At 62.3% G+C, this 57,207-nt stretch carries 53 protein-coding genes (2 of these 53 only partly in view); 21 read left to right on the top strand and 32 right to left on the bottom strand.

Annotated features, from left to right (window positions below; translation table 11 throughout):
• The 15 genes from AC57B1_RS11515 to AC57B1_RS11445 all read right to left on the bottom strand — a co-directional run.
• Positions 1-323, bottom strand: the 5' end (the start) of a protein-coding gene (locus AC57B1_RS11515) for a ParA family protein (protein ID WP_091797847.1). 469 nt of this gene lie to the left of the window's left edge; only the first 323 of its 792 coding nucleotides appear in the window; it begins with the start codon at positions 321-323; its stop codon lies beyond the left edge, outside the window.
• A gap of 86 nt (positions 324-409) precedes the next feature.
• The gene (gene rsmG / locus AC57B1_RS11510; protein ID WP_496417563.1) at positions 410-1,093 is read right to left on the bottom strand and encodes a 16S rRNA (guanine(527)-N(7))-methyltransferase RsmG; all 684 of its coding nucleotides are present in this window, start codon (positions 1,091-1,093) and stop codon (positions 410-412) included.
• Positions 1,090-3,048, bottom strand: coding sequence for a tRNA uridine-5-carboxymethylaminomethyl(34) synthesis enzyme MnmG (gene mnmG / locus AC57B1_RS11505; RefSeq protein ID WP_496417562.1), 1,959 nt, complete (start codon positions 3,046-3,048; stop codon positions 1,090-1,092). The genes rsmG and mnmG overlap by 4 nt, the downstream gene beginning before the upstream one ends.
• A gap of 175 nt (positions 3,049-3,223) precedes the next feature.
• Positions 3,224-3,976 (bottom strand): ABC transporter ATP-binding protein, encoded by a 753-nt coding sequence (locus tag AC57B1_RS11500; RefSeq protein WP_177205050.1) that lies wholly within the window; start codon positions 3,974-3,976, stop codon positions 3,224-3,226.
• Positions 3,977-3,987: 11 nt separating this feature from the next.
• A complete protein-coding gene (locus tag AC57B1_RS11495) occupies positions 3,988-5,772 on the bottom strand; it encodes a branched-chain amino acid ABC transporter ATP-binding protein/permease (RefSeq protein WP_408479488.1) in 1,785 nt (594 codons plus the stop codon).
• 4 nt (positions 5,773-5,776) lie between these two features.
• A complete protein-coding gene (locus AC57B1_RS11490) occupies positions 5,777-6,832 on the bottom strand; it encodes a branched-chain amino acid ABC transporter permease (protein WP_496417561.1) in 1,056 nt (351 codons plus the stop codon).
• Positions 6,833-7,037: 205 nt separating this feature from the next.
• On the bottom strand, positions 7,038-8,198 hold the full coding sequence (locus tag AC57B1_RS11485; RefSeq protein WP_091797828.1) for an ABC transporter substrate-binding protein: 1,161 nt from the start codon (positions 8,196-8,198) through the stop codon (positions 7,038-7,040).
• Positions 8,199-8,566: 368 nt separating this feature from the next.
• Complete coding sequence (locus tag AC57B1_RS11480) at positions 8,567-9,733, bottom strand: ABC transporter substrate-binding protein (protein WP_091797826.1); 1,167 nt, start codon at positions 9,731-9,733, stop codon at positions 8,567-8,569.
• Positions 9,734-10,248: 515 nt separating this feature from the next.
• Positions 10,249-11,220, bottom strand: coding sequence for a branched-chain amino acid ABC transporter permease (locus AC57B1_RS11475; protein ID WP_177205092.1), 972 nt, complete (start codon positions 11,218-11,220; stop codon positions 10,249-10,251).
• On the bottom strand, positions 11,220-12,104 hold the full coding sequence (locus AC57B1_RS11470; RefSeq protein WP_091797820.1) for a branched-chain amino acid ABC transporter permease: 885 nt from the start codon (positions 12,102-12,104) through the stop codon (positions 11,220-11,222). The genes AC57B1_RS11475 and AC57B1_RS11470 overlap by 1 nt, the downstream gene beginning before the upstream one ends.
• Before the next feature lie 195 nt (positions 12,105-12,299).
• A complete protein-coding gene (locus AC57B1_RS11465; protein ID WP_496417560.1) occupies positions 12,300-13,514 on the bottom strand; it encodes an ABC transporter substrate-binding protein in 1,215 nt (404 codons plus the stop codon).
• A 54-nt stretch (positions 13,515-13,568) separates the two neighbouring features.
• Complete coding sequence (locus AC57B1_RS11460) at positions 13,569-14,327, bottom strand: ABC transporter ATP-binding protein (RefSeq protein ID WP_408479486.1); 759 nt, start codon at positions 14,325-14,327, stop codon at positions 13,569-13,571.
• A complete protein-coding gene (locus AC57B1_RS11455; RefSeq protein ID WP_038457148.1) occupies positions 14,324-15,103 on the bottom strand; it encodes an ABC transporter ATP-binding protein in 780 nt (259 codons plus the stop codon). Before AC57B1_RS11455 ends, AC57B1_RS11460 begins: the two co-directional genes overlap by 4 nt.
• Positions 15,104-15,389: 286 nt before the next feature.
• Positions 15,390-17,105 carry a GMC family oxidoreductase gene (locus AC57B1_RS11450; RefSeq protein WP_496417559.1) on the bottom strand — a complete coding sequence of 572 codons (1,716 nt, stop codon included), beginning with the start codon at positions 17,103-17,105 and terminating at the stop codon, positions 15,390-15,392.
• Between the two features lie 164 nt (positions 17,106-17,269).
• Positions 17,270-18,808, bottom strand: a complete 1,539-nt coding sequence (locus AC57B1_RS11445) for a CoA-acylating methylmalonate-semialdehyde dehydrogenase (RefSeq protein WP_496417558.1) — start codon at positions 18,806-18,808, stop codon at positions 17,270-17,272.
• A 143-nt stretch (positions 18,809-18,951) separates the two neighbouring features.
• Between AC57B1_RS11445 and AC57B1_RS11440 the strand changes: the two genes are divergently transcribed.
• Positions 18,952-19,851 carry a LysR family transcriptional regulator gene (locus tag AC57B1_RS11440; protein WP_408299748.1) on the top strand — a complete coding sequence of 300 codons (900 nt, stop codon included), beginning with the start codon at positions 18,952-18,954 and terminating at the stop codon, positions 19,849-19,851.
• Positions 19,852-20,221: 370 nt separating this feature from the next.
• Positions 20,222-20,758, top strand: a complete 537-nt coding sequence (locus AC57B1_RS11435) for a class IV adenylate cyclase (RefSeq protein ID WP_091797800.1) — start codon at positions 20,222-20,224, stop codon at positions 20,756-20,758.
• Positions 20,759-20,824: 66 nt separating this feature from the next.
• Here the strand turns inward: AC57B1_RS11435 and AC57B1_RS11430 are convergent, their stop codons facing one another.
• On the bottom strand, positions 20,825-21,316 hold the full coding sequence (locus tag AC57B1_RS11430; protein WP_408181741.1) for an Lrp/AsnC family transcriptional regulator: 492 nt from the start codon (positions 21,314-21,316) through the stop codon (positions 20,825-20,827).
• A 145-nt stretch (positions 21,317-21,461) separates the two neighbouring features.
• Between AC57B1_RS11430 and phhA the strand changes: the two genes are divergently transcribed.
• Positions 21,462-22,352 (top strand): phenylalanine 4-monooxygenase, encoded by an 891-nt coding sequence (phhA, locus tag AC57B1_RS11425; protein ID WP_496417557.1) that lies wholly within the window; start codon positions 21,462-21,464, stop codon positions 22,350-22,352.
• Between the two features lie 104 nt (positions 22,353-22,456).
• Complete coding sequence (locus AC57B1_RS11420; RefSeq protein WP_091797791.1) at positions 22,457-22,747, top strand: 4a-hydroxytetrahydrobiopterin dehydratase; 291 nt, start codon at positions 22,457-22,459, stop codon at positions 22,745-22,747.
• Positions 22,748-22,852: 105 nt separating this feature from the next.
• On the opposite strand, the gene AC57B1_RS11415 is transcribed toward AC57B1_RS11420, so the two are convergent.
• Entirely contained in the window at positions 22,853-23,077 is a 225-nt protein-coding gene (locus AC57B1_RS11415) for a DUF3717 domain-containing protein (RefSeq protein ID WP_496417556.1), read from the bottom strand.
• A gap of 240 nt (positions 23,078-23,317) precedes the next feature.
• Between AC57B1_RS11415 and AC57B1_RS11410 the strand changes: the two genes are divergently transcribed.
• Complete coding sequence (locus AC57B1_RS11410) at positions 23,318-24,004, top strand: response regulator transcription factor (RefSeq protein ID WP_091797785.1); 687 nt, start codon at positions 23,318-23,320, stop codon at positions 24,002-24,004.
• Between the two features lie 134 nt (positions 24,005-24,138).
• A complete protein-coding gene (locus AC57B1_RS11405) occupies positions 24,139-25,641 on the top strand; it encodes a sensor histidine kinase (RefSeq protein WP_091800936.1) in 1,503 nt (500 codons plus the stop codon).
• Between the two features lie 66 nt (positions 25,642-25,707).
• Here AC57B1_RS11405 and AC57B1_RS11400 read toward each other — a convergent pair whose 3' ends face one another.
• From AC57B1_RS11400 to mnmC, 7 genes are all read right to left on the bottom strand, one after another.
• Positions 25,708-26,232 (bottom strand): SET domain-containing protein, encoded by a 525-nt coding sequence (locus AC57B1_RS11400; protein WP_408181754.1) that lies wholly within the window; start codon positions 26,230-26,232, stop codon positions 25,708-25,710.
• Positions 26,233-26,451: 219 nt separating this feature from the next.
• Positions 26,452-27,564: an NADH:flavin oxidoreductase/NADH oxidase gene (locus AC57B1_RS11395; RefSeq protein WP_091797780.1), complete on the bottom strand. Its 1,113-nt coding sequence runs from the start codon at positions 27,562-27,564 to the stop codon at positions 26,452-26,454.
• Positions 27,565-27,637: 73 nt separating this feature from the next.
• The gene (locus AC57B1_RS11390) at positions 27,638-28,351 is read right to left on the bottom strand and encodes a glutamine amidotransferase (RefSeq protein ID WP_408299739.1); all 714 of its coding nucleotides are present in this window, start codon (positions 28,349-28,351) and stop codon (positions 27,638-27,640) included.
• A gap of 126 nt (positions 28,352-28,477) precedes the next feature.
• On the bottom strand, positions 28,478-29,116 hold the full coding sequence (locus AC57B1_RS11385; protein ID WP_408181759.1) for a MarR family winged helix-turn-helix transcriptional regulator: 639 nt from the start codon (positions 29,114-29,116) through the stop codon (positions 28,478-28,480).
• A 537-nt stretch (positions 29,117-29,653) separates the two neighbouring features.
• Complete coding sequence (locus tag AC57B1_RS11380; RefSeq protein WP_496417555.1) at positions 29,654-30,769, bottom strand: YbdK family carboxylate-amine ligase; 1,116 nt, start codon at positions 30,767-30,769, stop codon at positions 29,654-29,656.
• Between the two features lie 125 nt (positions 30,770-30,894).
• Positions 30,895-32,100, bottom strand: a complete 1,206-nt coding sequence (locus AC57B1_RS11375) for a cation:proton antiporter (RefSeq protein ID WP_091797768.1) — start codon at positions 32,098-32,100, stop codon at positions 30,895-30,897.
• An 851-nt stretch (positions 32,101-32,951) separates the two neighbouring features.
• Positions 32,952-34,922: a bifunctional tRNA (5-methylaminomethyl-2-thiouridine)(34)-methyltransferase MnmC2/FAD-dependent 5-carboxymethylaminomethyl-2-thiouridine(34) oxidoreductase MnmC1 gene (gene mnmC / locus AC57B1_RS11370; RefSeq protein ID WP_496417554.1), complete on the bottom strand. Its 1,971-nt coding sequence runs from the start codon at positions 34,920-34,922 to the stop codon at positions 32,952-32,954.
• Between the two features lie 274 nt (positions 34,923-35,196).
• Here mnmC and AC57B1_RS11365 point away from each other — a divergent pair, with 274 nt between their 5' ends.
• Together AC57B1_RS11365 and AC57B1_RS11360 are read left to right on the top strand one after the other, a co-directional pair.
• Positions 35,197-35,397 (top strand): hypothetical protein, encoded by a 201-nt coding sequence (locus AC57B1_RS11365; protein ID WP_091797763.1) that lies wholly within the window; start codon positions 35,197-35,199, stop codon positions 35,395-35,397.
• Between the two features lie 18 nt (positions 35,398-35,415).
• On the top strand, positions 35,416-35,694 hold the full coding sequence (locus tag AC57B1_RS11360) for an HU family DNA-binding protein (RefSeq protein ID WP_006050811.1): 279 nt from the start codon (positions 35,416-35,418) through the stop codon (positions 35,692-35,694).
• 131 nt (positions 35,695-35,825) lie between these two features.
• On the opposite strand, the gene AC57B1_RS11355 is transcribed toward AC57B1_RS11360, so the two are convergent.
• The 3 genes from AC57B1_RS11355 to AC57B1_RS11345 all read right to left on the bottom strand — a co-directional run bounded on the left by AC57B1_RS11355 (position 35,826) and on the right by AC57B1_RS11345 (position 38,257).
• Positions 35,826-37,145, bottom strand: a complete 1,320-nt coding sequence (locus AC57B1_RS11355; protein ID WP_496417553.1) for a GTP-binding protein — start codon at positions 37,143-37,145, stop codon at positions 35,826-35,828.
• A gap of 179 nt (positions 37,146-37,324) precedes the next feature.
• Positions 37,325-37,771: a lytic transglycosylase domain-containing protein gene (locus tag AC57B1_RS11350; RefSeq protein ID WP_091797757.1), complete on the bottom strand. Its 447-nt coding sequence runs from the start codon at positions 37,769-37,771 to the stop codon at positions 37,325-37,327.
• Between the two features lie 255 nt (positions 37,772-38,026).
• On the bottom strand, positions 38,027-38,257 hold the full coding sequence (locus AC57B1_RS11345) for a hypothetical protein (RefSeq protein ID WP_496417552.1): 231 nt from the start codon (positions 38,255-38,257) through the stop codon (positions 38,027-38,029).
• A gap of 29 nt (positions 38,258-38,286) precedes the next feature.
• On the opposite strand from AC57B1_RS11345, the gene gspD reads away from it, so the two are divergent.
• From gspD to gspF, 3 genes are read left to right on the top strand one after another with little or no spacing between them, the layout of a single operon-like run.
• The gene (gspD, locus tag AC57B1_RS11340; protein ID WP_496417551.1) at positions 38,287-40,668 is read left to right on the top strand and encodes a type II secretion system secretin GspD; all 2,382 of its coding nucleotides are present in this window, start codon (positions 38,287-38,289) and stop codon (positions 40,666-40,668) included.
• On the top strand, positions 40,665-42,221 hold the full coding sequence (gspE, locus tag AC57B1_RS11335; RefSeq protein ID WP_091797750.1) for a type II secretion system ATPase GspE: 1,557 nt from the start codon (positions 40,665-40,667) through the stop codon (positions 42,219-42,221). The genes gspD and gspE overlap by 4 nt, the downstream gene beginning before the upstream one ends.
• 4 nt (positions 42,222-42,225) lie before the next feature.
• Positions 42,226-43,443 (top strand): type II secretion system inner membrane protein GspF, encoded by a 1,218-nt coding sequence (gspF, locus tag AC57B1_RS11330; protein WP_091797747.1) that lies wholly within the window; start codon positions 42,226-42,228, stop codon positions 43,441-43,443.
• A 97-nt stretch (positions 43,444-43,540) separates the two neighbouring features.
• On the opposite strand, the gene AC57B1_RS11325 is transcribed toward gspF, so the two are convergent.
• Positions 43,541-43,954: a type II secretion system protein N gene (locus tag AC57B1_RS11325; protein WP_035518470.1), complete on the bottom strand. Its 414-nt coding sequence runs from the start codon at positions 43,952-43,954 to the stop codon at positions 43,541-43,543.
• 238 nt (positions 43,955-44,192) lie between these two features.
• Between AC57B1_RS11325 and gspG the strand changes: the two genes are divergently transcribed.
• The 8 genes from gspG (at position 44,193) to AC57B1_RS11285 (ending at position 50,925) form a co-directional block, all read left to right on the top strand.
• A complete protein-coding gene (gene gspG, locus AC57B1_RS11320; protein ID WP_091797744.1) occupies positions 44,193-44,657 on the top strand; it encodes a type II secretion system major pseudopilin GspG in 465 nt (154 codons plus the stop codon).
• A 78-nt stretch (positions 44,658-44,735) separates the two neighbouring features.
• Positions 44,736-45,317 (top strand): GspH/FimT family pseudopilin, encoded by a 582-nt coding sequence (locus AC57B1_RS11315; RefSeq protein WP_496417550.1) that lies wholly within the window; start codon positions 44,736-44,738, stop codon positions 45,315-45,317.
• A gap of 1 nt (position 45,318) precedes the next feature.
• On the top strand, positions 45,319-45,735 hold the full coding sequence (gene gspI / locus AC57B1_RS11310) for a type II secretion system minor pseudopilin GspI (protein ID WP_091797741.1): 417 nt from the start codon (positions 45,319-45,321) through the stop codon (positions 45,733-45,735).
• The gene (locus AC57B1_RS11305) at positions 45,713-46,399 is read left to right on the top strand and encodes a PulJ/GspJ family protein (protein ID WP_496417549.1); all 687 of its coding nucleotides are present in this window, start codon (positions 45,713-45,715) and stop codon (positions 46,397-46,399) included. The genes gspI and AC57B1_RS11305 overlap by 23 nt, the downstream gene beginning before the upstream one ends.
• Before the next feature lie 472 nt (positions 46,400-46,871).
• A complete protein-coding gene (gene gspK, locus AC57B1_RS11300) occupies positions 46,872-48,155 on the top strand; it encodes a type II secretion system minor pseudopilin GspK (RefSeq protein ID WP_496417548.1) in 1,284 nt (427 codons plus the stop codon).
• A 28-nt stretch (positions 48,156-48,183) separates the two neighbouring features.
• Positions 48,184-49,611: a type II secretion system protein GspL gene (gspL, locus tag AC57B1_RS11295; RefSeq protein ID WP_496417547.1), complete on the top strand. Its 1,428-nt coding sequence runs from the start codon at positions 48,184-48,186 to the stop codon at positions 49,609-49,611.
• Positions 49,608-50,111 carry a type II secretion system protein M gene (locus AC57B1_RS11290; protein ID WP_408299717.1) on the top strand — a complete coding sequence of 168 codons (504 nt, stop codon included), beginning with the start codon at positions 49,608-49,610 and terminating at the stop codon, positions 50,109-50,111. The genes gspL and AC57B1_RS11290 overlap by 4 nt, the downstream gene beginning before the upstream one ends.
• A gap of 34 nt (positions 50,112-50,145) precedes the next feature.
• Positions 50,146-50,925 carry a type II secretion system protein N gene (locus AC57B1_RS11285; RefSeq protein WP_496417546.1) on the top strand — a complete coding sequence of 260 codons (780 nt, stop codon included), beginning with the start codon at positions 50,146-50,148 and terminating at the stop codon, positions 50,923-50,925.
• A gap of 19 nt (positions 50,926-50,944) precedes the next feature.
• Here the strand turns inward: AC57B1_RS11285 and AC57B1_RS11280 are convergent, their stop codons facing one another.
• Positions 50,945-52,510, bottom strand: coding sequence for an efflux transporter outer membrane subunit (locus AC57B1_RS11280; protein ID WP_496417545.1), 1,566 nt, complete (start codon positions 52,508-52,510; stop codon positions 50,945-50,947).
• Between the two features lie 190 nt (positions 52,511-52,700).
• Entirely contained in the window at positions 52,701-53,072 is a 372-nt protein-coding gene (locus AC57B1_RS11275; RefSeq protein WP_408343980.1) for a hypothetical protein, read from the bottom strand.
• Between the two features lie 250 nt (positions 53,073-53,322).
• Here AC57B1_RS11275 and AC57B1_RS11270 point away from each other — a divergent pair, with 250 nt between their 5' ends.
• Positions 53,323-53,865 (top strand): MarR family winged helix-turn-helix transcriptional regulator, encoded by a 543-nt coding sequence (locus AC57B1_RS11270; protein WP_496417628.1) that lies wholly within the window; start codon positions 53,323-53,325, stop codon positions 53,863-53,865.
• A 136-nt stretch (positions 53,866-54,001) separates the two neighbouring features.
• Positions 54,002-55,564 (top strand): DHA2 family efflux MFS transporter permease subunit, encoded by a 1,563-nt coding sequence (locus AC57B1_RS11265; RefSeq protein ID WP_496417544.1) that lies wholly within the window; start codon positions 54,002-54,004, stop codon positions 55,562-55,564.
• Between the two features lie 96 nt (positions 55,565-55,660).
• Here AC57B1_RS11265 and AC57B1_RS11260 read toward each other — a convergent pair whose 3' ends face one another.
• Positions 55,661-56,140: a hypothetical protein gene (locus AC57B1_RS11260; RefSeq protein ID WP_496417543.1), complete on the bottom strand. Its 480-nt coding sequence runs from the start codon at positions 56,138-56,140 to the stop codon at positions 55,661-55,663.
• Between the two features lie 212 nt (positions 56,141-56,352).
• A protein-coding gene (gene gshA / locus AC57B1_RS11255; RefSeq protein ID WP_496417542.1) for a glutamate--cysteine ligase crosses the window boundary here: on the bottom strand, positions 56,353-57,207 show its 3' portion. The gene runs 762 nt beyond the window's last position; only the last 855 of its 1,617 coding nucleotides appear in the window; its start codon lies off the right edge, out of view — the gene reads right to left on this strand; its stop codon occupies positions 56,353-56,355.

The following is a 57,207-nucleotide window of genomic DNA, read 5'->3' as shown; positions in this document are numbered from 1 at the left end:
AATTGACGTTCGCGGTTCTGCACGCTGACCAACTCGACCTCGGCACCGGCGAGTTCACGGTTCGCCGGGAGCACGTCGTAACCAACGGCTTCCGGCCGCACTCGCGCATCGGCCACCGCGACGCCATCCACCAGCACTTCGTAGACCGTGTTCGCGCAAGCGGCTTTGTCGATGCCGCTGCCCATCGTGGCGTTGCCTTGCGGGTCCAGGTCGATGAGAAGGACTCGCTGTCCCTGCGCTGCCAAGCTCGCGGCCAGATTGACTGTGGTCGTCGTTTTACCGACGCCGCCCTTCTGGTTCGCAACGCAGAAGATTTTTGCCATCGTTGGTGTGTCCCTTTTGCTGCTTGGATAAAGTGAAAATCGTCGGTGATACAGGGTGCGGCTGCATGACAAGCCTGAGCGCGCCGCTAGCTGCCGGCATCCACCAAAACCTTGATCAGGTGTCGCTCGGCGTCGAGCGACGGCACATTCAGCCGAATAACCTGTTCCACGTGGGCGCCCGCCGGCAAACGTTCGATCTCGCCGTCCGGGCGTACGCCCTTCATAGCCCAGATCGCACCCTGCTCCGCAACGAGATGACGGGCCAGTGTAACGAAATCCGCGAGTTCTGCGAATGCGCGCGAGACAATTACGTCGAACTTTGCCGGTACTTCGGCGCCCGGCTGCAAAGTCTCGACTCGGCCGGTCACCACCGAGAGATTCGCAAGACCGAGCTCCGCCTTGGCCTGAGCCTGGAACGCCGTTTTCTTATGAACGATGTCGTTCACCGTCACCGTCCACTCCGGCAAAACAATCGCCAGCACAATGCCCGGCAAACCGCCACCGGAGCCGACGTCGAGTACTGAGGACGGCCCGAGCGGAGCAAGATGCGGCACGATTGAAAGCGAATCTAGAATGTGCTGAATCAGCATCTGCCGCGGATCGCGGATCGCCGTGAGGTTATAGACGGCGTTCCACTTCGACAGCAACGCGACGTAGTCGAGCAGCTTGCCGAGTTGGCTGTCGCTCAGATCGAGGCCGAGCTCGCGCACGCCCTCTGCCAGCAGCGACGCCAACGCCTCCCTACCACTTCCCTTCTGGCCTACCGTCATTGCGTCACCGGCGTGCTGTCGGTGCCCAGCTCAGTGGGTTTCGCCGGACGACGACCCAAACCACGCTTCAAATGGACCATGAGCAGCGAGATGGCCGCCGGCGTAATGCCGGAGATGCGTGAGGCCTGACCAATGGTTTCAGGGCGGAACTGCGTCAGCTTCTGTCGCGCTTCGAAGGAAAGGCCCCGGACTTCCGCGTAATCCAATCCTTCAGGTAGACGCGTGCTTTCGTGCGCCTCGTTCCGCTCAATCTCTCCCGCCTGACGGTCAATGTAGCCCTGATATTTGATCCCGATCTCGATCTGTTCCTTGATCTGTGCAAGCAGAACGTCGTCTTCCGCCAACGTTTCAGGCGCAGCGCAAGCACCGGCACGCAACCCGCAAACACCGTCGTAAGACACACCCGGGCGGCGCAGCAGATCCGCCAGGCTGTATTCGTGATCGATTGGCTTGCCGAGCAAAGCCGTCGCCTCGTCAGCCGATAACGTCTTAGGATTGACCCACGTGGTGCGAAGGCGCTCTGTTTCACGTGAAACAGCGTCGCGTTTGCGGCTGAAGGCATCCCACCGAACATCGTCCACCACACCCAGCTCGCGACCGATCTCAGTCAGACGCATATCCGCATTATCTTCGCGAAGGCTCAGGCGATATTCGGCACGGCTCGTAAACATGCGATACGGCTCCGACACGCCACGCGTAACCAGATCGTCGACCAGCACGCCAAGGTAAGCCTGATCGCGCCGAGGGCACCATGCTTCCTTACCTTGCACGTACAGACCCGCGTTGATCCCGGCCAGCAAACCCTGCGCGGCGGCTTCTTCATAGCCAGTCGTGCCGTTGATCTGACCGGCGAAGAACAACCCGTTAATGACTTTCGTTTCCAGCGAAGCCTTCAGTCCACGCGGATCGAAGTAGTCGTACTCGATCGCATAGCCCGGCCGGAGGATATGCGCATGCTCCAAGCCGCGCATCGAACGCACCAACTCCAGCTGGACATCGAACGGCAGGCTTGTGGATATCCCATTCGGGTAAAACTCGTTGGTGGTCAGCCCTTCAGGCTCAAGGAAGATCTGATGCGATTCCTTCGATGCGAATCGGTGGATCTTGTCCTCGATCGACGGGCAATACCGCGGCCCCACCCCTTCGATCACGCCCGTGTACATCGGCGACCGATCGAGGCCGCCGCGAATGATGTCGTGCGTCCGTTCGTTGGTATGCGTAACCCAGCACGGCACCTGCCGCGGATGCTGCTCAACACGCCCGAGAAACGAGAAGACCGGCACCGGATCCAGATCGCCCGGCTGCTCTTCGAGTTGGGAAAAGTCGATGGTGCGGCCGTCGATACGCGGAGGCGTCCCGGTCTTCAACCGACCTTGCGGCAACTTCAATTCCTTTAGACGCGCCGACAACGACACGGACGCCGGATCACCAGCACGGCCCCCCGTATAGTTGTTCAAACCCACGTGAATCTTGCCGTCGAGGAAGGTCCCAGCCGTCAGCACCACCGCGCGCGAACGGAAACGGATCCCCACCTGCGTGACAGCGCCAACCACTCGGTCACCTTCCACCATCAGGTCATCAACCGCTTGCTGGAACAACCAGAGATTCGGCTGATTCTCCAGCCGATGCCGGATAGCCTGCTTGTACAGCAAACGGTCGGCCTGAGCGCGCGTCGCACGGACGGCCGGGCCCTTCGACGAATTCAGGATGCGGAATTGAATACCGCCCTCGTCCGTCGCGGCCGCCATTGCCCCGCCGAGCGCGTCGACTTCCTTGACCAGATGGCCCTTGCCAATACCGCCAATCGACGGATTGCAGCTCATCTGGCCGAGCGTTTCGATGTTGTGGGTCAGCAGGAGCGTCGTATTGCCCATGCGTGCTGAAGCTAACGCGGCTTCCGTGCCGGCATGACCGCCGCCGACGACAATTACGTCAAATTCTGTGGGAAAGAGCATCGCGGATCTCACGCCAGATCATCGCGTGAGCCTTTCAAAGGAAATGTATGGGCGAATTATAACGGGTTCGGTTTAGGCCCGAATTTCGTCCGAACGGCCAACCCATAAAAAAAACGGTGTGTTTCACGTGAAACACACCGCTTTAATCGTCGGCGATCAGCGTAGTGCGGGAGCGTTACGCCACTTTTTTGGCCAGCCCAAGGTACGTTTCGATCACGCGCGGATTCTGCGCCAGGTCTGCCGCCGGCCCTTCCAGCGCCAGTTCGCCCGTCTCCAACACATAACCGTAGTCGGAGATTTGCAACGCGGCTCGGGCGTTCTGCTCGATCAGCAGCGTGGCTACGCCGGTCTGCCGCAGCGCGCTGATGATGTGGAAGATTTCTTTTACGATCAGCGGCGCAAGGCCAAGACTCGGCTCGTCCAGCATGAGCAGATCGGGCTTGCCCATCAATGCTCGGCCCACCGCAAGCATTTGCCGTTCACCACCCGATAAGGTGCCGGCCGCCTGCTTGCGGCGCTCCTTCAGTCGTGGAAACAGCGTGAAAACTGGCTCAAGTTGGTCGAGAAAGTTGCGCTCCCCTGCCCGCTTGCGACGGTAAGCGCCGAGCACGAGGTTGTCCTCGACCGTCATCGAAGCAAACAGCTCGCGCTTTTCCGGCACAAGGCACATGCCGCGCGCGACACGTTTCTCGACCGGCACGGCGCTGACATCTTCGCCTCGATACACCACGGCGCCCTTCGCATGACCCGTGGTCGGCAGTGCACCCATGATCGCGTTCAGCAGCGTGGACTTGCCCGCGCCATTCGGGCCGATCACCGAGACGATCTGCCCAGCCCGCACCTTGATCGCCGCGCCGTGCAGCGCCTCGACCTTGCCATAGCGGACCGACAATCCGTCTACGTCGAGAATGGGATCAGCAGCATTCATCGTGTTCTCCATCACTCCACCCCACCGAGATATGCTTCCAGCACAGCCGGATCCTGTTGTACGTCTTGCGGCAAACCTTCCGCGATCCGGGTCCCGAACTCCATGACCACCAGCCGGTCGGTGAGATTCATCACGAAATCCATGTCGTGCTCAACCAGCAGCACGCTCATGCCTTCCGCCTTGAGGCGACGCAGCAGATCGGCCAGCTGGAGTTTTTCCTGATAACGAAGACCGGCGGCCGGCTCATCCAGCAACAACAGCGTCGGGTCGCAGCACAATGCGCGTGCGATTTCGAGAATCCGCTGCTGCCCCAAGGCAAGACTGCCCGCCTCGTCATACATGTGCTGTTCCAGGCCGACGCGGCGAATCTGGCGCGCGGCTTCGGCCATCAAGCGCGCTTCTTCCGCGCTGTTCAGGCGCACGACGCTACGCCATACGCCCGCTTGCCCCCGCAGATGTGCGCCGATCGCGACGTTCTCGAGCACCGTCATCCCCGGCAGCAGCTTGACGTGCTGGAAGGTGCGGCCAATCCCGCGCTTGACGATTTCACGTGAACTCAACGAATCGATTCGTTCGCCACGGAACTTGATCTCGCCACTGGTCGCTTGCAGCACGCCGGTCACGAGATTAAAGGTCGTCGACTTGCCGGCGCCGTTCGGCCCGATCAAGCCGATGATCTGCCCTGCTTTCACCTCAAAGCTGACATCGTTCACCGCGACCAGACCGCCAAATTGCTTGCGCGCCTTGTTCACCGTCAGCAGATCTTCACCGGCCTCCGGCTTGCTGCGCTGCGGCAACGGTTCGGCATGGTCGGCCAAATGGGCACGCGGACCCTTCGGGAAAAACCGCGCGACAAACGGCCATACGCCTTGGCGCGCGTACTGCAGCAGCAGCACCATCAAGATGCCGAATACGATCACTTCGAAGTTGCCGTTCTCACCCAGCAGCTTGGGTAGCAGCGTTTGCAGATAATCCTGCAACACCGTCAGGATCGCCGCACCGAGCACCGCGCCCCAGACGTGCGACACCCCGCCCACCACCGCCATGAACAGGAACTCGATACCGTGATTCAGTCCAAACGGCGTCGGGTTCACCGCGCGTTGCAGGTGGGCGTAGAGAAAGCCCGACACCGAAGCCAGCACCGCCGCGTAGACAAAGATCACCACGCGCATCCACCCGGTGTTCACGCCCATTGCTTCGGCCATCATGCCGCCGCCGCGCAGCGCGCGGATTGCCCGTCCCGGCCGGCTATTAAGCAGATTCTGAACGGAAATCACCGCACCCAGCACGACCACCCAGATCAGGTAATAGATATGGCGCCCGGACTCCAGGTTGATGCCGAAAACATTCAGCACAGGAATTCCGTTGATGCCGTCGTACTTGCCCAGCATTTCAAGATTGCCGAACAGGTAGAACAGCGCAAGCCCCCACGCGATCGTGCCGAGCGGCAGAAAGTGCCCGGACAGACGCATCGTCACCAACCCGAGCATCAACGCGATCAGGGCCGTCACCACCACGCCCGCGATCAGCGCGAGCCACGGCGAGACGCCGTATCGCGTCGTCAGATAGGCGGTCGCATAGGCGCCGATGCCGACAAACGCGGCCTGGCCAAAGCTCGTCATCCCGCCGATACCGGTCAGCAGCACCAGGCCGATCGCCACGATCGAATACAGGCCGATGTAGTTGAGCAGCGTCACCCAATATTCCGGCACGTGAATCGGTTGCGGCAATACGGGTAGCGCGAACAGCACAACGAGGAACAACCAGAAGAACTTGTTTTGCATGATCCGTTTCATCGCGTCACTCCTCGTCCTCTTCGGTGTGCGAGCTGGCAAGACTTCGCCAGAGCAGCACCGGAATGATCAGCGTGAACACGATCACTTCTTTATAAGCACTCGCCCAGAACGACGAATACGACTCCAGCAGACCGACCAGGATCGAGCCCGCAGCCGCCAGCGGATAACTGACGAGCCCGCCGATAATCGCCCCCACGAAGCCCTTCAAGCCGATCAGGAAGCCCGAGTCGTAGTAGATGGTGGTGAGCGGTGCGACGAGGATGCCGCACAGCGCACCGAGGCCCGCCGCCAGCGTGAAGGCGAGACGCCCCGCTTGCGTCGTGCCGATGCCGACGAGCCGTGCGCCGAGCCGGTTCACCGACGTTGCGCGCAACGCCTTGCCGGAGATCGAGCGGTCGAAGTACAGATACAGCGCACCGATCAACACGACCGCCGTGCCGACGACCCACAAGCTCTGCCCGGAGATCGACAGGCTGCCCACGTTGAAGGTCGCATCGGAAAACGCCGTGGTGCGCGAACCCTCCGCACCGAACATCACGAGACCCAGGCCGACCATCGCGAAGTGCACCGCCACCGCCACGATCAGCAGCAGCAGCGTGGACGCCTCCGCGATCGGCTCATACGCAAGCCGGTAAACATACGGTCCCATCGGAATCACGATCAGCAGCGTCAACGCGATCTGCGCGAACATCGGCAGCGTATGCATGAAAACGCCTTGCGTGAGCGCGTAGACCGCGATCGGAAACAGCAGGTATTTGCCGACCAGCATGACCAGCGTGCGCGCCGCATGCCGGCGCCGCTCGGGATGGCGAACCAGCCCCGCTACCTCGACGACGAAGCAGGCCGCGCCCATCGCCATCAGCAGCCAGCAGGTGGCCGGAAATTTCTGTGTCTGTAGCGCGGCGAGCGTCAGCGCGCCATACGAAACAAACTCCCCCTGCGGGATGAAGATCACCCGCGTCACGGAGAACACCAACACCAGCGCGAGCGCGAGCAGCGCGTAGATCGCGCCGGTGGTGATGCCGTCCTGCGCGAGGATCGCCGCAATTGATAGATCCATACTTCCTCGTCCTGAAGCGTCGTAATCGAAACTGGGAAACCGTCGTGGCGGCAGAACTCGCGGCCGTCCGCGGACCCGCAATGCCTGAAAAGGCGACCGCCGCGCCGGAACACGGCGCGGCGGTCGATGCCATTGTCATCGAACAGAATGGCAATGCGGCGTCACATGCCGCACGTTGCGCGAGAGGCGCGTACCGCTTTTATGCTTAGTCGTTCTGCAGCTTCCACTTGCCGTCGACGATCTGCACGATCACGCGTGCGCGCTTGTCGAGGCCGTTGTGGTCGGTCGTGGTGGTGTTCATGATGCCGTGCGAAACCGGCAGCTCCTTGATGTTCTCAAGTGCGCCGCGCAGTGCCACGCGGAACGCTTCCGTGCCCGGCTGCGCCGTCTTCAGCGCAACGGGAATCGCTGCTTGCAACATCTGGCCGGCGTCCCATGCGTGACCGCCAAACGTCGCCACCGAGCCCGCGCCATATGCTTTCTCATACGCCGCTTTATAGGCCAGCGACGACTTCTTCACCGGGTTCGAGTCAGGCAGTTGATCCGCCACGAGAATCGGTCCAGCCGGCAGGAATTCGCCTTCGCAATCCTTGCCGCACACGCGCAGGAAGTCGTTATTGGCGACGCCGTGCGTCTGGTAGACCTTGCCCTTGTAGCCGCGCTCCTTGAGCGTCTTGGCCGGCAATGCCGACGGCGTGCCCGCACCCGCGATCAGGACCGCGTCGGGGTTCGCGCCAATCGTCTTCAGCACCTGGCCCGTGACCGACGCGTCGGTGCGGTTGAAGCGTTCGTTGGAGACGATCTTCAGATTGTGCGCGGCGGCCGCAGCGGTAAAGACGTTATTCCAGCCGTCGCCGTACGCATCCGCGAAGCCGATGAAGCCCACCGTTTTCACGCCGTGATGCTCCATATAGTCGGCAATGGCGTCAGCCATCAGGCTGTCGTTTTGCGGCGGTTTGAAGGCCCATGCGCGCTTCGCGTCCATCGGCGAAATGATTGCCGCCGATGCCGCCAGCGAGATCACCGGCGTCTTGCCTTCGGAAGCCGCATCGAGCATGGCCAGCGAATTCGGCGTAACGGTCGAGCCGATGATCGCGTCGACGTGGTCTTCGTCGATCAGCTTGCGCGTGTTCTGCACGGCCTTGCCGGTGTCCGATGCGTCGTCGAGAACGATGTACTGCACAGTCTTGCCGCCGATCTCTTTCGGCAACAGCGCAATCGTGTTCTTTTCAGGAATTCCGAGCGATGCGGCCGGCCCCGTCGTAGAAAGTGTCACGCCGATTTTCACCTGGGCGAACGCCGCGCCCGCGCCACACATCAATGCCATGGCGATGCCGGTGCGTACCCATTGCTTTGTCTTTTTCATTGCAAGTCTCCAAACGCTTTGAAGCGCGTATCTGTAATCCGACTCACGGGCCGGGTGTCTGAATCTAGTTATCGGGTAGAGGCGTGCCAAGCATGGTTTTCCCTGCTCAGCGCGGATGCCTTCGCCGCTTTGGTGCCACTCCTTTGCTACGTACGACGGCTGCAAACTGCTGCGATATCCTGCGAACAAAACACTAACATGTTAGTAGTATTGCGTTCTGCATGAACGACGGTCAATAGACCGCAACCCAAATACGGGTTTGTCCTGAAGCCGCGCAACCACACTTTTTCACGTGAAGCGGACAATAAAAAAGACGCGTCAACTGCACGCGTCTTTTTCAATGAGGTTCCGTATCGCTTCGCCTTCGCTCAGTCGCCGGACAACTTCCACTTGCCGCCGACAATCTCCACCATCACGCGCGCCCGCTGGTCGAGTCCAGAATGGTCATTCGCGCTCATGTTGAAGATGCCGTGCGACGCGGGCATGTCTTTGGTGCTTTCCAGCGCTGCGCGCAACGCCTCGCGGAACGCCGGCGTGCCCGGCTGCCCCTTCTTCAGCGCCAGCGGAATCGCACGTTGCAGCAGCAAGCCGGCGTCCCATGCGTGGCCGCCGAAAGTCGATACCGAGCCGGCGCCGTAAGCGGTTTCGTACGCGCGCTTATAGGCGAGCGCGCTCTTCTTCACCGGATTCGAATCGGGCAGTTGATCCGCGACCAGCAACGGGCCGGCGGGCAGATAGGTACCTTCGCAATCCTTCCCGCACACGCGCAGGAAGTCGTTGTTGGCGACGCCGTGCGTCTGATAGTACTTGCCCTTGTAGCCGCGCTCCTTGAGCGTTTTCTGCGGCAGCGCAGCCGGTGTGCCCGCGCCTGCGATCAGCACTGCATCCGGATTCTGCGACATGACTTTCAGCACCTGGCCGGTCACCGAAGCATCATTGCGCGCGAAGCGTTCGTTCGCGACGATCTTGATCTTCGCGAGGTCCGCTGCCTTGCCGAATTCCTTGAACCAGCTCTCGCCGTAAGCGTCCGAGAAGCCGATAAACGCGACCGTCTTCACGCCGTGATTCGACATGTGCTGCGCGATCGCAGTGGCCATCAGAATGTCGTTTTGCGGCGTTTTGAAGACCCACGCGCGCTTCGCATCCATCGGCTCGACAATGCTTGCCGCGGCGGCCATGGAGATCATGGGCGTAGTGGTTTCGGCAGCGACGTCGATCATGGCCAGCGAGTTCGGCACGACGGTCGAGCCGATCAGCGCATCCACGTGATCTTCGCTGGTGAGCTTGCGGGTGTTCTTGACGGCCTGAGTCGAATCAGTGGCGTCGTCGAGCACGATGTATTCGATCTTCTGGCCCGCCACTTCTTTAGGCAGGAGCGCAATCGTGTTCTTTTCCGGGATACCGAGCGACGCGGCAGGACCTGTTGCCGACACGGTCACGCCGATTTTCACGTCTGCGAACGCATGGCCGCTCCATGCCGCAGTGATTCCAGTGGCGACCAATGCCGCGCTGATCCAACGCAATGCCGACTTCATCCCGCTCCTCTGTCTACCCCGTTATTCATTCGAATCTAAATCCGTGGATTTAAATCCCGACCCAGCGGTCGGTGAATAGCGAGTTTAGCGGCGGAAGCCACGCGCTGCAAGCGTTTTGCAGGGTTGTGCGCTGCGAAATAGAGACAAGTCCGGTGAATAAAAAGGGTCACCGAATTAGCGGGGAATTCGAATAGCGAATAATCGAAAACACAAATAAAAAGCGCTGTTGGATATCAATCCAACAGCGCTTTCGTCTGGGCACTGAGTGCCTCATTGTCTCCTCGTTCTCCACCTGCAAATTTCGTGGTGCATCAGAACTGCATGAAGATTAAAGGAGCACCTGCTCTACTACAACTAGCAATTACCCTAGTGGTGCACTGCGGCACTAAATTGGGGCGCGCTTGCCAGGACCTGTTCAACCCCGCCGGGAGTCTTGGCAACCCGCGCTCCCGCTTCATTACATCAAGAGCGGCAAACTAGATCGGATACCGAAACGATGACGAATTTCGCTGCGTTCAGGCCCGCAGCGGCCGCACCCGCGCGATGATCTCACCGACAATGCCACGCCGGAACGCCAGCACGCACGCAATGAAAATCACGCCCGTCACAATGGTTACCGATTCGCCCAGCGAACGGAACCACTCAACGCCGGTGGATGACGCCAGCGCCCCGCCGAAATCGCCGAGCCGGTCTTCGAGCGCGACAATCAATGCAGCGCCGAGCAGCGGTCCAAACAAGGTGCCCATGCCGCCGACCAGCGTCATCAGGATCACGAGGCCCGACATGGTCCAATACGCGTCGCTCAATGTCTCGAAGCCTTGCACGAGCACTTTGAGCGAACCCGCGAGACCGGCAATTCCCGCCGACAGAATAAACGCCAGCAGTTTGAAGCGATCCGTATCGTAACCGAGCGACACCGCGCGCGGCTCGTTTTCCTTGATCGCCACCAGCACCTGTCCAAACGGCGAATGCACGATCCGCACAATCAGCAGGAAAGCGAGCACCATCACGGCGAGCACGACGAAGTACAACGCCGTATCGGACGAGAGATCCAGCACGCCGAACAGCTTGCCGCGCGGCACGCCTTGCAGACCGTCCTCACCATGCGTGAACGGCGCCTGCAGGAACACGAAGTAGACCATCTGCGCGAGCGCCAGCGTGACCATCGCGAAGTAGATGCCCTGGCGGCGAATCGCGAAGATACCCACGATCAACCCGAGCAAGGTCGCCGCCGCGGTGCCGGCGAGCACGCCCAGCTCCGGCGAGAAGCCGAGCGTCTGCATCGCATAGCCGGTAATGTAGCCGGCCGACGCGAGAAACATGGCGTGGCCGAACGACAGCAATCCGGTGTAGCCGATCAGCAGATTGAACGCCGCCGCGAACAGTGCGAAGCACAACACCTTCATCACGAAGAGCGGATAGATGCCAAGCACGGGCACCGCGAGAAGCACGATCAGCAGCAGACCGTAGAGTACTTTTCTCTGCATCATTTTTCCTTGCCGAAGAGACCCGCCGGGCGCACCAGCAACACGAGCGCCATGATCACGAAGACGACGGTCGCCGACGCTTCCGGGTAGAACACGCGTGTGAGCCCTTCGATCACGCCCAGCAGCAAGCCGGTGAGAATCGAGCCCATGATCGAACCCATGCCGCCGATCACCACCACCGCGAACACGGTGATGATCATCGGCTGGCCCATCAGCGGCGAGACCTGGATCACCGGTGCGGCGAGCACACCGGCAAATGCGGCCAGTGCGACGCCGAAGCCATAGGTCAGCGTGATCATCAGCGGCACGTTGATGCCGAACGCTTCGACCAGTTTCGGATTTTCAGTGCCCGCGCGCAGATAGGCGCCAAGGCGCGTCTTCTCGATCACGAACCACGTCGCGAAGCAAACCACCAGCGAGGCCACCACGACCCACGCGCGATAGTTCGGCAGGAACATGAAGCCTAGATTGGTCGCACCGGAAAGCGCCGACGGCACGTCGTACGGCTGGCCGGACGAACCGTAGATGGAACGGAACACGCCTTCCACGACCAGCGTGAGTCCGAAGGTCAGCAAGAGACCGTACAGATGGTCGAGCTTGTAGAGCCAGCGCAGCATCGAGCGTTCGATCGCCATGCCAAACAGCCCGACGAGCAGCGGCGCCAGTACGAGCATCACCCAGTAAGGCAAGCCGAAATACGACAGACCCATCCACGCGAGCATTGCGCCGAGCATGAATAACGCGCCGTGCGCAAAGTTGATCACATTGAGCAAGCCGAAGATCACCGCCAGCCCAAGACTCAGAATTGCGTAGAACGAGCCGTTCACGAGCCCCAGCAGCAGCTGGCTCAGCATCGCCGGTAGCGGAACGCCAAAGATTTCCATTGAAGCCTTAACCCCTTAAGCCATCGCCAAGGTGAGATCGGTCACGCACGATCCGGCCGGCGCACGGTGAGCGTCAGCGACGCCGATCGTGCGCGGCATGTGAAACGGTTCGCCGTCAGCCTGTGTACCAACGCAGCACTGTGTATTGCCCGCCAACACGAGCAGACAGACGGCTATCTGGTTACCAATCCACGGTTATTTCCACAACGCGCAGCGCGTTTCCGTCTTGGTCGTGAACGCCTGCTCGCCGGGGATCGTTGCCGTGATCTTGTAGTAGTCCCACGGCTCCTTGGACTCGGCCGGCGTCTTCACCTGCATCAGGTACATGTCGTGGATCATGCTGCCGTCCTGACGGATGTAACCCTTCGCGTAGAAGTCGTTGATCTTGGTCTTCTTCAGTTGCGCCATCACCTTGTCGGAGTCGGTCGAGCCCACCGCCTTCACCGCGTTCAGATAGGTCATGGTCGCCGAGTAGTCGGCGGCCTGCAGGCTCGACGGCATCTTCTTCATCTTGTCGAAGTAGCGTTCCGCCCACTTGCGAGTGGTGGCGTCCTTGTTCCAGTACCAGCTGTCCGTCAGAACGAGGCCTTGGGTGGTTTCGAGGCCCAGGCTGTGGATATCGTCGATGAACACCAGCAGCGCGGCGAGTTTCATCGTTTTGGTGATGCCGAACTCCTTGGCTGCCTTGATCGAATTGATCGTGTCGCCGCCCGCGTTGGCGAGGCCCAGAATCTGTGCCTTCGACGCCTGCGCCTGCAACAGGAACGACGAGAAGTCCGATGCCGACAGCGGATGACGCACCGCGCCCAGCACCTGGCCGCCATTCGCCTTCACCACGTCCGCGGTGTTTTTCTCGAGCGCCTTGCCGAACGCGTAGTCAGCCGTGAGGAAGTACCAGGTCTTGCCGCCCTGCTTCGTCACCGCCGAGCCCGTGCCCTTGGCCAGCGCCGTGGTGTCGTACGCATAGTGGATCGTGTACGGCGTGCATTGCTCGTTGGTCAGCGTGTCGGCGCCCGCGCCGATGCTGATGTACACCTTCTTCTTTTCACCGGCCACGGTGTTCATCGACAAACCCGTTGCCGAATTCGTGCCGCCGATCAGCAGGTCGACGCCGTCGCGGTCGAACCATTCGCGTGCGCGTGAGGCCGCAATGTCCGCCTTGTTCTGGTGGTCCGCATACACCACCGTGATCGGCTTGCCGTTGACCTTGCCGCCGAAGTCCGCCACTGCCATGCGGATCGCTTCGAGGCCGCCCTGACCGTCGATATCCGCATACAGACCCGACATGTCGGTGATGAAGCCGATCTTCACCGCGTCGTCAGCCGCTTGCGCGCTGCCCATCGTCAGAGCGGCGCCGGCGGCGACCGCGAAACAAAGGGAGGCTAGCCGCGCGAGTGGGTTCTTTTTCATTCCTGTCTCCTGGTTTCTTCGCTTGTGGTTATCAGAGGCAAATCGGGCGGTTTTTTAAACGCCCAAAAGATCGTGCAGGACCGGCATCTTGGTTTCGAGTTCACTTGCCCCGAAGTGCTCGACAATCGCACCGTGCTCCATCACGTAGAAGCGATCGGCAAGCGGCGCGGCAAAGCGGAAATTCTGCTCGACCATCACCACGGTGTAGCCGCGCGCCTTGAGCGTCATGATCATGCGTGCCAGCGCCTGAACGATGACAGGCGCAAGCCCTTCCGAGATTTCGTCGAGCAGCAGCAAGCTTGCGCCGGTGCGCAGAATGCGCGCTACCGCGAGCATCTGCTGTTCGCCGCCTGAGAGCCGCGTGCCCTGGCTCATGCGGCGTTCGTGCAGATTCGGAAACATCGAATAGATTTCTTCGAGCGACATCATGTGCGCCTTGTCCCCGACAGGCGGCGGCAACAGCAGATTCTCCTCGCAGGAGAGGCTCGAAAAAATACCGCGCTCTTCCGGGCAATAACCAATGCCGCAATGCGCGATGCGATGCGTGGGGAGATTGATCGTTTCACGACCGGCAATGCGGATCGAACCGGTGCGCCGACCGGTCAGGCCCATGATGGCGCGCAGCGTCGTGGTCCGTCCCGCGCCATTGCGGCCCAGAAGCGTGACGACTTCGCCGCGGTTCACCGTCAGATCGACGCCATGCAGAATGTGGGATTCCCCGTACCACGCCTGCAAACCCTTAATGTCCAGCGCGGGCACGGCATTATCCGTCCCGCTAACGTCGAGACTTTCGCGCTCGGCAATCGTATTCATGCGTGGGCTCCGGCAAGCGCCGCGTCGGCGCTGCCCATATAGGCTTGCATCACGAGCGGATTCTTCGACACTTCGGCGTAGCTGCCTTCGGCGAGCACTTCGCCACGTTGCAGCACAGTAATCGTGTCGGAAATGCCGGCGATCACATTCATGTTGTGCTCGACCATCAGGATGGTGCGGCCGCTCGATACCTTCTTGATTAGCGCCGTCACGCGATCGACGTCTTCGTGGCCCATGCCTTGCGTGGGCTCGTCGAGCAGCATGAGCTCCGGCTCCATGGCGAGCGTGGTGGCGATTTCCAGCGCGCGTTTGCGGCCGTAGGAAAGTTCGACCGTCAACACGTCGGCGAAATCGGTCAATCCGACCTGCGTGAGCAAATCCATTGCGCGATCATCGAGTTGGCGAAGCGTGCGTTCGCTCTTCCAGAAATGAAATGCCGTGCCGAGCTGACGCTGCAAGCCAATGCGCACATTCTGCAATGCTGTCAGATGCGGAAATACAGCGGAAATCTGGAATGACCGGATAATGCCGCGCCGTGCGATTTGCGCCGGGCGTTCGCTCGTAATGTCGATACCGTTGAAAACGATTTGACCCGCAGTCGGTTCGAGAAATTTGGTGAGCAGATTGAAGCAGGTGGTCTTGCCTGCCCCATTCGGGCCGATCAGCGCATGGATCGAGCCACGGCGCACGCGCAGGTTCACACCGTTCACGGCGATAAAGCCTTTGAACTCACGGGTGAGGCCGCGCGTTTCGAGAATCGTATCGCCGAGAATCATGTTCCCTTCCATACGGAGTAAGGCGAAGCATTACGATCTTCCGCGCGAACCGCTGCGCGACTTTTTATGACGGCGGCACCCCGTGCCGCTCGTTGGCGTGCTGCACCAATCCGGACGGTAATCCATGGTGCCACACGCAGCATGGCTGCCATTGTCGCGCCAATGATGCAGCGCATTCATTGGGATTTGCACTTAGTGGATGATGCCGGTCTGCAACATGACCCTAAGCACGTGATGCCCGGCGTGCACGTCGGACGGGCATCTCACGCGAGCCATATGACACTTGTCACACGGCGAACACGGGAGGCGTCGAGCTTGTATGTGCCACGGAACTGCCGGCAACGCGCGCACGGCGATCCTCGCGGATCATCTCGCTGGCGCGCTCCGCGATCATCAGCGTGGGTGAATTGGTGTTGCCCGAGGTGATGGTCGGCATGACAGATGCATCGACCACCCGCAATCCGTCAACACCGATAACTCGTAACCGGTTGTCGACCACCGCGCCGGGGTCGTCGGTCGTGCCCATGCGGCAGGTGCCGACCGGATGGAAGATGGTCGTGCCGACGGCGCCGGCAGCCTGCTGCAACTCTTCCTCGGTCTGGTACTGGACGCCCGGCAAAATCTCTTGCGGCCGGTAGCGCGAGAGCGCGGGCGCCGCGGCAATGCGCCGCGTGAGACGCAACGCATTGGCGGCAACGTGCCGGTCGTAATCGGTGGAGAGATAGTTGGGGGCGATCAACGGCGGCGCTGACGCATCGGCTGATTCAATGTGAATGCTGCCGCGCGAAGTGGGCCGCAACTGGCACACGGACGCAGTGAACGCATTGAATCGGTGCAGCGGTTCGCCGAAGCGATCGAGCGAAAGCGGCTGAACGTGATACTCGAGGTCGGGCCGCGTCAGCGAGCGATCATTCGGATCGGATTTGGCAAACGCACCGAGTTGCGACGGCGACATCGACATCGGCCCGCTTTGAAACAGCGCGTACTGCATGCCGATCATCAGCTTGCCCCACCAATGCGCGGACGCTGTGTTGAGCGTGCGCACGCCATCGACTTTATAGGCCATTCGCAATTGCAGATGGTCCTGCAAATTTTCTCCCACGCCGCGCAGATCGTTGACGACTTCAATACCCAGGTTCTGCAGACGCGCACCGTTGCCGATACCGGAGAGTTCCAGCAATTGCGGCGAATTGACAGCGCCAGAGCTGAGGATCACTTCGCAGCGTGCTTTGGCCAGATAGTCTGTGTTGTCGCCGCGATATTCGACGCCTGTGCAACGGCGACCTTCGAATACGACGCGTTGCGTCTGCGCGCCGGTAATGACCATGAGATTCGGCCGCTTGAGTGCGGGACGCAGAAATGCCTTCGACGCATTCCAGCGAATGCCGCGCTTCTGATTGACGTCGAAGTAGCCGACACCGGTGTTATCGCCGCGATTGAAGTCGTCAGTGGCGGGGATGCCGGTTTCCTGCGCGGCGCGTGAAAACTCTTCGAGTATTTTCCATTTCAACCGCTGTTTCTCCACGCGCCAAGGACCGCCCGCGCCATGCGAATCGGTCGCGCCGGCATAGTGATCTTCGCTGCGCCTGAAGACGGGCAGCACCGAGTTCCACGACCAGGACGAGTCGTTAGTGACGCGAGCCCATTCGTCGTAGTCTTCGCGCTGCCCACGCATGTAGATCATGCCGTTGATTGAGGAGCTTCCGCCCAGAACGCGTCCGCGCGGGTACGAAAGCGCGCGGCCATTCAGCCGCGGCTCAGACTGTGTTTTGTAGAGCCAGTCCGTGCGCGGGTTGCCGATGCAATAGAGGTAGCCGACCGGCACATGAATCCAGTGGTAGTCGTCTTTGCCGCCGGCTTCGAGCAGCAATACCCGCACGTCCGGATCTTCGCTCAGGCGATTGGCCAGCACACAGCCCGCCGTCCCCGCGCCCACGATGATGTAATCGAACTCGCCTTCGAGCCGCCGCGCGGTCTCGAGCGTGGTGTCGGAATCGCTCATTGTTCAGTCTCCTAAGCTTTTTTGCCGACCGGTCGCATGATTGGCATGCGACCGCGGCGTTGGGCTCTAATTGTGTTTCCAGCCTTTCTTCTGCATCTGCGGCGGCCGTTGCGCTACTGCCTTCGGCCGCCACGAGCGGCGCTGCCGAAGGCCAATGCCTCACACTACTTAGCCACCGGCATCGTAAACTCAGCACCTTTGGCGATGCTGTCCGGCCAGCGCTGCATGATGCTCTTGTAGCGAGTGTAAAACCGCACGCCTTCTTCACCATACGCGTGATGGTCGCCGAAGAGCGACTTCTTCCAGCCACCAAACGAGTGCCACGCCATCGGCACTGGAATCGGTACGTTGATGCCAACCATGCCGATCTGGATCTGGCGCGAGAACGCGCGAGCGACACCGCCATCGGACGTAAACAGCGACACGCCGTTGGCAAACTCATTCGCGTTGATGAGTTCCACCGCGGACGCAAAATCCGGCACGCGCACCACACAAAGCACGGGTCCGAAAATCTCTTCCCGGTAAATCTTCATGTCGGTCGAAACATCGTCGAACAAGGTGCCGCCAAGAAAGAATCCCTTCTCGTGTCCACTGACCTGATGGCCTCGCCCATCGACAACCAGTTTCGCGCCCGCCGCGACGCCAGAGTCGATATAGCCCACCACTTTCTCGCGATGCACCGCCGTGACCAACGGTCCCATCTCGGCATCCGACTCCATGCCGTTGAGAATCTTCAGGCTCTTCACGCGCGGCGTGAGTCGCTCGACCAGTTCATCGGCGATATGCCCGACGGCGACGGCCACCGAAATGGCCATGCATCGCTCGCCCGCCGAGCCATACGCCGCGCCGATCAAGGCGTCGACCGCCTGGTCGAGATCCGCGTCCGGCATCACCACCAGATGATTCTTCGCTCCGCCCAAAGCCTGCACACGCTTGCCGTGCTTCGTGCCTTCCGTATAGATGTATTCGGCGATCGGCGTCGAACCGACGAACGACAACGCGCTGACTTCCGGATGCACGAGCAATGCGTCGACCGCCACCTTGTCGCCGTGCACGACGTTGAAGACGCCATCCGGCAAGCCGGCCTCCTTCAACAATTCGGCAAGCCGGTTCGAACAGGAAGGATCACGCTCGGACGGCTTCAACACGAACGTGTTGCCGCACGCAATCGCGACGGGAAACATCCAGCAAGGCACCATCATCGGGAAATTGAACGGCGTAATGCCGGCGACCACGCCGAGCGGCTGGCGCAGGTTCCAGTTGTCGATGCCGCCGCCGATCTGATCGGTAAAGTCGGACTTCAGCAGATTCGGAATGCCGCAGGCGAACTCGACGATTTCGATGCCGCGCATCACTTCGCCCTTTGCGTCCGAAAACACCTTGCCGTGCTCACGCGTGATCAGTTCCGCCAGTTCGTCGTGGTGACGGTCGAGCAGCTCCTTGAACTTGAACAGAACACGCGCCCGCTTGATCGGCGCGGTTTCGCTCCACGTCGGGAACGCGTCTTTGGCGGCAGCGACCGCCGCGTCCACTTCGGCGACGCTCGCGAGCGGCACGCGTGCGCTGACGCTGCCTTGAGCAGGATTGAAGACGTCGCCGAAGCGCCCGCTCGTGCCTTCGACGGTTTTGCCATTGATGAAATGCGTCAGCGCGTTCGCGCTCTTCGCGCTACGCACGGCTTCGTCCTGATATGTCTCGCTCATGGTGTCCTCTTTCCTGTGAAGTCTTCCGCCCCGGCGCCTGCGGCTCGATCAAGGCGTGCTGAAGCTGAAGCGTACGGCGCTTCGGGCCGGCAAATCCAATGAGTAATGCTCAACTGCGTTATAAGGCGGGTTAATATCAGGATATGGATCTGACTCTGCTTCGGGCCTTCGTCACCGTGGCACGCGAGGGCAACCTTACGCGCGCCGCAGTACAGCTTCACCTGACCCAACCCGCCGTCAGCCTGCAAATCAAGCATTTGCAGGAGACGCTCGGCGTGACGCTGTTCACGCGGACTTCGCACGGGCTTTCGCTGACGCGCGACGGCCAGGCGCTGCTGCCGCACGCGGAACGCGCGCTTGGCGCGGCGAACGACGTGCAGCGGGCGGCGCAATCGCTGCGCCACGAAGTACGCGGGCGCTTGCGGATCGGCACGATCCTTGACCCGGCGTTTCTGCGCCTCGGCGGCTTCCTGAAGCAACTCGTGGAAACCTGGCCGCGCATCGAGACAGCCTTGCGCCACGGCATGTCGGGATGGGTGCTGGAGCAGGTTCGCGCGGGTGAGCTCGATGTCGGCTACTACATCGGCCTGCCGTCCGAAGACGAACCGCGCGACGGACCCGCTTTTCACGCCGTCACGCTGACTCACTTCCAGTACCGTGTGCTGGCGCCCGCCGGCTGGAAAGACCGCGTCAAAGGCGCGCGCGACTGGCGCTCGCTGGCGGCGTTGCCGTGGATCTGGACGCCGCCCGCGTCGGCGCATAACCGCTTGTTGTCGCGCTGCTTCGACGAGGCCGGCGTGAAGCCCATCAAGGTGGCGGAAGTGGATCAGGAGCCATCCATGCTCGACCTGGTCAAATCAGGCGTGGGCCTCACGCTCGCACGCGACGCCACCGCGATCGCCGAAGCGCATGCGCACGCGCTGACCATTGTCGAAGGAGTGACCGTGCCGACTCAGCTCAGCTTCATCACGCTCGCGCAGCGCAAGGAGGAGCCGGCCATTGCGGCAGCGCTGAAGTTGATCGAGCAACAATGGGCGACTTGATGAGCACGCGAACGACGATTGCGTGAAGCATGATCGGCCGTCAGCCAGAGTGCGAGAGGCAAGCGATATGAGCCGCTCTCATGATGTCCGTGTACCGCGCAGTCCTCGCGGCGATCCTCACGGCGGTCCTCTCGCGCGGCGCTTTCCGCGGACCACCGCGATGATCGGCCGGTGAGTTTCATCACCCGCCGCGTCCATCCGCCCCACATCTGAAACCACACCGTCACGCAGTTTTTGTTAGATTGAGGCTTCGCGCTCACGCGCCGTCCCCGCATTGTTTCCCGTTCCGCCTGACTTTGTCCTTCCCGGCAGCTTCGCCCCGGCAACACCGGAAGTCGCCGACCACTCCATCCTTCGACAGGAGCCTGACATGGCACGCAACATTGAAATCAAAGCCCGCGCCCAGCATTTCGAGCAACTCCGCGAACGCGCGGCGCAGCTCGCGCCGGACGCGCCGCTGATCTTCCGCCAGCAGGACTTTTTCTACGACGTGCCGCGCGGCCGCCTGAAGTTGCGCCAGTTCGACGACGGCACGCCGGCCGAGTTGATCTTCTACCAGCGCGACGACCGTGACGGCCCGAAAGCGTCTTATTACACGCGCAGCCCGGTCACCAACCCGGAAGCCATGCACGCGCTGCTCGCCACCGCGCTGACCACACGCGGCATCGTCACCAAGGAACGGCATGTGTATCTGACCGGGCGCACACGTATCCATCTGGACCGGGTGGACGGTCTGGGCGACTTCGTCGAACTCGAAGTCCTGCTTGCCCAGGACGACGACGAAGAAGGCGGCCATGCCGAAGCGCACGCGATGTTCGCCACGCTCGGCGTGCCGGAATCGGATCTGGTGGCGGTGGCCTACGTCGATTTGCTGAGCCCGGACAGCGCCCCAAAGCAAGCCGCGTAAGACCAGGGCGCTACAGGCCGCGGCCTGAATCCGCGCGACCGGCGCCGCATGCGTAACGCCGCCGCTTCAAGCGGCGGCTGCGCCTGGTGACAGATGGCCGAGCGGCAACGGCCCGTTGCGTTTGAAGGTGGTGAGCACGATATTCGAACGTACGCTATCGACGCCCGGCACACGCATCAGCTTTTTCATCACGAACGTCGACAGGTAGTTCAGATCGGGCGCGACAATGCGCAACAGATAGTCGGCGTCGCCCACCACGGCATGGCACTCCAGCACTTCAGGCAGCACGTCGATCTGTTGCTGGAATTGCTCGATGATCGAATCGCCGTGGTGCTTCAACTTCAAGCTCGTAAAAGCGGTGACGCCGAGCCCGAGTTTTTCCGGCCGCAGCACGACGCGATAGCCGTCCACCACACCCGCCTGCTCCAGACGCTGCAAGCGCCGGCCAATCTGTGACGGTGACAGCGGCACCTGCTCAGCCAGTTGCTGATGCGTTGCCCGGCCGAAGCGCTGAAGCACCTCCAGCAGCGCGAGATCGAAGTGATCCAGTTCTAACATGACGAACACCTGCATTGAATGGTGATTTTATGCACGATTATTGCATAAATGAGTTACAAAACGCCAACTTTGCGCCCTTTACGCATGGCTGCCGCTCTACACTTGCATCACCGATTTTCACTGCCTTATCGAACAGCGTTGCACCATGTCCACCGCCAATACCGCCAAACTGAAAGAGCAATTCGACGCCGGGCTCGAAACCCGTGCCGATTTCACCATCGATCAACCGGTCGAACGCTATGGCGCGGTCGACCACGCGGTATGGCAACAGCTTTACGCCCGCCAGACGGCGTTGCTCAAAGGGCGCGTATGTGACGAGTTTCTGGCGGGCGTCGAACGCATCGGCATGCCGGCCGACCGCGTGCCCTCCTTCGACGAGATCAACGCGAAGCTCGTGCCCGCCACCGGTTGGCAGATTGTCGCCGTGCCGGGCCTCGTGCCGGACCAGGTGTTCTTCGAGCATCTGGCGAACCGCCGTTTTCCCGTGACCTGGTGGATGCGCCGGCCCGACCAGCTCGATTACCTGCAGGAACCGGATTGTTTTCATGATCTTTTCGGCCACGTGCCGCTGTTGATCAACCCGGTATTCGCCGACTACATGCACGCATACGGCCGCGCCGCGCTTGCCGCCCATGACGCCGGCGCCCTGCCGCTGCTCGCGCGCCTCTACTGGTACACCGTGGAGTTCGGCCTGATCCGCGACGCGGCAAGTCCGAACGGCGTGAAGATTTATGGCGCGGGAATTGTGTCGAGCAAGGGCGAGACGCTCTACAGCCAGCAAAGTGCCGCGCCGAACCGGCTCAGCTTCGACCTCGAACGCGTGATGCGCACCCGCTACCGCATCGACACGTTCCAGAAGACCTACTTCGTAATCGATGATTTCGCGCAGTTGTTCAACGTGACGCAAACCGACTTCGCGCCGCTGCTGGCAAAGCTTGCCGCCCAACCGGCCTTCGCGGCCGGCGACGTGCTCGAACACGATCGCGTCATCACGCGCGGCTCACGGGAGGGCTGGCTGGCAGACGGCGATATCTGACAGGTAACGCCGGGCAGGCCGGCAGCGGGCAGGCTTTATCCATGAAAAAATAGCGGATGCGCACGCCCACCGGCGTGTCTGTCCAGACTCAATGGGGTAGCACCATGGTTCACAAACTCACTTCAGAAGAACGCGCCACCCAGATCGCCGCGCTGAATGGCTGGCAAGCCGCGACGGGCCGCGACGCGATCCAGCGCCAGTTCACATTCGCCGACTTCAACGAAGCATTCGGTTTCATGACCCGCGTCGCAATCAAGGCGCAGGAAATGGATCACCATCCGGAATGGTTCAACGTGTACAACAAGGTGGAAATCACGCTTTCGACGCACGAGGCCAACGGCTTGACCGAACGTGACATCGAATTGGCCGCGTTTATCGACAGTATTACGGCGTAATACAAACAAACAGGTCAGCTTCAGGCGTGATTACGCGCCGCATACGGAACAATTCGGCGGCAATGAAAGGGCATTGCAGGTAATCCCTTGTCCAAACCTTCAGTTCTACAGGCTATTCTTAAGGTGCACGTAAGAATCCCACGCAAGCCTCGCAGTCGCGTCCAAACGATCCGGCGATAGCGCGTTCTGACGCTGTACAATCATCAACGCATACGGCTTGGAGAGCGCGCTTGCCTCCTTGCACAGAACGAGTTCGTCGCCGCTCGAAGGTGAGCGGGCGCGCCAGAAGTTGATTGCGGCTTCCAGTTCGTGAATGCTTATCTCGGACATGACTTCGTGATCGCTCTCAAGAAAACGCCGGCCCGTCCCAAGTTTTCTTGCCCCTCGGGGGACTCGCGCGAAGCGACAGGTCCGGGGCGCGGAACAAGTGCTTCGAGGCTGCTCGATGCCTGCTTCGTGGCCGCTTCTTCGTGTCAGTCCGGTATAGCCACGCCGCACGCTGCCTGTGCAGCAGGCGCCCCGGCGAACCGCTTGCCCAAACGCCTAACCCATTGTACTTGAGCGAAATCCATGCGACTCCTTCTGATCGAAGATGACCGCCCCATCGCACGCGGCATCCAAAGCAGTCTCGAACAAGCCGGCTTCACCGTCGACATGGTTCACGACGGCATTTTCGCCGAACAGGCTCTAACGCAAAATCGCCACGAACTGGTGATCCTCGATCTGGGCTTGCCCGGCATTGACGGCATGTCGCTGCTCTCGCGCTTCCGTCAGAGCAATCGTCACACGCCCGTGATCATCCTCACCGCGCGCGACGAGTTGAACGACCGCGTGCAAGGTCTGAATTCCGGCGCCGACGACTACATGCTGAAGCCGTTCGAACCCACCGAACTCGAAGCACGCATTCGCGCGGTGATGCGCCGCAGCGGTCCGCACGGCGACATGCCGCGTCCGGAAGTGTCGCTGGGTGGCGTACGCCTGTCGGGCGTCGACCGTCGCATTTTCAACGACGACAAGCCGCTCGAACTCTCGCCGCGTGAATTCGCCGTGCTCGAAATGCTGCTGTTGCGTCATGGCCGCGTGGTCAGCAAGGCGCAACTGCAAGACCATCTGACGCATTTCGGCGGCGATCTCGGCGACACCGCGATCGAAGTCTACGTGCACCGGGTCCGTAAAAAGCTCGAAAGCTGCCGTGTCGAGATCGTCACGGTGCGTGGCTTCGGTTACCTGTTGCAGGAAATCCGCCAGGCCGCATAATCGTCATGAAGGCCGCAATGCCCATTGCGGCCTGACGGCGCCGGGCCGGCACCGCGCACTGGTTGCGCAACACGCCGGCCGTCGGCGAAATTTCGCGGTGCTTGCGCCGTTGCCTCTTTCCCGCGCGTTCGATCATGCCCCAGCCGGCCGCCAATAGTCTGCGCCGCACGCTGCTGCGGCGCCTCGCTGCTCCCCTTTCGCTGCTCGCGCTCATGAGCGGCCTGATCGCATACTGGCTGGCGTGGCAGTATACGCAGCACGTGGTCGACCGTTCGCTCGCCGATCTCGCCACCGCGATCTCCAAACAGATCCAGATTGCCGGCCCGGACGCCAAAGTCACCGTGCCGCCTCTTGCCCAAGCCATGTTCTCGGACCCGGTGGAACACCTCGTCTATCGGATCAGCACTGGCGAAACCGAAATCGCCGGCGACCATAATCTTCCGCTGCAGGGCACGAGCGTGCGGCGCATGCATTACGCGTACGTATTCGAAACGCAGCATCAGGGCGTGACGGTGCGCGTGGCGCAGGTGCGGGTCGATCAACCAACGGGCAATCCGATCGTCGTCGAGGTGGGTCAGCCGGTGCACCACCGCTTTCGAATCGCCGCCGAGTTTCTCGTCGCGATCATGATGCCGCTGCTATTGCTGCTGCTGGCGGGCTGGGTGATCGTGTGGCGCGTGGTCAATCAGCAGCTCAATCCGCTGACCGATCTTGCGGATTCACTAAACCGGCAAACCCACACGTCGCTCGAACCGGTCGACGAGACTTATGTGCCGGTCGAAATCCGGCCGCTGACCGGTGCGCTGAACGCGTTACTCGGTCGCCTGAAAACCGCGCTCGACGGCCAGCGCAAGTTTATCGCCGACGCCGCGCATCAACTGCGCACGCCGCTCACCGCGGTCAAGCTGCATGCGGAGCAGGCGGCCGTTGCGCGCGACCCGCAGCAAACGCTGGCCGCGGTGCGTGAGCTGCGCGCCGCAGCCGACCGAGCGGTGCGGCTGTCGAATCAGCTGCTTTCGCTCGCGCGCGCCGAGCCGGGCGAACAGGCGGCTCGCTTCGTCAACGTCGACATGGCCGCGCTCGCGTTCGATACCGGCGCGGAATGGGTGCCGCGTGCGTTGACGTTCCACGTCGACCTCGGTTTCCAGCGTCTGGACGACCCGAGCAACGGCCATCCGTTGATGGCGCGCGGCAATCCCGTACTGCTGCACGAAGTGATCGCCAATCTGCTGGATAACGCGCTGAAGTACATGCCACCGTCGCGCTTCGATGGCGGTCGCATTACGGTAACGGTGTCGCAAACGGTGATCGACGACCTGCGCATGGCGGAGATTGCCGTTGAAGACAACGGGCCTGGCGTGCCGCGCAATCAGCAAGCCGATCTCTTCAAGCGGTTTTTCCGCGGCGACGGTCAGAGCGATGCCGGCGTGGACAGCGGCGCCGGTCTCGGCCTCGCCATCGTTCACGACATCATGGTGTTGCATCACGGCAGCGTGCATTACGAAGACGCGCCGGAAGGCGGCGCACGTTTCATTGTGCGCATACCGCTCGTGCCGATCAGCGTACACATTGAAGCCGCGCCCGATACAAGGCGGCCGGCAAAAAAATCGGCGCACTCAGCGCCGGTGGATAGCTAACGGATCAGCTGTGCGACGGACTGCCTGGCGCGTTCACCAATGTGAACGACTCAGGCAGCGCGCATGTCATTTCTTCTTCGCTTTCTTTGCAGTCGTCTTAGCCTTTTTGGCCGACTTCTCGGACTTGCCCGCGCCCTTCTCCTTCTCCGGCGGGGCCAGCATCGTGCCGCGGCACTTGCGCGCGCCGCAACGGCATTCGTATTCCTTCTTGAGCTTCTTGGTCTGCCGCGCGTCGATCACTAGGCCATAGTCGTAAAAGACTTCCTCGCCTTCGGCGATATCGCGCAACGCGTGCACATACACGTGACCGTCGATTTCTTCGGCTTCGCAGTTCGGCGCGCAGGAATGGTTGATCCAGCGCGCGCTATTGCCATTCACTTTGCCGTCGATCACCTTGCCGCTGTCGAGTGCGAAATAGAACGTGTGATTCGGCTCCGCCGGATTGTGCGGATGACGGCGCAGCGCTTCTTTCCAGGAGATCCGTTCGCCCTTGTATTCGATCAGCCGCTCGCCGGCCGCAATCGGTTCGACGGCAAACACGCCTTTGCCGTGCACACCCGAACGGCGCACGGCGATCCTGCGTGAACTCATTGAATGAATCCTTGTGAAGAACTTGGGGGTGAAGATCGGCAGCCGTCAGGAATGCCCGCGTCTAATGCGCTGCTCTTTTCCGACGCGCATAGCAAACGCGGCGCCTTGCGAGCGCCGCGTCGATCTGCGACGCTCATGCGCCACAACCGGCATCGTACACGCTCACGACGGCTTCGTTCAACCGTCAAAAAGACGCGCACGCGAGACGTGCCACCAATTTCACCGTTGTCCGAACGAAATGTCGCCGAACAGCGCCTTTTGCTCGCGCGGTTGCGAGCGCCAGTACTGCGGCGGCGCTTCGACCGTAGCTCCAAGTTGCGCCGCGGCGTGCCATGGCCAACGCGGGTTGTACAGCAATGCGCGAGCCAGCGCGATCAGATCGGCGTCGCCGGCTTCGATCAGTTGCTCGGCGTGCAATGGGTCGGTGATCAAACCCACCCCGATGGTGGTGAGGCCCGTGGCCTCCTTGACGGCCTTGGCAAAGGGGATCTGATAACCCGGTTCAAGCGGAATCTTCTGTAGCGGCGAGACGCCGCCGGACGACACGTCGATCCAGTCGCAGCCGCGCTTTTTCAGCTCCTGCGCGAACGCAATCGTATCCTCGAGCGTCCAGCCGCCTTCGACCCAGTCGGTTGCCGAGACGCGTACGCCAACGGGTTTGTCGGCGGGAAATGCAGCGCGCACGATATCGAAGATTTCAAGCGGAAAGCGCATACGGTTCTCAAGCGAGCCACCGTATTCGTCGTCGCGTTGATTGGCGATCGGCGAGAGGAATTGATGCAGCAGATAGCCGTGTGCCGCATGCACTTCCAGTCCGTCGATGCCGAGCCGCGCGGCGCGCCGCGCCGAGGCCGCGAATGCCTCGCGGATCCGGTTCAACGCAGGTATGTCGAGCGCCAGTGGCGGCTCTTCACCTGCCTTGTGTGGCAACGCGGACGGCGCGTGCGGCAACCATCCGCCTTGCGACACCGGAATCAGCTGGCCACCTTCCCAAGGCGCGTGGCTCGACGCCTTGCGCCCGGCGTGCGACAACTGCATCGTGACCTTGATGTGCGAATGCTTGCGGATCGCGGCGAGCACGGGAACGAGCGCGGCTTCGGTGACGTCGTCCCACAAGCCGAGATCGCCCGGTGTGATGCGTCCGTCCGGCTCGACTGAAGTCGCCTCGATGCACAGCATGCCGGCACCCGACAATGCCATGCTGCCGAGATGGATCATGTGCCACGCCGTTGCCTCGCCACGCTCGGCGGAATACTGGCACATCGGGGACACGACGATACGATTGGGAAGCGTCACGCTGCGCAGCGTGAGCGGAGAAAAAAGCGCGCTCATGGATTACGCCCAGTAAAAACCCAAGAGCGAACGAGCATAGCACCGCAATGGATTTACTGCTGGCACGGGCCTATCAGGGTTTCGCCTCGACCTGATCGAGCCATTCGCTGAACATCCGGCGCGCGGCGACTTCGAGCGCGGGACCGAACTGCGCGGTCTCGGCCCGCAACTGGCGGGCGTCGATACCGTGGCCCGCAAGCTCACCGGCGTTACCAATCAGCCAGGGCTCGAAGCGATCGGTCCGAATCTCCGGATGACACTGCAGACCCAGCACATGGCTGCCCCAGGAGAACGCCTGGTTCTCGCACGCAGGAGTCGACGCGAGACGTGTCGCGTTGTCAGGCAAATCGAAGGTGTCGCCGTGCCAATGCAGCATGGAAGTCTGCGCGCCATCCAGATGACGCACCGGCGAAGCGCGGCCGGCATCGGTCAACGTAAGCGGTGTCCAACCGAGTTCGGTGCGGCCCGCGGGATAGACGCGAGCACCGAGCGCGCGGGCAATCAGTTGCGCGCCAAGGCAGATGCCGAGTGTCGGCAAACCCGCCGCTATGCGTTTCTCGATCTTGGACAGCAGCGGCACGAGCGTCGGGTAATGCGCGTCGTCGGTTGCGCTGATCGGGCCGCCGAGCACCACCATCAATGACGCGGAGACGGGATTCGGCGCCTCGATGCGAGCCACCCCGACATCGAGATAGCGAACCGGACGCCCGCGCTCGCCGAGCACCAGCTCAAGACTGCCCAGATCCTCGAAGTGCACGTGGCGAATGGCCAGAACTTCGTGATTCATCGGCCTGCCCCACCTTCAGGTTGACTAAAGACTTGCCGCCACGCGGCACCGGACGGCTGACAGGCGGCATGCGCCGCCCGCCAAAGCCGGCTGGCAGTGTAGCGGATTGTCCCGGAAGAAGCCGCCTTATTGGGCGAAGATCTTCCAGGTCTTCTTCTGGGTGGCGACGTCGGCAATCTCATACACCGAGCAATCGAGGCGCAGATCCGTATCCGACATGTTCATATCGAGTAACGCGCAATGATGCGGCGTCTTCTTCGGATTCTTGCTCGGCTCGAAGTGCGTGCAGGTCAGGCACATGCGGTGCGGCGGAATCGTGCCTTGCGCTTCCAGCTGATGCACGGTCTTGAGCAGCGTGCGATAGAACACAGCCTGCTCGTCGTCGCGCAGCGTGCCGACCGCCTTGGCCAGAAAGTCCGGCCATTGCGCGGCGCGCTTCGCGGCCGTGCGGCCACGCGCCGTCAGGCGAACTGCGAGGGCGCGGCCGTCGTCGAGGGCACGGCGTTTTTCGACCAGGCCTTTGGTCTCGAGCGTGCTGACTGCATCGCTGGTTGTCGCGGCGGTGAGGGCCGTTTCACGGGCAATTTCGCCGAGACGCATCGGGCCTTTGCGCTGCATCAGCAAAACCAGAATTTCGCCTTGAGTCGGCGTCAGGCCAGCGCCTTCCGCCCATTCCCAAGCCTGGCTCCGCATTGCCGTGCTCAATCGCAATAGGCTGTGGGTCACCCGCCCGGTCGCCTGTTCTCCGTATACGCCTTCGCTCATAATCTTCGATTGGTTTATTTACAGCTTTCGTGCGCCGCTGGCGAACCATTCGCCGACCGCACCCGTAGCCTGTGTGGGGTAGCCTCGCCCAACTGCGGACAAGACGGTTTTCTACTATCTCAAAAATTTACCGCCCTGCAAGGCAAGGCAGCGAAAACGACATTCTATGCGAGAGCGGCGAATCGTACAGCTAACTTATCCAACGCAAGCTGTGGATAACCACGGGAAAACGCAAGGACAGCTTGTGCGCCGATTCTTGATAAGCCGCGAGGCCTGCCTGGCCGCACCGAAGTTGTCCTCGTATACCGGCCTCCACGCAGCCTCGAACAGCTCACTTATGGTTTACGCAGCGCATTGACTTTGCAGGGAATTATTCAGTTGTCCACAGGCCGGCGCAATGCTTGTTAACTACTACTACGTCTGTATACGTTAGCTTTATAAAACCTAAGATACGCCGAGCTGGAAATTTAATTTATTGAAAAAAACCCGCTCGAGGCGGGTTTCCTTACGATTTACCGCGAGCCGATCAGTCTCCGGCTACGCGCGGCACTGCAAACACTGTTGCCTGACGGCTTCGTGCAGGGACTTCTCCCGTTCGACGACGCCACGCAGCCAGGTCGCATCATTGACCTGACTGCGAGCGATCGAGCCGATTTCAGCCAGCGCATTACCCGAACCCAACGCTTCGGCGTGCGGAGCGATCCGATCCAGCGTTTCGAGAATGTCTTCGGAAATCGTCTTGCGCTCGCCCGTTTGCGGATTGATACAGGTGCCGGCCAGACCAAACCGGCATGCTTCGAAACGATTGAAGGTGTAGACGAGGTAGTCGTCTTCCTTCGGCGTGATCGGTTTGTCGAGCAGCAGATGCCGCGCGAGCGTCTGGATGTAGCAGGCAATCGCCGCCGCGCGATCCACCGACAACGGCGTGTCCATCACGCGCACTTCGATCGTGCCGAAACCGGGCTTCGGCCGGATGTCCCAGTAAAAATCTTTCATGCTGTTGACGACGCCCGTGTGGACCATCTTCGAGAAATATTCCTCGAAACTGTCCCACGTCAACACGAACGGCGCCCGGCCCGAGAGCGGGAACGCGAACACGGAATTCAGTCGTGCCGAATGAAAACCGGTATCGACACCCTGCACGAAGGGCGACGATGCGGACAAGGCAATGAAGTGCGGAATGAAGCGCGACATGGAATGCAGCAGGTAGAGTGCGCTGTTCGGATCCGGGCAGCCGATATGCACGTGCTGGCCGAACACCGTGAACTGCTTGGCGAGGTAGCCGTACAACTCGGACAGGTATTGAAAGCGCGGCGTATCGACGATCTGCCGCTCGCTCCATTGCTGGAATGCGTGCGTGCCGCCGCCGCACAAGCCGACGTTCAGATGATCGGCCGCCGAAACCAGCGTGTCGCGAATCTTGCGCAAGTCGGCAACGGCTTGCTCATGCGACGTGCAAATGCCGGTGGACAGCTCGATCATGCTTTCGGTGATTTCCGGCGTGATGTTGCCGGGGATCTTTTCGTCCTTGATGAGGCGCAGCAGATCCGAGCCGGCTTTGGTCAGATCATAGTCATGCGTGTTGACGATCTGCATCTCGAGTTCGACACCGAAGGTGAACGGTTTCGAGTCGATGAAGGGTTCGAGTGACATGGCGTCCCCTGAGTCAGGTCGGCCGGGTGTGGGTCACGTGCCCGGCCGTTTTTGAATCGAATATAAGCTGGATGGAGCGTAGCAGGCACCGAGCTTCGAGCAACGAAGTGCGCCCACTGGCGCACTTACTCTTCGCGCCGTTCGCTCACCAGCGCGAGGCTGCGATAGACGAGCCACGGCCCGAGAATCTGCAGCACGAAAATGGAACACATGACGATCGCCCGCAGTTGCGGATCGAAATTCGGATACAGGTTGTACGTATCGTCGACCAGCAGATAGGCGAGCGCCGACATGGGCGATAACGACAGACCAAGCGCCATGCCCTGCTTCCAGTTCAAACCGCTCGGCTTGGCAAACGCCAGCACGCCGACCAGTTTCGCCACGAGGCGCGCAACAATCAGACCCAGCGCCGCGACGCCGCCGAGCGCAATGTCTTTCCATTCGAACGAAGTCAGCGTCAGCACGAACAGAATCACGGTCAACAACCAGCCGGCCGTGCCGAAGTGCTCCGGCCACAACTGCGGACGCGCTTCATGATTCTTTACGATGATGCCGGCAGCCAGCAACGCAAGAATGGTCGACAGCTTGAACAGATGCGCGACCGCAATGGCCAGCAGCACGAGGCCGAACAGCGCGACGAACGAATGTTCGTCCTGCATGTTCAAACGTCGATAAAAGAATGTGCAGGTGCGCGCGAGCAGATACGCGAGCACGAGCGAGCCGACCAGCAGATAAAGCGGTTGCAGGATGGTCGCGAATACGTTGCCGTACATTTCCTGATGCAGCCAGCTCGACACGAGCTTCTCGATCACCACCGCATACATGCTGTTCAGCGCGGTCAAGGTCAGCAGACGCTGGGTGACCTGGCCTTCCGCGCGCAATTCCGTTTTCAGCTGGATCACCATGGCCGGCGAAGTCGCCATGGCAATCGCGGCGAGCACGGTGGCCACCATGAGCGGCACGTTCAGAAACAGCAAGACCGGGAGCACGAGCGCGAAAGTCAGCGTGGCTTCGGCGACGCTCGACAGAATCAGCCACGGATTGCGACGGATCCAGCGCAAATCGAGGCGGCTGCCGAGTTCGAACAACAACAAGCCTAGCGCGACATCGAGCAACGGCCGCGCGGCGCTCGCGGAATCCGCGTCGATCACGCCCGAACCGGCGGCGCCGGCAATCAGACCAATCACCGCATACCCGGAAATGCGCGGCAAACGCCACGCGCGATAGCACAGCTCTCCGCACAGACCGGCGGCAAGCAATGCGAGACCAGCCCAAAAAATGGCGTCGGGTGAAAGCGGCCAGGCTGGAAAAAATGAAAACGCCGAATTCATCGTGATGGGTTCTCCTTTGCAGCAACGGCAGACGACACGAACCGGCGCAGACGCCGGCGAGCGGGTGGGCGCATGGAGCGCTCACTGTCGCGATCGCTTCGCATGGCCAGCGTTGCGAGTGTTCAACGATCGGATGATCTGAATGCGCCGCAGCCGCGGGGAGCCTGACGCATTCGGGGTGCGGCCGTAGCAACCGGCACGGTGAAAGAACGCCGTCGACTTTGAATCAGATTCTGATTGAGCGGCACCGTTCCGTTTGCTGCGTGTGCCGCTGTAGAAGCAAGGCACGACGCGGAAAAGAACGGCGATTGTGCCATAGCTTTTTCAGCCTCGACCGAAAAGACACGAACATGCTGGCAAAACGGTAAAAACGTACGTTATCTCACCGACATGAGGAAAAAGCGACCGTTTTTACGTCCAAACTCAGCCGCGGATGCGGCCAGTTTGAATTCGGCAGATGTGTTTTTCGGGACACTGCCGACGCAGATTTTTCTTGGGTCACGAGCCAAAGCTACGTCGATAGGCTTCGTTCCAGCCACGGCCTTGCTGTTTACTGGTTTACCGTATGTATACGTAGTAACAGTTAACAAGGTGCCTCGTTTTCTGTGGATAACTCCTGTTTACCGAAATGAATCATCGGTTTGCCGATCGCACAACCGGATGCACAGCATGTGCGGCAGCGGCGGGTATACAAGAGCAACTTTTTGCGATTTTCGGCGGCGGCAAAGTTACCCCGTTTACGTCCACAACGGTTCCACATGAGTTGCGCGGGTAAACGGCGCAGTTATCCACAAGTTTCAGTGGATAACTCATCGGGCAAGTATGCGGGGACGCCAGCGGTTAACTCACCGTTAACGGACCGTTCCCTGACGCAATGCGCGTAACAGAAAGCGCGCGGGATCGAGGTCTTCGGCCAGCTCCCGTTCAAGTGGCCACGGTTCGCCCTCCAGCTGCGAGGCGATCAGCTCTGCGCCGAGCGCTGCCCACACGAGCCCACGCGAACCATAGGCGAATGCGCCGTACAGTCCGTCCGTACGTGGCAGATCGAGTGGCCATGCGCCGCGCAGACGCTGGGCGTCGCGCGCTGCGAGCGCTTCGTCAGCGAGCTGGCCGATCATCGGCATGCGATCGCTGGTGACGCAACGGAACGCGACACGCCCCGCCAACGCCGCTGACTCAGCGCGATCGGCGATGCCCGCCAAGGCCGGCAGCATCTGCGCGACGCGCAGCAGGTTTTCCAGATGGCCAGCCGCGCGCAGTGTGGTGTCGGGGTCGTCGAGTTCGTAGGTGGCGCCGGTTAGTGTCACGCCGTCGGCGAGTGGAACGGCGTAGCCTTCGCCGATCACCGGCATGCCCAGCGGCGGCAGCACCGTGCCGGCCGGCAGCAATGTGAGCTGGCCGCGAATGCTGCGAGTCGGCGCGTGCTGCAAACCGGCGATGCGCGCGGCGTCGTGAGCGCTCGCGACGATTACCACCGGCGCTCGCGCGAGCGCCTCGCCCGCGGAGTTGAACACGATCCACTCATCGCCCGACCGCTCGATTCGCGCGACGTCCACACCGAAGCGGCGTTCGAGCAACTGACCCGCTGCCGCGCACTGTGCTGCGCAGAGCGACGCCGGGTCGATCCAGCCGCCGTGCGCAAAGAACCAGCCGCCGCAGGCGAGCGGCATGCCGGCCAGTCGCTGAGCTTCATCCGGCGAGACGGGCCTCACGTAGTCGGATGGATAGCCTGACGCGGCAATCGCGTTGCTGATCGAGCGGGCTTCTTCGTCGTCCGCTGCGATCTGCAACAGGCCTTGGCCGCCGCGCGTTGGTCCGTAACCAAGCCGTTCGAGGGCGGCCCAGCGCTTGAGCGAATACAGAAAGCCCGCGCGCGTGACGCGTGAGGCGACGCTATCGTCACGCGAAATCATGGGATGGAAGACGCCGGCCGGATTGCCCGACGCGTCCTGCGCCACCGAAGCATGCCGTTCGAGCGATGTGACGCGCCAGCCGCGCGCCGCGAGCCGTTCGATCACCGCACAGCCCGCCAGCCCGGCGCCGATCACCACGGCATGGCGCTCGCCGAGCGCGAGCGGCGCGGGCGGCTCGTAACGCCGCACGCGCCAGCGGGGGGCGAAGTGGCCGACCAGCATCGCGCGTTTCCAGCCGAAGCCGTCCACCTTGCGGTATTCGAAGCCGCATTGCGTCAACGCGCGTTTGATCTCGCCGGCGCTGCTGTAGGTGGCGAAGGTGGCGCCCTCGCCCGCCAGGCGCGCGAGCGCCTTGAAGATCGCGGGATTCCAGAGTTCGGGGTTTTTGGCCGGCGCGAATCCGTCGAGGTAAAAAGCATCGGCACGCAGTCTCAACGCCGGCAGGCTGTCCTGCGCGTCGGCGAAAACGAGCGTGAGCACGACGCGCCCTTCTTCGAACTCGAGCCGATGCGTGCCTGGAACGAGCATCGGCCAGGCGTTCGCGAGGGCTTGTGCGAGGCCCGCAATCTCCGGATCGGAAATGGTCGCGGCTACTACTTTGCGTAAATCGTCGACGGTAAACGGATGTTTCTCAGTCGACACGAAATGCAGCCGCTCACAGCGCGACGAGTCGGCACGCCAGGCGGCCCAGGTCACCAGAAAGTTGATGCCCATGCCGAAGCCGGTTTCGACCACGGTGAAGACGCGGCGGCCCTGCCACCGCTCGGGTAGCGCGTTGCCGCGCAGGAAAACATATTGGGCCTGTTCGAGACCGCCCACGGCGCTGTGATAGATATCGTCGTAAAGCGGCGAAAAAGGCGTGCCGTTGTCGCGAAAAGCGAGGACGGCGGGGATCAGCGGATCAGTCATGCGCGACGGAAAATGACGCTCGGAAAAAGGCCCCCAGAACCTGTCGCTTCGCGCCAAGGCCCCCGTGGGGGATAAGAAAACATGAGCCGGCGGGCGTTTTTTCACACGCGGGTTGACCGTTACCGCCCGCGCTCAGCTCGCCGAACGGCGAAAAAGACGCGCTGAACGTTGGCAAAAACCAACGCCAAGCCCCGTCCGGACTGGGTTTCAGCCCTCGGTTGAAGGTCGCCGGGAGCAAAAATGGCAGTTTCGTTGCGCTATCCGCTCCGCAACCGTGCAATTCTTCGAAACCCTTATCCTGATTGGGTTTGCGCTGCGCTATCATAGCAAGCGCCGCGAAGGGAGCGGCAGCACGGCCGACGGACAGTCATCTGTCCGGCGCTATTGGTCCGGAGGGGATCCGGAGCCGGAGCTGCTCGACGGCGCGGCCCGCGCACGTATAATCGGCGCGTTCGCGCTGTTCGTGTCAACCTAAACTCAGAAAGGAACCTTAATGAACAAACAGGAACTGATCGACGCCGTCGCAGGACAGACGGGCGCCAGCAAGGCTCAAACCGGTGAAACGCTGGACACGTTGCTTGAAGTGATCAAGAAGTCTGTGTCGAAGGGCGATGCGGTCCAGTTGATCGGCTTCGGCAGCTTCGGTTCGGGCAAGCGCGCAGCACGTACGGGTCGTAACCCCAAGACCGGCGAAACTATCAAGATCCCGGCCGCCAAGACCGTCAAGTTCACGGCTGGTAAGGCGTTCAAGGACGCAGTCAACAAGCGCTAAGCAGATTACTGCCAGGCAGTTGACACCCGCCAATGGCGGGTTTTTTTTCGCCTGCGTGTTTTCGTCCGCACACTGCGCAAGGGATAGCGGCGACGAGCGTCGCGGCTATCCCGCCGGGAGGCAAAGGGCGCTCAGTCGTGGCGATGCACGATTTCGCCGTGACCATGGCCGTGATCGTGGTCGTGGTCGTGATGGTCATGACCATGGTCGTGATCGTCTTCATCGAAATCCCAGGCCGGGAAGGGATCGGCGAGCTTCTCCCATGCTTGCGGTCCCTGCGCGTATTCCTCGTCGGTCAGCAAACACGCGTCGAACTTCGCTTTCCAGACAGCCGGATCGATGCCGACGCCGATCATGACCAGCTCCTGGCGACGGTCACCAATGCTCAGATCGTCCGGTTCGCCATACCAGTCCGCGGCGATCTCGGCAGCCAGTTCGTCGTCGCCGTCAGGCCATTCGCTGCGATCCTGAGCGGCCCACCACATGCCCGCCGGACCGTGCCGGCAAGCCCCGCCTGCCTGCGAAAGCGAGCCGGCGATATCGTTACGCGTGGCCAGCCAGAAGAAGCCTTTACTGCGCAAAACGCCCTTCCACTCCTGATGCAGCAGCGCCCACAGTCGTTCCGGGTGAAACGGTCGACGCGCGCGGTAAATGAAATTGCCGATGCCGAATTCGTCTGCCTCACCGTGATGCGCATGGCCGTGCTCATGCTCATGATTCAGCGACGTCAGCCAGCCCGGCGCGCTCGACGCCTCGTCGAAATCGAAGCGGCCGGTGTTCAGCACTTGCGCGAGGGGCACGTCGCCGAAACGGGCAACGACCTGTACCGCGCGCGGGTTGATCCGGCCGAGAATGCGCTGCAGGCGCGTGAGTTCGTCCGCGCTGACCAGATCCGCCTTGTTTACCACCAACACGTCGCAGAATTCGATCTGCTCGATCAACAGCTCGACGAGCGTGCGGTCGTCCTCTTCGCTCGCAGCGATGCCACGCTCGGCGAGCGCGTCGGCCGAACCGTAGTCGCGCAGGAAGTTGAATGCATCGACCACGGTCACCATCGTGTCGAGCCGCGCGACATCGGAGAGCGACGCGCCTTCGTCATCGACCAAGGTGAACGTTTCGGCGATCGGCATGGGTTCGGCCACGCCGGTCGATTCGATCAGGATCGCGTCGAAACGCTGTTCGGCCGCGAGGCGCTTGATCTCGACCCGCAGATCGTCGCGCAGCGTGCAGCAGATGCAGCCGTTCGACAACTCGACCAGTTGTTCCTCGACGTGAGACAGCGCGGCGGCATCGCGCACGAGCGTCGCATCGATATTGACGGCGGCCAGATCGTTGACGATCACGGCCACGCGCAAACCGGCGCGATTCGCGAGAATGTGATTCAGGAGCGTGGTCTTGCCGGCGCCCAGAAAACCGGAGAGCACGGTGACGGGCAATAGCGGCTGGTTCATCGCAGTACGGAAAAGCTAGAGGATTGGAAGGCGTGCCGGGCTTCTGGTCGCATGACGGCTCGACCTGAACGATGTTCGAGCCTCGACGGCAGCACGAAGCCGCATTGTGCATCAAAACGGACGGCGGCCGGGTAATAGGCCGGATGGAGTAGGATCAGCGGCCGGCTCAGGAGACCGACTCAGCGCGTAGCCGGCATCAGATTCCACTTGCGCAGGATCGCGACGATCTGCTGCGAGTACTTGTCCCGCAATGCCGGCGTTTCCGAGTGGTATGCGCCGACAGCCTGCCATGTGTTGCCGTACTTGTTCATCTGGCGGCGCAGATGCCATGCCGCGATATAGACGTTCTTGCACGGCTCCATCAACGTGCCTTGCGAGATACCGTACTGGGCGAGTGTGGGCAGATGAATCGAATTGATCTGCATGACGCCGTAATCGGTCGAGCCATTGGCGTTTTTATGCTGTGCGTCGGGCCTATTATGTGACTCTTGCCAGGCGATTGCGCGCAGAATCAGCGGATTGACCTTTTGATACCTGGCCGCTTCGTCAAAGCAATCGGCGCGCGCCGACCCTGCTGCTATCAGCACGGCGAGTCCTGCAGCGACAGTGACGAGGGAGCGTTTCATCGGTCAAGACCACTAAATAAAGTGCAAGCGTAAGGGTGGGTTAGGGATCGCGTCGGCCATACTTCAGCCGCTGACAGCCGCCGAGCCGCGCCAGCCGGGCATTCACGGGACATCGGGGAAAACCCGCGCCAGCAACACGCAACAAGGGACTCGAACGGCTCGTATCATACCGGCAGGCGGACCTCCGTCAAGTTGGCTAACCGACATAAGGACGCAGAAAACGAAGCATTTTCGCGCTCATCACAGAACGTCCTGTCAGCTTTCAATTGTTTGACAAAAGGGGGCAATCTTTAGAGGAATCGCACAGCGCGGTCTGTTTTGTGACAAATCCGACATGAAAAACTGGTACTGTTCATTTTTTTCGGACATCGGGCGGCGGGTTGCGAGGGCGATGATCGTCCGCGAGGCAGGCCGGCAGATCGACAGGGCGGCGGCCTGCTCCCATGTCCGCACTGCATGACCGTCAACGGCTACGGCCGTCGGCATCAACACCCTATTCCATGAGAAGAAATCGTATGGCTTTGCGTCGCGTCGCAACGGCGCTGCTGGTGGCTGGTTTGATCACCGCGCAGACAGCACAGGCACAGGTGACACTCAACTTCGTCAACGCCGACATCGACCAGGTGGCCAAGGCGATCGGCGCGGCAACCGGCAAAACGATCATCGTCGACCCGCGTGTGAAGGGTCAGTTGAATCTTGTGTCGGAAAATGCGGTGCCTGAGGATCAGGCACTGAAGACCTTGCAGTCCGCGTTGCGGATGCAGGGCTTCGCGCTGGTGCAAGACCACGGCGTGTTGAAAGTGGTGCCCGAGGCGGACGCCAAGCTGCAAGGCGTGCCGACCTACGTGGGCAACGCGCCTGTTGCGCGCGGCGACCAGGTGGTCACGCAGGTATTCGTGCTGAAGAACGAATCGGCCAACAATCTGCTGCCGGTGCTGCGCCCGCTGATCTCGCCGAACAATACCGTGGCGGCCTACCCCGCCAACAACACGATTGTGGTGACCGACTACGCCGACAACGTGCGGCGTATCGCCCAGATCATTGCGGGTGTCGATACGGCGGCGGGCCAGTCGGTTTCGGTGGTGCAGCTGAAGAACGCCAATGCGATCGACATTGCCACGCAGCTCTCCAAGATGCTCGACCCGGGCGCGATCGGCAGCACTGACGCGACGCTGAAGGTCTCGATCACCGCCGACCCGCGCACCAACTCGCTGCTGATCCGCGCGTCGAACGGCGCGCGTCTCGCGGCAGCGAAGCAACTGGCGAAGGAACTCGACACGCCGACCACGATGCCCGGCAACATTCACGTCGTGCCGCTGCGCAACGCGGACGCGACGAGGCTTGCCAAGACCTTGCGCGGCATGTTCGGCAAAGGCGGCGATACGGGCTCGTCGGCGAACTCCAACGATGCGAATTCGTTCAACCAGAACGGCGGGGGTGGGCTGGGCGGCAACAATTCGACGGGCACGTCGGGTACGCCGCCGCTGCCCTCGGGCGGTCTCGGCAGCAGCTCGATGGCCTCGCCCATGGGCGGCAGCGGAAGCGGCGGCTACGGCGCGGGCGGCGGTTCCAATTCCGGCGGCCTGCTGGGTAACGAGAAGGAAAAGGGCGACGACAATCAGGCCGGCGGCATGATTCAGGCGGACGCCGCAACCAACTCGCTGATCATCACAGCAGCCGAGCCGGTGTACCGCAACCTGAGGGCGGTGATCGACCAGCTCGACGCACGGCGCGCCCAGGTTTATCTGGAAGCGTTGATCGTCGAGTTGAACTCGAACACGAGCGGCAATCTCGGCATTCAGTGGCAGGTCGCGAACAATTCGATCTTTGCCGGCACCAATCTGCAGACCGGCAGCAGCAATAGCATCATCAATCTCACAGCGGCTGCCGCGGCGACCGGCGCCACAGGTGGTCTAGCCGGGGCGCTCGCCGGCCAAAGTCTCCAGCAAGGCCTGAACGTCGGCTGGATACACAACATTTTCGGTGTGCAGGGACTCGGTGCGTTGCTCCAGGCGCTCTCGCAGACCGCCGATGCGAACGTGCTGTCCACGCCTAACCTCATTACGCTCGACAACGAGGAAGCCAAGATCGTGGTCGGTACCAACGTGCCGATCCAGACGGGATCGTATTCGAACCTCACGAGTTCGACGGCGACTTCGGCGTTCAATACCTACGATCGCGTGGACGTCGGTCTGACGCTGCACGTCAAGCCGCAGATCACCGACGGCGGCATTCTCAGGCTGCAGCTCTACACGGAAGACTCGGCGATCGTGACCGGCACGAACAACGCCGCGACCAACCCGGCCGGCCCCGAATTCACCAAGCGTTCGATCCAGTCGACGGTGCTCGCGGATAACGGCGAGATCATCGTGCTGGGCGGCTTGATGCAAGACAACTACCAGGTCAGCAACAGCAAGGTGCCGCTGCTCGGCGATATTCCGTGGATCGGCCAGCTGTTCCGTTCGGAGCAGAAAACCCGCAACAAGACCAACCTGATGGTGTTCCTGCGTCCCGTGATCATCAACGATCGCGGGACGGCTCAGGCCGTGACGTCGAATCGCTACGACTACATTCAGGGCGTGCAGGGCGCGTACAAGCAGGACAACAACCTGATGAAGGACAATGACGATCCGGTGGTGCCGCCCATGCCGATCGGTCCGAGTCAGGGCGGTTCGCCCGAGATGAACCTGTTCGATATCGACAAGATGCGCCGGCAGAAGCTCACGCCGCCGCCGGCCAACGGTGGCGCTGTTACGAACGGCGCTGCTGTCACCAACGGCGCGGCGGCCACGAATGGCGCCGCCGCGCAGAACAGTCCGGCCACCGTTGGGCCCGCCGTGCAGAGCAGTCCCGTCACCGTGACGCCGTCTACCGAGTCGCCGGGAGTGCGGCCGTGAGCACGCCGTCCACGCCGCCGTCAGCGGCCGCTACGCCGGCAGCAACGCGAGCCGGCGCAGCGGCGCTTCCGCCTGCGGGCGCGACGGAGCATGCCGGGCGCGAGGCGCCGTCCGCGATCGCCGCTCGGCTCGTGCCCTATGGGTTTGCGCGTGCCGGTCAGATTCTGGTTGCGCATCAGCATGCGGACAGTCTCGAAGTCTGGATCAGCGAACGCACGAGCGACGCCGCGCTTTCCGAAGTCGCGCGTAACTTCGGCGCGGTGTCGATCGTGCGCGTTCCCGCCGACGAACTCGCGCAGGCGATCAACCAGGCGTATGCGCGCCAGGACGGCAGCGCTGCGCAGGTGGTCGGCGAAGTGGAAGGCGAAGTCGATCTCTCTCGCCTCATGCAGGACATTCCCGAGGTGGAAGATCTGCTGGAGTCGGAAGACGACGCGCCGATCATCCGCATGATCAACGCGCTGCTCACGCAAGCGGCGCGCGAGCAGGCTTCGGATATTCATATCGAGCCGTTCGAGACTTCTTCCGTGGTGCGCTTTCGTGTCGACGGCACGTTGCGCGATGTGGTGCGCCCGAAGAAAGCGCTGCACGGCGCGCTGATCTCGCGGATCAAGATCATGGCGCAGCTCGACATTGCCGAAAAGCGGCTGCCGCAAGATGGCCGGATCACGCTGCGCGTAGGCGGCCGCCCGGTCGACGTGCGCGTCTCGACGCTGCCGACCGGCCACGGCGAACGCGCGGTGCTGCGTCTGCTGGAGAAAGACGCGTCGCGTCTGAATCTCGAAGCACTCGGCATGGCGCCCGACACGCTCGTCAAGTTCGACAAGCTGATCGGCAGACCGCACGGCATCGTGCTGGTTACGGGTCCGACGGGCTCGGGTAAAACGACCACGCTCTATGCGGCGATGTCGCGGCTCGAAACGGCGACCACCAACATCATGACGGTTGAAGACCCGATCGAATACGACCTCTCCGGCATCGGCCAGACGCAGGTCAACGAGCGGATCGGAATGACTTTCGCGCGGGCGCTGCGCTCGATTCTGCGGCAGGATCCGGACGTCATCATGATTGGTGAAATCCGTGACCTGGAAACCGCGCAGATCGCGGTGCAGGCTTCGCTGACGGGCCACCTCGTGCTCGCCACGCTGCACACCAACGACGCGGCGTCCGCCGTGACACGTTTGACCGACATGGGCGTCGAGCCGTATCTGCTGGCGTCGTCGCTGCTCGGCGTGCTGGCGCAGCGGCTCGTGCGGCGCTTGTGCCCGGTGTGCCGCGAAGAGCGCGTGGAAGAAGACGGCAGCGTGCGCTGGCATCCGGTGGGTTGCGACCGGTGCGGCCACTCCGGTTATGCGGGACGTCGCGGCGTCTACGAACTGCTGCTGATCGACGACAACATTCGTACGCTGGTTCATCGCAACGCGGCGGATGCCGAGATTCTCGCGGCCGGCCGCGAGCAAGGCATGCGTACGCTGCGCGAGGATGCGGACCGCTGGCTCGCCTCCGGGCTGACATCGCTCGAAGAAGTGATCCGCGTCACGGGCGGAGCATAAGCGCATGCCGGCATTTCGTTTCGAAGCGATCGATGCGGCGGGCAAGGCGCAAAAAGGCGTACTCGACGCGGACAGCGCGCGCGGCGCGCGGACGAATCTGCGCTCGCAGGGACTGACGCCGCTCGTCGTCGAACCGGCCGCCACACGCACGCGTGGCGAGCGCAGTCAGCGGCTGTCGCTGGGGCGGCGTTTGTCGCAACGCGAGCAGGCGATCCTGACGCGCCAGCTCGCCAGCCTGCTGATTGCCGGCCTGCCGCTCGACGAAGCGCTCGCCGTGCTCACCGAGCAATCGGAACGCGACTACATTCGCGAACTGATGGCGTCGATCCGCGCGGAAGTGCTCGGCGGCCATTCGCTCGCCAATGCGCTGACGCAGCATCCGAAAGACTTTCCCGAGATTTACCGCGCGCTGGTCGCGGCCGGCGAACATACCGGCAAACTGGGTCTCGTGCTGTCGCGCCTCGCGGACTATATCGAGCAGCGCAACGCGCTGAAGCAGAAGATCGTGCTCGCGTTCACGTACCCGACCATCGTCACGATCATCGCTTTCGGCATCGTCACGTTTCTGTTGAGCTACGTGGTGCCGCAGGTGGTGAATGTGTTCGCCAGCACCAAGCAGCAACTGCCCTTCCTCACCATCATGATGATGGCGCTGTCCGGGTTCGTGCGGAACTGGTGGTGGGCGATGCTGATCGGCGTGGCCGTGCTGTCGTATCTGGTGCGCTCCATTCTCAAGCAGCCCGGCCCGCGCCTCGCGTTCGACCGTTGGCTGCTGACCGCCCCGCTGCTCGGCAAACTCGTGCGCGGCTACAACACTGTGCGCTTTGCCAGCACGCTCGGCATTCTGACCGCAGCCGGCGTGCCGATTCTGCGGGCGCTGCAGGCAGCAGCCGAAACGCTCAGCAACAACGCCATGCGCGAGAACATCGACGATGCGATCGTGCGTGTTCGCGAGGGCACGTCGCTATCGCGCGCGCTCGGCAATACGAAGACCTTTCCGCCCGTGCTGGTTCACCTGATCCGCTCGGGCGAAGCGACCGGCGACGTGACCACGATGCTCGACCGCGCGGCCGACGGCGAAGCGCGTGAACTCGAGCGCCGCACGATGTTCCTGACGAGTCTGCTGGAGCCGTTGCTGATTCTGGCGATGGGTGGCGTGGTGCTGGTGATCGTGCTGGCGGTGATGCTGCCGATCATCGAGTTGAACAACCTGGTGCAGTAAGGCCGGGAGAGCGGCTGGATTGCGCGATGAGCGTGCCGGTTATCGGCGCGGTGACCGCGCAATCGGTGCAGCGAGGCGGTTTGTTCGGTGCGTGACTTTAGCGCACGTAGATCGTGGGACCTGCGGGGTTGGCCGGCAGGAACACTTCGGAGTGCGCGCCATTGCGGTCGATGATGATCGAGCGGGCACGGACTTCGGAGAGTTTGGCGCCTTGCATCAGCGCGCTGCCGAGCGACACCGCATGGGGCGGTTCGCCGCCGACGCTGACGATAGCCGCGGCGCCTTCCCGCAACGCGAGGATGCCGAACAGTCGCACGTCCTGGTTGGCGCTGCGCGTGAGCTGGCCGCCGAACAGCGTGGCGGCCTGGTCGGTCGAGACCTGCGCATGCGCGGCAGCCGCGGGCAACGGCGCACCGGACATCGTGCTGAGCGTGATGACCCAATAGGTCAGCGTCGCGCAGAACACGGCGAACAGCGCGAGCGACAGAAGGCGGATTTGGATGGCGTTCATGCGCACCATTGTACGGACTATTGTGAAAATTGCGTTGGGTTGAAAGCGCCCTCTAACCAGGCGCTTTGCACGAGGCTCCGCCAGCGCGTGAGCAAACTTGCGGCGGCCCGGCGGTTTCTTACGACCCTTCAACTCCATGACATTAAAATGACCGGCCGGACGTGTTCAATGGCACCCTGTTCGCTGAACGATAAATTCCGCCCAGTCGAAAATTTCACCTGAAAAGAGGTAGCAAGCTATGCAACTGTCGACCACTCGCCGTCATGAAATCGCGGGTCCGCGCAGCCGACGTCAGCGCGGTTTTACGCTGATCGAAATCATGGTCGTGATCGCGATTCTGGGCATTCTGGCCGCGTTGATCGTGCCGAAAATCATGAGCCGCCCCGACGAGGCGCGGCGTGTGGCCGCCAAGCAGGACATCGGTACGGTCATGCAGGCGCTCAAGCTCTATCGTCTCGACAACGGCCGTTATCCGACGCAGGAGCAAGGTCTGCGCGCGCTGATCGAAAAGCCGAGCACGGACCCCGTGCCGAACAACTGGAAGGACGGCGGCTATCTCGAACGTCTGCCCAACGATCCGTGGGGTAATGCCTATCAATATCTGAATCCGGGCGTGCACGGCGAGATCGACGTGTTCAGCTATGGCGCGGACGGCAAGGCGGGCGGCGAAGGCAACGATGCCGACGTCGGCTCGTGGCAGTAGGCAGTTAAGGAGATGATTCTTACGCGCTCTTCGATGTGTTGTCGTTTGATTGTGAGCTGATCGTTCGTGGCCGGCACTATGCGATTGTCCGCTTGCAAGTCCCGTGTGGACACTCCGTGTACGGCTTCGTTGCCGCGCGCGGCGTGTGCCGGCGCGCGCCTTCATCGCGTGTCGTGCTCACGTGACGCGCGCGCGCGCGCCGGCCGGCAACGCGCGGCGGGTTTCACGCTGCTGGAAATGCTGGTGGTGCTGGTGATTGCGGGCCTGCTGGTGTCCTTGACCGCGTTGACGGTCACGCGCAATCCACGCACCGATCTGAACGAGGAAGCGCAGCGTCTCGCGCTGCTGTTCGAATCGGCCGGCGACGAAGCGCAGGTGCGCGCGCGGCCGATTGCCTGGCAACCGGTTGAAGGCGGCTTCCGTTTCGACCTGCGCACCGAAGACGGCTGGCGTCCGTTGCGTGACGATCTGCTTGGGCCGCGTCGCTGGGAAGGCGGCGTAACGGGCGTGAGCATCGACTATCCGGGTTCGGATACGCAGCCGAGCCGAATCGTGTTCGGTACCGAGGCGATCGACGTGCCCGTGCGGATCACGCTGTTTTCGGCGGCCGGGAGCGCGACGATCGTCGGCACCGGCAATGGCCGCTACGAGGTGCACTGAGATGCGTCGTTGCAGGAGCAGGGTGGCGCGCGAAAAGATCCATGTCGCGCAGCGCGGTTTTACGATGATCGAAGTGCTGGTCGCGCTGGCGATCATCGCGGTGGCGTTGGCGGCGTCGTTGCGCGCGGTCGGGAGTCTCGCGAGCGGCGAGGCCGATCTGCACCGCCGCTTGCTGGCGGGCTGGAGTGCTGACAATACGCTGGCGCAATTGCATCTGGCGCATGCGTGGCCGAACGTAGGCTCGACGAGCTTCGATTGTTCGCAAGGCAACTTGCAGTTGATCTGTACGGAGCATGTGACGGCAACGCCGAATCCGGTGTTTCGTCGTGTGGAAGTGATGGTGACGATGCCGGGCGGGTCCGGCAATCTGGCTCAGATGGTGACGGTGGTCGCGAATGAAAACAACCGTTCGCTCTGAGCGCCGCCGCCTGTCACGCGCGAGGGGCGCGCGCGGCTTCACGCTGATCGAATTGCTGGTGGCGATTGCGATCCTGGCGGTGATTGCCGTGCTGTCGTGGCGCGGGCTCGACCAGATCATTCGCGGCCGGCAGACCATTACGAACGCGATGGAAGACGAGCGCGTCTTCGCGCAGCTGTTCGACCAGATGCGGATCGACGCGCGCCAGGCCGCATCGGATGACGAGGCTGGGCAGCCGGCCGTGTCGGTGTCGGGGAGCGTGTTGCAGATCGTACGGCAGATGAATTTGCCCGGGGCGGCGCCGCGTTTGCAGGTGGTGCGGTATCGGGTGTCTGGTGGGCGTGTGACTCGGTATGCCTCGCCTCCCTTGGGCAATATGGGCGAGTTGCGGCGGGCGCTGCGCGGTAGCGAAAGTGACGGATGGAGTGGTGTGCCCTTGATGGGCGGTGTCGGTTCGATTTCCGCGCAGGTTTATGTGCCGAAAGTGGGTTGGACTACGCAGATGGGCGATGTGCAGAGTGCCATTACGGAGGCGGACAATAATCTGAAAGTGCCCCAGTTGGGGAGTGCGCCGCTGCCGCGGTCGGTGACGGGGTTGCAGGTCAGTGTCGGAGCGACGTCTTTGGCTCGGCCGGTGACTCGGGTTTTTCTCGTCGGAGAGTGAGATGAAGGGTTTTGTTTTTTCTCCGCGGGACGTGTTGCGCTGTGCTCTTTGGGGTGTTGGCCTTTCCTTGATTTCACGGTGGTCTATTGGCGTTGCCCCTGTGCGGGGCGGCACTCACTTTCTTTGCCGCCGCAAAGAAAGTAAGCAAAGAAAGCGGCTTCACACCGCTAACGTACAAGCGGAGCCCTCGCGCAGCCACGGTAGTGGCGCGATTGACGAACGATCCCTCGCACAGCAAACGACAGTGACCAAGCCGTCATCCGTTCCGGCGGCGCTCCGCGCGCCGAGCGGTTCATCACAAAACCAACGGCCCTTTGCAACTCGTCGCCGTACCTCAAACCATCTTCGGTCCGCTTCCGCTTCCGCTTCCGCTCCCAGCCGAGGCGAAGCCGACGGCACCCGCGAGGGCGAGCTTAAGCGATGGTGTTCCCTGCCTGCCGTTCCGGCGAGCACGCAGTGCGAGGCGGGAGGTATGACTGCCTTGTCACGGGCGGGGAGTGTGCGGGATGACGGATTCCAGATGGGCCGCTACCGTGACTGTGCGGGGGACCCGCTTAGCATTGGCGGTGTAAAGCGGCTTTCTTTGCCTACTTTCTTTGCCGCGGCAAAGAAAGTAGGTGCCGCCCCGCACAGGGGCAACGCCAATAGACCACTAAGAAAGCAAGGAAAGGCCAACAACAAAAACCAAACCCAACCAACCCAGAAAGGCGTAGCAATCATCAGCGCCCTACTGGTAGTAGCCCTATCCGCCATATTGGTCTCCGGCATGCTCTGGCGCCAACAAGTCCAAATCCGCCGAATAGAAAACCAGCGCCTCCTATCCCAGGCCCAATGGGTAGCACGCGGCGCGCTGGACTGGACGCGCCTGATCCTCCGCTCGGAGGGCGACACCTCAGCCGGCATCACGTACCTGGGCGGCCTATGGGGCGTCCCCATCGCCAAAACCCGGCTATCCGATTTCCTCGGCCAGATCGGCGAAGTGCGCGCGCAACAAGGCGCAGATACCTATTTATCGGGCTCAATCGAAGACGCCCAGGCCAAATTCAACCTCCGGAATCTGGTCGAGAGCCCCGCCCCCGGCGTCATGCAACTGGACATGAACCAGATCGGCGCCTATCAGCGCCTGCTCGTGTCGCTCGGCCTGAACAGCCAGTTGGCCAAAACCACGGCAATCCAGGTCCGCGCAAGCCTTGCGCAATCGGCCACCCGCTTTCAAACGGTCACGTCCGTGAACGGCACGACAGCGACCCCGCAGGTTCAAGGCGGCGCCACCGGCGGCAGCTTCACCGACAAACCCGGTATCGAAGACAGCAACGACAGCTCGGCCAACGCGCCGCTGCAAATGACCAGCGTCGACTCGCTACTCGACATTCCAGGCTATACGCCCGAGATGGTCGCGCGCCTGCGCCCGTTCGTCACCGTGTTGCCGACCGTTTCGGCCGTCAACGTGAACACGGCCTCTGCCGAAGTGATCGCGGCGGTCATCCCCGGAATGAGCGTGTCGACGGCGCAAGCCTTCGTCGCGCGCCGGCAGACGGTGTTTTTCCGTAACGCCGGCGACGTACAGCTCGCGTTGCGCGGCGCCGGCGTGCAATCGGTTTCGATCGATCCGAACGAACTCGACGTCAACTCGAATTACTTCCTGATTCACGGCCGCGTGCAGCACGAGCGCGCCGAGGTGGACCGCACGACACTCGTCTATCGCGACGCATTGACTCACACTACGCGTATCGTGCGAGTAGAAGACCAACTATGAATAACGCCTTTCCCAGAGAGAGTGGCCTTTGAGCACGCTGATCGTTCTATTGCCGCCGCGTGATCCGGCGGTGCCGTCGCAGGAATGGCAACTGCCGGAGTTGCCGTTCGTGCTGCTCGACAAGTCGGGGCGCACCCAGCGCGCCGGCCGTTCGGCGCTCGCGCTGCTGCCGCGCGCCACCACGACGGTGCTGATGGTCGCCGCGCGCGATCTGCTGATGATGCCCGCCACGCTGCCGCCGCTGCGCGGCCCGCGGCTGCGTCAGGCGTTGCCGAATATCGTCGAGGATCAACTGATCCAGGACCCGCAGACCTGTCACATCGCCGTCGATCCGAAACCGCTCGCGGGCGGCCGGCAGTTGCTGGCGATCATCGACCGCGGCTGGTTCCGGTTTGTTTGCGAATCGTTCGCCAACGCTGGTCACCGCAGCTTGCGCGCGGTGCCGGTCACACGCTGTCTGCCGCAGGCCGCCGCGCTCGATCTCAATGCGCCCGCCGAAGTCGCGGAAATGGTGAACGCCGGTGAACCCGCCATGGCAGGCTCCGCCAGCGTGGCGACGTCGCTGCCTGGCGTCGCGCCGGTAGTGGCGCCCGGCGTGGCGTCCGTGGTGCCGATGGTGGCCGCCGTGCTCGGCGCCGTGGTTCAGACCGCGCCCGCCCTGCTGCTCGAAGGCGCGGTGGAAAGCGCCGTAAGCAACAGTGTGCCGCGTGTCGAACTGGCGATCGCGCGGGGCGTGCAAGGTGAAGGGCTGGCCGTGCCGGCCAACGCCGTGAACGCGACGCTCGGCGCGCTCGCCGGCGCGGCACCGGTCTCGTTGTACATGCTCACCGAATTGCCGGGCAATGAGCCGAGCCTCGCCACGAGCAGCCCGGCGCGGCTGGCTGCGTATATCCACGGCGCGAGCCCGTTGCCGTTCGAGCAACTTGCGCGGCGAGCGCTGGAGTGCCGCTTCGACCTGTGCCAGTTCGAGTTCGCTTCGCAGCCGTGGCGGCTCGACCGCGCAACGCTGCGGCGCCTGCGCCTGCCGGTGTTGCTCGCGGTCGGCGCGCTGGTGATCGCGATTGTCGGCGCGAATGTGCAGTGGCTGATGCTGGCGCGTCAACGCGACGCGATCAACACGCAAATGACCGAACTGCTGCTCAATACCTTCCCCAAAACGACTGTCGTGCTCGATGCGCCCGACCAGATGGCGCGCCAGTTGCAGCAGTTGCGTATCGCCGCGGGTGAGCTGTCGCCGGACGACTTCCTGGTGCTGGCCGACGGCCTTGCGCGCTCGCTGTCGCCGGTGCCGGTCAACGGCATTGCCGCGCTCGACTATCACGACCGCCGGCTCGACGTGACCTTCAAGCCAGAGGTCAAGCTCGATCCCGACTTTGCGAAGCGCCTCGGCCGTAACGGCCTGAGCGGCGCGATCGACAGCAATACCGGCAAGTGGACCATCAGGAACGGACAATGAAAGCTGAACTCGCACAAACCTGGGCCGGATTCTGGGAGCAGCGCACCGAGCGCGAAAAAAACCTGCTGGTGTGGGGCGGTGGCCTGCTCGCCATCGTGATCGCGTGGTCGGTGCTGTGGGCGCCCGCGCAGGAAGGGCGCGCGCATCTGCGTGAATCGTTGCCGACCTTGCAGCGGCAGTTGGCGCAGATGACCGCGCAAGCGAACGAAGCACGACAGTTGTCGGCGGCGGCTCAGGGCGTCGCGCCCACCGGCGCCGCGCTGAAGGACGCCCTTACCGCTTCGCTCAACGATCATGGCCTCGCGGCGACACAGATTCAGGTGATCGGCAACGCGGTCCAGATCCAGTTGAAGAACGCGTCGTTCCCGGCGTGGACGAACTGGGTCGACGACGTGCGCAAGCAGTTCAAGGTGCAGGTTTCGGAGGCGCACGCCACGGCGCTCAAGGAAGACGGTCAGGTGGATCTGACGGCGTCGCTGCAGCCGTCCACCGCGAAATGAATATGCCCGTACCCGTGCCGTTACAGGATCTCGCATGACCTACTGGATGCGGCGCCTGCGCGTCGCGCTTCCCTGGCTGGTGATCGCGGTGCTGTCCGCCGCCGTCGTGATGCTGGCGATGCTGCCGGCCGCCTGGATCACGCCGCAGTTCGCCAAACAGACGCGCGGCCACGTGAATCTCGTCAATCCGGCCGGTTCGCTGTGGCACGGCTCGGCCACGCTGATGCTGGCCGCGGGCTCCGACATGAGCGCGGCGACCCTGTTGCCTGGCCGGATCGAATGGCACACGGCGTTCTGGCCGCTCTTTACCGACCGGGTGCGCATGACCATGCGGCATAGCGAGGCGATGCCGGAGCCGATCACGGTCGACGCCACGCCGCGCACCGCGACCGTCACGCCGGGCACGATCGCCGTGCCGGCTTCACTGCTGAGCGGCCTCGGCGCGCCCTTCAATACACTCGATCTGCAGGGCAATGTGCAACTGTCGTGGTCCGATTGGCGCAGCTTCAACCGCGAAGCGTTCGGGCAGCTGACCGTCACGCTGACCGACGTCAGTTCGCGTGTTTCGCTGGTCAAGCCGCTTGGCTCGTACCGGGTGCTGTTTCAGGCACAAGGCGAATCGTCCACGCTCGATCTGACGACCACCAAGGGCCCGTTGATGCTGACCGGCAACGGCACGGTCTCGGCTGCGTCCACGTCGTTTCATGGGACCGCCAGCGCCGCGCCGGAGGCACGCGACACGCTCGCCGGATTGCTGAATCTGCTGGGGCGGCCGAGCGGCCCGGACACGGTGACGTTGACGTTCATGCACTGAGGCGCGCTGCGCGGCGCTGCTACTCGTTGTGCATCTGCGCCGGCGCTGCCGACCCGCTTTGCGCGACCGGCGTGGCCGATGATGCGGGCGCCGGCGCCGCCACATCGCCCGCTTCGCGATTCATTTGCGACACGTCCCAGCCGCCGCCCAGCGCCTTCACCAGGCCCACGGACGACACCATCCGCTGCCCGGCGATGCTCTCCAGTTTCTGCTCGGCCGTGAAGGCGGTGGTTTGCGCCGTCAGCACGTTGACGTAGCCGACCGTACCCGCCTTGTACTCGTTCGTGACAATGGCGAGCGCCTGACGCGCCGAGTCCACCGCTTGCTGCTGCACGACGATTTCCTGTTCGAGGATGCGCTGCGACGCGAGATTGTCCTCGACGTCCTGGAACGCGGCCAGCACCGTTTGACGGTAGCTCGCGACATCGCCGTCGTACGCGGCGCGAGCGGCGTCGGTCTTGGCCTGGCGCAAACCGGCGTCGAACAGCGTTGCGGCGAGTTGCGGGCCGAGCGTCCAGAAGCGCGACGGCGCGGTCAGCAATTGCGAGAACACCGAGTTTTCAAAGCCGCCGGAGGCCGACAACGTCAGCGAGGGGAAGAACGCGGCGATGGCGACGCCGATCTGTTCGTTCGCCGCCGCAGCCTTGCGTTCCGCTGAGGCGATGTCCGGCCGCCGTTCGAGCAGCGCGGACGGCATCTGCGCCGGCACGGCAGGGGGCGTGGCGGTGAGCGGCATCGGCGGAATCGAGAAGGTGGACGCCGGTTCGCCGACCAGCACGGCAATCGCGTGTTCGTCCTGGGCGCGCTGGACGCCGTTGTCGATCGCGGCCGCCTGCGCCGACTGCAATTGCGTTTGCGCCTGAATCACGTCGGAGCGCGCGGCGACCCCGGCCGCGTACTGGTTCTGCGTGAGTTGCAGCGAGCGCTGGTAAGCCGCGACGGTGTCGTCGAGCAATTTTTGAGTCGAGTCGAGCGAGCGAAGCGAGAAATAGGTTTGCGCGAGCGTGGCCTGGGCAGACAGCCGCGCGTTGGCCAGGTCCGCCGCAGCGCCTTGCTGGCCGGCTTTCTGCGAGTTGACCGAGCGCGTGACCGAACCCCACAGATCCGGCTCCCAGCTTGCGTCGAGCTGCACGTTGAAACTATTGCCGATGCCGGAGCGGCTCGTCGCGGTTGTCGAGTTGCCGCCGGACGATGACCCATTGCCCGAACGCGTAGCGCCCGCCGACGCGCCGATGGTCGGGAAATACGCTGCGCGCGCCTCGCCAACCAGCGCGCGCGCCTGCCGGTAGGCGGCGGCGTATTGAGCCACGGTCTGGTTCGCGGTGTTCAGCCGGTCTTCGAGTGCGTTGAGTTGCGGGTCCTGGTAAATGGTCCACCAGTCGCCGCGATCGTGCTGATCGGCCGGTTCGGCGACTTTCCAGCCTGGCGCCGCTTCCTTGTACGACGCCGGAATGTCGGCGGCGGGCCGCCGGTAGTCGGGGCCGACCACACAAGCGGACAGCAGGCCGGCGAGCGCCGCAGCCACGGCAATAGTCAGGGCGCGAGGCGCAAGCGTCCGCGCGCGCGAGATTCGATCAGACTGCATGCAATGAATTCCTTCTGGACGCCGCGGCGCGGCCTATCGCGGCACCGCCCGCCGGGCGAGATCTTGGTCTGCCGGAATGTTAGCGTATGAGCCCGCTGGGTCGCGGGAAACTGAAAGGGTAATGCGAGGAGGGAGGCAGGTGTGTTACTGAGGGTGTCGCGATGGTTACGCGCCGTTACCGGCCTGGCCGTTAAACCCGCGATTCCGTCGACTTGGCTTGCCGGAGCAGCTTGCCGGCCGCGGCCCGGCACGGCGCGTCGCCGCGCGCCTGGCAGGCGCCGCCCGGACCCGCGTGCTTTTCCGCAGCGGTGGCCGCCACGGCACTGTTCGACGTGAGACGCGACGCCGCCGCCGGTTCGACCTTCGCCTCTGTGACGCCCTTCTGTCCCCGCCGATGTTCGACCCATGCGAGCACCGCCACGCCTACCGATCCCCCGGGCAGCACGAACAGCAGAGCGAACAACGCGAGTTTCCACCAGCGGTGCGGCCCTTGAAAGGTGTTCAGTGCGGAATCGGTCAGGGAGCGGCTCAGGCCGCCAAGCGTGTTTTTGAGGTACAGCATTGGGAAAATCCTTTTCGCACGTCGCTCGCGGCGTGCCGTCAATCGGTCAGAACATGGTCTCGGGTGGCGCGGGTCGCGCGTAACTCGTTGCCTGTAATAATATTGACTATGCAATTAAATTTCAAGATACTTTGATGCGCAAGCATCGGTCGTGTTGTTTTTCCGCCGTTCGCGCTACGCGAAATCCAGTTTGACTTGTCTGCTTAGGCAGCTAAAATCCGTTTTGCTCGATGATGTTCCCGGATACACGATGACTGACGGTCCCTACAAGGCAGACGAGATTCACCTCGAATCGAGTCTTGGTTACTACCTGACGAAAGCTCGAAACGTGCTGGTCGAGCGGACCGACCGTGCGGTCAAACCGCTGGGGCTGACCACCCAGCAGATCGGCGTCATCCTGATGCTGTCGTCGCGGCGAGCGAGCACCCCGTTCGAGTTGTCGCGCGCCATGTCTTACGACAGCGGATCGATGACCCGTCTGCTCGATCGCCTTGAAAAGAAAGGTTTTATCGTGCGCACGCGTAGTGAAACCGATCGCCGGATGGTGGAACTGGGGTTGACGCCGCAAGGCCATGAAGCCGCGCGGCAACTGCCAGGCTTGGGCGCGGCGGTGCTGAACGAGCAATTGCGTGGGTTTTCCGCCGCCGACCATGCCACCCTGATCGACCTGCTCGGCCGTTTCATTGCGAACGGCATCGACGCGGGGAGCAGTGTCGGATGCGGCTTGGGGCCCCACCAGGAATCGCAGGACGAATCACCCGAAGAGTCGCCGCCGGAACACGGCGAACGCTAACCAAGACACGCTTTTCACGAGCGTGACTGTATGAAGATGTCTGTCTGGGCAGAGAATGATCCGGCATGTAAGCGCACTATATGCACCGCGCAATAAAGATGCCGTGACAAGCTTTCCCAGCTGAGGAGAAGATTTTATGGACGCCACGGCTTCTGCCGCTGCCCTACCCGCCGCCGAACCCGCTCCGCTCAAAGGCGGCGCTTTGGCCCTGCTTACAGTCGGCCTCGCGCTCGGCACGTTCATGGAGGTACTCGACACGTCGATTGCGAACGTGGCGGTGCCGACTATTTCCGGCAGTCTCGGCGTTGCGACCAGCCAGGGCACCTGGGTGATCTCGTCCTATTCCGTCGCCTCGGCGATCGCAGTTCCGCTCACAGGCTGGCTTGCGCGCCGGGTCGGCGAAGTGAAACTTTTCACGCTGTCCGTGCTGCTTTTCACGATTGCCTCGGCGCTGTGCGGCTTCGCGCAAAATTTCGAATCGCTGATTGCATTCCGGCTCGTGCAGGGGCTCGTCTCCGGGCCGATGGTTCCGCTTTCGCAGACCATTCTGATGCGCTCGTATCCGCCGGAAAAGCGCGGACTCGCGCTGGGTCTCTGGGCGATGACGGTGATTTGCGCGCCGATCTTCGGGCCCGTGATGGGCGGCTATATCACCGACAACTACACGTGGCCGTGGATCTTCTACATTAACGTGCCGATCGGGTTGTTCTCGGCGGTGTGCGCGTTTCTGTTGTTGCGCGGCCGTGAGACTAAGACCACGAAACAGCGCATCGACGCGGTCGGCCTCGCGCTGCTCGTGATCGGCGTGTCGTGCCTGCAGATGATGCTCGACCTCGGCAAAGATCGCGACTGGTTCAATTCGACATTTATTGTCGCTCTCGCGGTGGTCGCGGTGGTGTCGCTTGCCTTCATGCTGGTCTGGGAGATGACGGAGAAAGAACCCGTCGTGGATCTTTCGCTGTTCAGGGATCGCAACTTCGCGCTCGGCGTGCTGATCATCTCGTTCGGGTTCATGGCCTTCTTCGGCTCGGTGGTGATCTTTCCGCTCTGGCTGCAGACCGTGATGGGTTATACCGCCGGGCTGGCGGGGCTGGCAACCGCGCCGGTCGGTCTGCTCGCGCTGTTTTTGTCGCCGATGATCGGCAAGAACATGCACCGGCTGAACCTGCGCGTGGTGGCGAGTTTTGCGTTCATCGTGTTCGCGTTCGTCTCGTTCTGGAATTCCACGTTCACGCTCGACGTGCCGTTCAATCACGTGATCTGGCCACGGCTCGTGCAAGGGATCGGCGTTGCCTGCTTCTTTGTGCCGATGACCACCATCACGCTCTCCAGCGTGCCGGATGAGCGGCTCGCGAGTGCGTCCGGCCTGTCCAATTTTTTCCGAACCTTGTCGGGCGCGATTGGCACGGCGATCAGTACGACGTACTGGGAGAACGACACGATCTACCATCACGCCATGCTGACCGATTCCGTCAACGTGTATGCCGCGAACACCAATGCTTATACCAATGCATTGGCCGGCATTGGCCTGTCTGGCGACAGCATCACCGCGCAGTTGAATCAGGTGGTGACCGCCCAGGTTTATATGATGGCCACCAATGATTTTTTCCGTATTTCGTGCGCGGCTTTTCTCGTGCTCGCGGTGCTGGTCTGGATCACCAAGCCGCGCAAGGGCGTTGGGCCTTCAATGGGACATTGAGGCTTGGGACATTGAGGCTCGACGATGATCCGTTGAGCGGACGCGCGCCGAAGCGACACTTTTCTTGGGCCACTCTGCGCGCGCTTTTAGCACTTTCTATTGCGTGACGGCTTCGCCGTTCGTTGCCGGGTTCGATTGACCCTGCAAAGCATCCGGATGCAGCGTCGAAGGCTCCAGGGGTTTGGCGCCATCTGCGACGCCTCGCACGTATTGCTTGAAGTCGGCGCCGGCTTCCCACGGGTTCGGCTTGCAACCCATCGAGCCATCGCAGTGCGCGGCAAAGCCGATCGTCGCAGTGCCGTCTGGGTTCGCCGCGCGCGTGATCTGATACGCCAACGCGCGCTTGCCGCCATCGGGTCCGGCGGTCTGAATCAACGTGTCGGTGGAGGACTCGATCTTGTACTTCGAATGGCTCGCCACCCACGCTTGCGCGCGCTGCCACCATAGATCGCATTGCGCTTTGTTCGAACACGTCAACGGCGTTGTCGCGATCTGCATGACGTCCGGATCGACCTGCCCCTGCGTCGAACATCCCGCCGCCGCTACGCACAGCATGACCAACAGACTTTTTTTCATCGCGTTGCATCCTCCCTCTGTGGTGCGCGTCATGTCAGTTTGGACCACCGGGTCGGTACGGTGTTTCATCTGGATCAGAGAATCGTCACGACGCGCGGAGAAATTGCCGATGGCTTTCTACACAGAATGGCGCATCGCGTAGACGTTACCTGCGCAGAAAAAAAAGCGGTCATTGCTGACCGCTTTTTTTTCACCTCACCAGCACGCGTTGTTCAGACGCTGAACCGGTTCAACGTGTACGCCCGATAAGCCGCGACGAACGCGTCGAACGAGCCGACTTCTTCCTGTTCGAGTTTGGCCTGCTCAGCCAGCGACTTCGCAGCGAGATCGGTGAATGCCCTGGTTTGCTCCGCATCCAGCGGACGCGCGCGGAAATACGCGGCGTGTGCTTCGCTTTGCGCGAGGCCGAAGGCGAGGAAGCTCTGCTGCTTCTCGCGCATGGTTTGCAGCACGCGCGCCGAGGGCGTTAGCGAGACATCCGCAAGCTTCGCGCGTTGAACCGCGACGGCGCGCGCATGCGCGTCGCCGCCATGCAACGCGTCGAGCGTGGCGGCCGCGGCGTCGATCTTGATGAGGAGTTCGTTCGCCCAATCCGTCATCGCGATCGGGCGGCCGTCGCGAGTCAACTCGAGGCCGGGCTTGCGACCTTCCATCGTCACGCGGCCGAAATTCTGGTTGGCTTCGGCATAGGCGTCAGGCGGCAACAGCGCGCTGTCGTCGAGTGCGCAGACCAGCAGGTACGCGTCGAGAAAGCGCGACGTCTCCAGCGAAATGCCGGTCGGCTCGAACGGATCGATGTCCATGCAACGAACTTCCACGTACTGCACGCCGCGTGCGGCCAGCGCGTGCAGCGGACGTTCGCCCGGATACGTGATGCGCTTTGGACGGATTGTCGAGTAAAACTCGTTCTCGATCTGCAGCACGTTCGTGTTGATCTGCACCCATTCGCCATCGCGCTGTGTACCGATCGCTTCGTACGCCGGATACGGCTGGCTCACGGCTTTCGCAAGCGCGTCCAGGTAGCCCGGCAGGGTGTCGTAATCCGCGTGCAGCGCGGCTTGCGCCGT

This window comes from Paraburkholderia sp. BGA-UO-ETr-F21 (assembly GCF_059567925.1).
The sequence above is the reverse complement of the archived record's forward strand: the minus strand, read 5'-3'. Positions and strand labels throughout refer to the sequence as shown.

Coding starts and splice junctions, on each gene's coding strand:
- rsmG (WP_496417563.1), bottom strand. CDS start 1,093: ATGACGGTAGGCCAGAAGGGAAGTGGTAGGGAGGCGTTGGCGTCGCTG.
- mnmG (WP_496417562.1), bottom strand. CDS start 3,048: ATGCTCTTTCCCACAGAATTTGACGTAATTGTCGTCGGCGGCGGTCAT.
- AC57B1_RS11500 (WP_177205050.1), bottom strand. CDS start 3,976: ATGAATGCTGCTGATCCCATTCTCGACGTAGACGGATTGTCGGTCCGC.
- AC57B1_RS11495 (WP_408479488.1), bottom strand. CDS start 5,772: ATGAAACGGATCATGCAAAACAAGTTCTTCTGGTTGTTCCTCGTTGTG.
- AC57B1_RS11490 (WP_496417561.1), bottom strand. CDS start 6,832: ATGGATCTATCAATTGCGGCGATCCTCGCGCAGGACGGCATCACCACC.
- AC57B1_RS11485 (WP_091797828.1), bottom strand. CDS start 8,198: ATGAAAAAGACAAAGCAATGGGTACGCACCGGCATCGCCATGGCATTG.
- AC57B1_RS11480 (WP_091797826.1), bottom strand. CDS start 9,733: ATGAAGTCGGCATTGCGTTGGATCAGCGCGGCATTGGTCGCCACTGGA.
- AC57B1_RS11475 (WP_177205092.1), bottom strand. CDS start 11,220: ATGCAGAGAAAAGTACTCTACGGTCTGCTGCTGATCGTGCTTCTCGCG.
- AC57B1_RS11470 (WP_091797820.1), bottom strand. CDS start 12,104: ATGGAAATCTTTGGCGTTCCGCTACCGGCGATGCTGAGCCAGCTGCTG.
- AC57B1_RS11465 (WP_496417560.1), bottom strand. CDS start 13,514: ATGAAAAAGAACCCACTCGCGCGGCTAGCCTCCCTTTGTTTCGCGGTC.
- AC57B1_RS11460 (WP_408479486.1), bottom strand. CDS start 14,327: ATGAATACGATTGCCGAGCGCGAAAGTCTCGACGTTAGCGGGACGGAT.
- AC57B1_RS11455 (WP_038457148.1), bottom strand. CDS start 15,103: ATGATTCTCGGCGATACGATTCTCGAAACGCGCGGCCTCACCCGTGAG.
- AC57B1_RS11450 (WP_496417559.1), bottom strand. CDS start 17,105: ATGAGCGATTCCGACACCACGCTCGAGACCGCGCGGCGGCTCGAAGGC.
- AC57B1_RS11445 (WP_496417558.1), bottom strand. CDS start 18,808: ATGAGCGAGACATATCAGGACGAAGCCGTGCGTAGCGCGAAGAGCGCG.
- AC57B1_RS11440 (WP_408299748.1), top strand. CDS start 18,952: ATGGATCTGACTCTGCTTCGGGCCTTCGTCACCGTGGCACGCGAGGGC.
- AC57B1_RS11435 (WP_091797800.1), top strand. CDS start 20,222: ATGGCACGCAACATTGAAATCAAAGCCCGCGCCCAGCATTTCGAGCAA.
- AC57B1_RS11430 (WP_408181741.1), bottom strand. CDS start 21,316: ATGTTAGAACTGGATCACTTCGATCTCGCGCTGCTGGAGGTGCTTCAG.
- phhA (WP_496417557.1), top strand. CDS start 21,462: ATGTCCACCGCCAATACCGCCAAACTGAAAGAGCAATTCGACGCCGGG.
- AC57B1_RS11420 (WP_091797791.1), top strand. CDS start 22,457: ATGGTTCACAAACTCACTTCAGAAGAACGCGCCACCCAGATCGCCGCG.
- AC57B1_RS11415 (WP_496417556.1), bottom strand. CDS start 23,077: ATGTCCGAGATAAGCATTCACGAACTGGAAGCCGCAATCAACTTCTGG.
- AC57B1_RS11410 (WP_091797785.1), top strand. CDS start 23,318: ATGCGACTCCTTCTGATCGAAGATGACCGCCCCATCGCACGCGGCATC.
- AC57B1_RS11405 (WP_091800936.1), top strand. CDS start 24,139: ATGCCCCAGCCGGCCGCCAATAGTCTGCGCCGCACGCTGCTGCGGCGC.
- AC57B1_RS11400 (WP_408181754.1), bottom strand. CDS start 26,232: ATGAGTTCACGCAGGATCGCCGTGCGCCGTTCGGGTGTGCACGGCAAA.
- AC57B1_RS11395 (WP_091797780.1), bottom strand. CDS start 27,564: ATGAGCGCGCTTTTTTCTCCGCTCACGCTGCGCAGCGTGACGCTTCCC.
- AC57B1_RS11390 (WP_408299739.1), bottom strand. CDS start 28,351: ATGAATCACGAAGTTCTGGCCATTCGCCACGTGCACTTCGAGGATCTG.
- AC57B1_RS11385 (WP_408181759.1), bottom strand. CDS start 29,116: ATGAGCGAAGGCGTATACGGAGAACAGGCGACCGGGCGGGTGACCCAC.
- AC57B1_RS11380 (WP_496417555.1), bottom strand. CDS start 30,769: ATGTCACTCGAACCCTTCATCGACTCGAAACCGTTCACCTTCGGTGTC.
- AC57B1_RS11375 (WP_091797768.1), bottom strand. CDS start 32,100: ATGAATTCGGCGTTTTCATTTTTTCCAGCCTGGCCGCTTTCACCCGAC.
- mnmC (WP_496417554.1), bottom strand. CDS start 34,922: ATGACTGATCCGCTGATCCCCGCCGTCCTCGCTTTTCGCGACAACGGC.
- AC57B1_RS11360 (WP_006050811.1), top strand. CDS start 35,416: ATGAACAAACAGGAACTGATCGACGCCGTCGCAGGACAGACGGGCGCC.
- AC57B1_RS11355 (WP_496417553.1), bottom strand. CDS start 37,145: ATGAACCAGCCGCTATTGCCCGTCACCGTGCTCTCCGGTTTTCTGGGC.
- AC57B1_RS11350 (WP_091797757.1), bottom strand. CDS start 37,771: ATGAAACGCTCCCTCGTCACTGTCGCTGCAGGACTCGCCGTGCTGATA.
- AC57B1_RS11345 (WP_496417552.1), bottom strand. CDS start 38,257: ATGCCGACGGCCGTAGCCGTTGACGGTCATGCAGTGCGGACATGGGAG.
- gspD (WP_496417551.1), top strand. CDS start 38,287: ATGGCTTTGCGTCGCGTCGCAACGGCGCTGCTGGTGGCTGGTTTGATC.
- gspF (WP_091797747.1), top strand. CDS start 42,226: ATGCCGGCATTTCGTTTCGAAGCGATCGATGCGGCGGGCAAGGCGCAA.
- AC57B1_RS11325 (WP_035518470.1), bottom strand. CDS start 43,954: ATGAACGCCATCCAAATCCGCCTTCTGTCGCTCGCGCTGTTCGCCGTG.
- gspG (WP_091797744.1), top strand. CDS start 44,193: ATGCAACTGTCGACCACTCGCCGTCATGAAATCGCGGGTCCGCGCAGC.
- AC57B1_RS11315 (WP_496417550.1), top strand. CDS start 44,736: ATGCGATTGTCCGCTTGCAAGTCCCGTGTGGACACTCCGTGTACGGCT.
- gspI (WP_091797741.1), top strand. CDS start 45,319: ATGCGTCGTTGCAGGAGCAGGGTGGCGCGCGAAAAGATCCATGTCGCG.
- AC57B1_RS11305 (WP_496417549.1), top strand. CDS start 45,713: ATGAAAACAACCGTTCGCTCTGAGCGCCGCCGCCTGTCACGCGCGAGG.
- gspK (WP_496417548.1), top strand. CDS start 46,872: ATGACTGCCTTGTCACGGGCGGGGAGTGTGCGGGATGACGGATTCCAG.
- AC57B1_RS11290 (WP_408299717.1), top strand. CDS start 49,608: ATGAAAGCTGAACTCGCACAAACCTGGGCCGGATTCTGGGAGCAGCGC.
- AC57B1_RS11285 (WP_496417546.1), top strand. CDS start 50,146: ATGACCTACTGGATGCGGCGCCTGCGCGTCGCGCTTCCCTGGCTGGTG.
- AC57B1_RS11280 (WP_496417545.1), bottom strand. CDS start 52,510: ATGCAGTCTGATCGAATCTCGCGCGCGCGGACGCTTGCGCCTCGCGCC.
- AC57B1_RS11275 (WP_408343980.1), bottom strand. CDS start 53,072: ATGCTGTACCTCAAAAACACGCTTGGCGGCCTGAGCCGCTCCCTGACC.
- AC57B1_RS11270 (WP_496417628.1), top strand. CDS start 53,323: ATGACTGACGGTCCCTACAAGGCAGACGAGATTCACCTCGAATCGAGT.
- AC57B1_RS11265 (WP_496417544.1), top strand. CDS start 54,002: ATGGACGCCACGGCTTCTGCCGCTGCCCTACCCGCCGCCGAACCCGCT.
- AC57B1_RS11260 (WP_496417543.1), bottom strand. CDS start 56,140: ATGAAAAAAAGTCTGTTGGTCATGCTGTGCGTAGCGGCGGCGGGATGT.